At 72.4% G+C, this 55,724-nt stretch carries 55 protein-coding genes (1 of these 55 only partly in view); 27 read left to right on the top strand and 28 right to left on the bottom strand.

The genetic code is table 11. The features are described 5' to 3' along the window. Positions 1–121 precede the first annotated feature (121 nt). Positions 122–520 carry a hypothetical protein gene (locus ACIRQY_RS04995; RefSeq protein ID WP_351787988.1) on the bottom strand — a complete coding sequence of 133 codons (399 nt, stop codon included), beginning with the start codon at positions 518–520 and terminating at the stop codon, positions 122–124. Between the two features lie 52 nt (positions 521–572). Here ACIRQY_RS04995 and ACIRQY_RS05000 point away from each other — a divergent pair, with 52 nt between their 5' ends. After that, positions 573–1,268: a uridine kinase gene (locus ACIRQY_RS05000; RefSeq protein ID WP_403922515.1), complete on the top strand. Its 696-nt coding sequence runs from the start codon at positions 573–575 to the stop codon at positions 1,266–1,268. A 238-nt stretch (positions 1,269–1,506) separates the two neighbouring features. On the opposite strand, the gene ACIRQY_RS05005 is transcribed toward ACIRQY_RS05000, so the two are convergent. Beyond that, positions 1,507–2,229 carry a SigE family RNA polymerase sigma factor gene (locus ACIRQY_RS05005; RefSeq protein ID WP_351787983.1) on the bottom strand — a complete coding sequence of 241 codons (723 nt, stop codon included), beginning with the start codon at positions 2,227–2,229 and terminating at the stop codon, positions 1,507–1,509. Positions 2,230–2,401: 172 nt separating this feature from the next. On the opposite strand from ACIRQY_RS05005, the gene afsQ1 reads away from it, so the two are divergent. The 5 genes from afsQ1 (at position 2,402) to ACIRQY_RS05030 (ending at position 6,327) form a co-directional block, all read left to right on the top strand. Then, on the top strand, positions 2,402–3,079 hold the full coding sequence (gene afsQ1 / locus ACIRQY_RS05010; protein WP_017239746.1) for a two-component system response regulator AfsQ1: 678 nt from the start codon (positions 2,402–2,404) through the stop codon (positions 3,077–3,079). Further along, a complete protein-coding gene (locus tag ACIRQY_RS05015) occupies positions 3,076–4,605 on the top strand; it encodes a HAMP domain-containing sensor histidine kinase (protein ID WP_351787980.1) in 1,530 nt (509 codons plus the stop codon). The genes afsQ1 and ACIRQY_RS05015 overlap by 4 nt, the downstream gene beginning before the upstream one ends. Beyond that, the gene (locus ACIRQY_RS05020; RefSeq protein ID WP_351787977.1) at positions 4,602–5,273 is read left to right on the top strand and encodes a hypothetical protein; all 672 of its coding nucleotides are present in this window, start codon (positions 4,602–4,604) and stop codon (positions 5,271–5,273) included. Before ACIRQY_RS05015 ends, ACIRQY_RS05020 begins: the two co-directional genes overlap by 4 nt. Before the next feature lie 179 nt (positions 5,274–5,452). Further along, on the top strand, positions 5,453–6,034 hold the full coding sequence (locus ACIRQY_RS05025; protein ID WP_351787975.1) for a VanZ family protein: 582 nt from the start codon (positions 5,453–5,455) through the stop codon (positions 6,032–6,034). Positions 6,035–6,126: 92 nt separating this feature from the next. Next, positions 6,127–6,327 carry a PspC domain-containing protein gene (locus ACIRQY_RS05030; protein ID WP_351787972.1) on the top strand — a complete coding sequence of 67 codons (201 nt, stop codon included), beginning with the start codon at positions 6,127–6,129 and terminating at the stop codon, positions 6,325–6,327. Positions 6,328–6,472: 145 nt separating this feature from the next. Here ACIRQY_RS05030 and ACIRQY_RS05035 read toward each other — a convergent pair whose 3' ends face one another. Beyond that, a complete protein-coding gene (locus ACIRQY_RS05035; protein ID WP_403922516.1) occupies positions 6,473–6,838 on the bottom strand; it encodes a hypothetical protein in 366 nt (121 codons plus the stop codon). A 171-nt stretch (positions 6,839–7,009) separates the two neighbouring features. After that, positions 7,010–8,164, bottom strand: coding sequence for an adenosine deaminase (locus ACIRQY_RS05040; RefSeq protein WP_351787966.1), 1,155 nt, complete (start codon positions 8,162–8,164; stop codon positions 7,010–7,012). A 221-nt stretch (positions 8,165–8,385) separates the two neighbouring features. Between ACIRQY_RS05040 and ACIRQY_RS05045 the strand changes: the two genes are divergently transcribed. Then, entirely contained in the window at positions 8,386–9,159 is a 774-nt protein-coding gene (locus ACIRQY_RS05045) for an alpha/beta hydrolase (protein WP_351787964.1), read from the top strand. Here the strand turns inward: ACIRQY_RS05045 and ACIRQY_RS05050 are convergent. Further along, positions 9,145–10,146, bottom strand: a complete 1,002-nt coding sequence (locus ACIRQY_RS05050) for a LysR family transcriptional regulator (RefSeq protein ID WP_403922517.1) — start codon at positions 10,144–10,146, stop codon at positions 9,145–9,147. The two genes, ACIRQY_RS05045 and ACIRQY_RS05050, sit on opposite strands and share 15 nt — an antisense overlap. Positions 10,147–10,208: 62 nt before the next feature. Between ACIRQY_RS05050 and ACIRQY_RS05055 the strand changes: the two genes are divergently transcribed. The 3 genes from ACIRQY_RS05055 (at position 10,209) to ACIRQY_RS05065 (ending at position 13,369) form a co-directional block, all read left to right on the top strand. Continuing rightward, complete coding sequence (locus tag ACIRQY_RS05055) at positions 10,209–11,483, top strand: MFS transporter (RefSeq protein ID WP_403922518.1); 1,275 nt, start codon at positions 10,209–10,211, stop codon at positions 11,481–11,483. A gap of 122 nt (positions 11,484–11,605) precedes the next feature. Next, the gene (locus ACIRQY_RS05060) at positions 11,606–12,313 is read left to right on the top strand and encodes a L,D-transpeptidase (RefSeq protein ID WP_351787956.1); all 708 of its coding nucleotides are present in this window, start codon (positions 11,606–11,608) and stop codon (positions 12,311–12,313) included. Between the two features lie 84 nt (positions 12,314–12,397). Continuing rightward, complete coding sequence (locus ACIRQY_RS05065; RefSeq protein WP_351787954.1) at positions 12,398–13,369, top strand: sigma-70 family RNA polymerase sigma factor; 972 nt, start codon at positions 12,398–12,400, stop codon at positions 13,367–13,369. Positions 13,370–13,420: 51 nt separating this feature from the next. Here ACIRQY_RS05065 and ACIRQY_RS05070 read toward each other — a convergent pair whose 3' ends face one another. The 12 genes from ACIRQY_RS05070 to ACIRQY_RS05125 form a co-directional block, all read right to left on the bottom strand. Continuing rightward, a complete protein-coding gene (locus ACIRQY_RS05070) occupies positions 13,421–13,693 on the bottom strand; it encodes an STAS domain-containing protein (RefSeq protein ID WP_403922519.1) in 273 nt (90 codons plus the stop codon). Between the two features lie 88 nt (positions 13,694–13,781). Continuing rightward, complete coding sequence (locus tag ACIRQY_RS05075) at positions 13,782–15,059, bottom strand: thymidine phosphorylase (RefSeq protein ID WP_351787949.1); 1,278 nt, start codon at positions 15,057–15,059, stop codon at positions 13,782–13,784. A gap of 82 nt (positions 15,060–15,141) precedes the next feature. After that, complete coding sequence (locus ACIRQY_RS05080) at positions 15,142–15,546, bottom strand: cytidine deaminase (protein ID WP_403922520.1); 405 nt, start codon at positions 15,544–15,546, stop codon at positions 15,142–15,144. Next, a complete protein-coding gene (locus tag ACIRQY_RS05085; RefSeq protein WP_351787944.1) occupies positions 15,543–16,805 on the bottom strand; it encodes an ABC transporter permease in 1,263 nt (420 codons plus the stop codon). Before ACIRQY_RS05085 ends, ACIRQY_RS05080 begins: the two co-directional genes overlap by 4 nt. Beyond that, positions 16,802–17,920: an ABC transporter permease gene (locus ACIRQY_RS05090; RefSeq protein WP_351787941.1), complete on the bottom strand. Its 1,119-nt coding sequence runs from the start codon at positions 17,918–17,920 to the stop codon at positions 16,802–16,804. The genes ACIRQY_RS05085 and ACIRQY_RS05090 overlap by 4 nt, the downstream gene beginning before the upstream one ends. Continuing rightward, positions 17,917–19,644, bottom strand: coding sequence for an ABC transporter ATP-binding protein (locus ACIRQY_RS05095; protein ID WP_403922521.1), 1,728 nt, complete (start codon positions 19,642–19,644; stop codon positions 17,917–17,919). Before ACIRQY_RS05095 ends, ACIRQY_RS05090 begins: the two co-directional genes overlap by 4 nt. Before the next feature lie 116 nt (positions 19,645–19,760). Then, a complete protein-coding gene (locus tag ACIRQY_RS05100; protein WP_403922522.1) occupies positions 19,761–20,819 on the bottom strand; it encodes a BMP family protein in 1,059 nt (352 codons plus the stop codon). Between the two features lie 494 nt (positions 20,820–21,313). After that, on the bottom strand, positions 21,314–22,534 hold the full coding sequence (locus tag ACIRQY_RS05105; protein WP_403922523.1) for an amidohydrolase: 1,221 nt from the start codon (positions 22,532–22,534) through the stop codon (positions 21,314–21,316). A gap of 116 nt (positions 22,535–22,650) precedes the next feature. Further along, complete coding sequence (locus ACIRQY_RS05110) at positions 22,651–23,832, bottom strand: hypothetical protein (RefSeq protein WP_403922524.1); 1,182 nt, start codon at positions 23,830–23,832, stop codon at positions 22,651–22,653. Then, positions 23,829–24,722 carry an N-acetylneuraminate synthase family protein gene (locus tag ACIRQY_RS05115; RefSeq protein ID WP_351787930.1) on the bottom strand — a complete coding sequence of 298 codons (894 nt, stop codon included), beginning with the start codon at positions 24,720–24,722 and terminating at the stop codon, positions 23,829–23,831. The genes ACIRQY_RS05110 and ACIRQY_RS05115 overlap by 4 nt, the downstream gene beginning before the upstream one ends. A gap of 11 nt (positions 24,723–24,733) precedes the next feature. Further along, positions 24,734–26,167 (bottom strand): cytidylyltransferase domain-containing protein, encoded by a 1,434-nt coding sequence (locus ACIRQY_RS05120; RefSeq protein ID WP_403922525.1) that lies wholly within the window; start codon positions 26,165–26,167, stop codon positions 24,734–24,736. After that, complete coding sequence (locus ACIRQY_RS05125) at positions 26,167–27,456, bottom strand: DUF6716 putative glycosyltransferase (protein ID WP_403922526.1); 1,290 nt, start codon at positions 27,454–27,456, stop codon at positions 26,167–26,169. Before ACIRQY_RS05125 ends, ACIRQY_RS05120 begins: the two co-directional genes overlap by 1 nt. A gap of 220 nt (positions 27,457–27,676) precedes the next feature. Between ACIRQY_RS05125 and ACIRQY_RS05130 the strand changes: the two genes are divergently transcribed. Beyond that, positions 27,677–28,780 carry a glycosyltransferase family 2 protein gene (locus ACIRQY_RS05130; protein WP_403922527.1) on the top strand — a complete coding sequence of 368 codons (1,104 nt, stop codon included), beginning with the start codon at positions 27,677–27,679 and terminating at the stop codon, positions 28,778–28,780. Further along, positions 28,777–30,093, top strand: a complete 1,317-nt coding sequence (locus ACIRQY_RS05135) for a polysialyltransferase family glycosyltransferase (RefSeq protein WP_403922528.1) — start codon at positions 28,777–28,779, stop codon at positions 30,091–30,093. Before ACIRQY_RS05130 ends, ACIRQY_RS05135 begins: the two co-directional genes overlap by 4 nt. 35 nt (positions 30,094–30,128) lie before the next feature. Here ACIRQY_RS05135 and ACIRQY_RS05140 read toward each other — a convergent pair whose 3' ends face one another. The 5 genes from ACIRQY_RS05140 to ACIRQY_RS05160 form a co-directional block, all read right to left on the bottom strand. Beyond that, positions 30,129–30,950, bottom strand: a complete 822-nt coding sequence (locus ACIRQY_RS05140; RefSeq protein WP_403922529.1) for a MerR family transcriptional regulator — start codon at positions 30,948–30,950, stop codon at positions 30,129–30,131. Positions 30,951–30,987: 37 nt separating this feature from the next. Further along, positions 30,988–31,644: a leucine efflux protein LeuE gene (leuE, locus tag ACIRQY_RS05145; RefSeq protein WP_403922530.1), complete on the bottom strand. Its 657-nt coding sequence runs from the start codon at positions 31,642–31,644 to the stop codon at positions 30,988–30,990. A gap of 105 nt (positions 31,645–31,749) precedes the next feature. Continuing rightward, complete coding sequence (locus ACIRQY_RS05150) at positions 31,750–33,330, bottom strand: methylmalonyl-CoA mutase (RefSeq protein ID WP_403922531.1); 1,581 nt, start codon at positions 33,328–33,330, stop codon at positions 31,750–31,752. Between the two features lie 342 nt (positions 33,331–33,672). Next, positions 33,673–35,121: a hypothetical protein gene (locus tag ACIRQY_RS05155; RefSeq protein ID WP_403922532.1), complete on the bottom strand. Its 1,449-nt coding sequence runs from the start codon at positions 35,119–35,121 to the stop codon at positions 33,673–33,675. Further along, positions 35,121–35,810, bottom strand: a complete 690-nt coding sequence (locus ACIRQY_RS05160; RefSeq protein WP_351787905.1) for an RNA polymerase sigma factor — start codon at positions 35,808–35,810, stop codon at positions 35,121–35,123. The genes ACIRQY_RS05155 and ACIRQY_RS05160 overlap by 1 nt, the downstream gene beginning before the upstream one ends. Before the next feature lie 800 nt (positions 35,811–36,610). Between ACIRQY_RS05160 and ACIRQY_RS05165 the strand changes: the two genes are divergently transcribed. The 5 genes from ACIRQY_RS05165 (at position 36,611) to ACIRQY_RS05185 (ending at position 40,653) form a co-directional block, all read left to right on the top strand. Beyond that, the gene (locus ACIRQY_RS05165) at positions 36,611–37,855 is read left to right on the top strand and encodes a helix-turn-helix domain-containing protein (protein ID WP_403922533.1); all 1,245 of its coding nucleotides are present in this window, start codon (positions 36,611–36,613) and stop codon (positions 37,853–37,855) included. Positions 37,856–38,022: 167 nt separating this feature from the next. After that, positions 38,023–38,448, top strand: coding sequence for a recombinase family protein (locus ACIRQY_RS05170; protein WP_403922534.1), 426 nt, complete (start codon positions 38,023–38,025; stop codon positions 38,446–38,448). Beyond that, positions 38,445–38,810, top strand: a complete 366-nt coding sequence (locus ACIRQY_RS05175) for a hypothetical protein (RefSeq protein WP_403922535.1) — start codon at positions 38,445–38,447, stop codon at positions 38,808–38,810. Before ACIRQY_RS05170 ends, ACIRQY_RS05175 begins: the two co-directional genes overlap by 4 nt. Continuing rightward, a complete protein-coding gene (locus ACIRQY_RS05180; protein ID WP_403922536.1) occupies positions 38,807–39,343 on the top strand; it encodes a hypothetical protein in 537 nt (178 codons plus the stop codon). Before ACIRQY_RS05175 ends, ACIRQY_RS05180 begins: the two co-directional genes overlap by 4 nt. 383 nt (positions 39,344–39,726) lie before the next feature. Then, positions 39,727–40,653 carry a hypothetical protein gene (locus ACIRQY_RS05185; RefSeq protein WP_403922537.1) on the top strand — a complete coding sequence of 309 codons (927 nt, stop codon included), beginning with the start codon at positions 39,727–39,729 and terminating at the stop codon, positions 40,651–40,653. Here ACIRQY_RS05185 and hemC read toward each other — a convergent pair. Then, on the bottom strand, positions 40,640–41,572 hold the full coding sequence (gene hemC / locus ACIRQY_RS05190; RefSeq protein ID WP_403922538.1) for a hydroxymethylbilane synthase: 933 nt from the start codon (positions 41,570–41,572) through the stop codon (positions 40,640–40,642). The two genes, ACIRQY_RS05185 and hemC, sit on opposite strands and share 14 nt — an antisense overlap. Before the next feature lie 282 nt (positions 41,573–41,854). Here hemC and ACIRQY_RS05195 point away from each other — a divergent pair, with 282 nt between their 5' ends. After that, positions 41,855–42,595, top strand: a complete 741-nt coding sequence (locus ACIRQY_RS05195) for a Clp protease N-terminal domain-containing protein (protein ID WP_403922539.1) — start codon at positions 41,855–41,857, stop codon at positions 42,593–42,595. A gap of 100 nt (positions 42,596–42,695) precedes the next feature. On the opposite strand, the gene ACIRQY_RS05200 is transcribed toward ACIRQY_RS05195, so the two are convergent. The 3 genes from ACIRQY_RS05200 to ACIRQY_RS05210 form a co-directional block, all read right to left on the bottom strand. Further along, complete coding sequence (locus tag ACIRQY_RS05200) at positions 42,696–43,379, bottom strand: hypothetical protein (RefSeq protein ID WP_403922832.1); 684 nt, start codon at positions 43,377–43,379, stop codon at positions 42,696–42,698. Between the two features lie 75 nt (positions 43,380–43,454). Beyond that, a complete protein-coding gene (locus ACIRQY_RS05205) occupies positions 43,455–44,099 on the bottom strand; it encodes a DUF4328 domain-containing protein (protein ID WP_403922540.1) in 645 nt (214 codons plus the stop codon). Positions 44,100–44,206: 107 nt separating this feature from the next. Further along, entirely contained in the window at positions 44,207–45,832 is a 1,626-nt protein-coding gene (locus ACIRQY_RS05210) for a glycoside hydrolase family 20 protein (RefSeq protein ID WP_403922541.1), read from the bottom strand. 140 nt (positions 45,833–45,972) lie between these two features. On the opposite strand from ACIRQY_RS05210, the gene ACIRQY_RS05215 reads away from it, so the two are divergent. From ACIRQY_RS05215 to ACIRQY_RS05240, 6 genes are all read left to right on the top strand, one after another. Continuing rightward, a complete protein-coding gene (locus ACIRQY_RS05215; RefSeq protein ID WP_351787878.1) occupies positions 45,973–46,596 on the top strand; it encodes a 2-oxo-4-hydroxy-4-carboxy-5-ureidoimidazoline decarboxylase in 624 nt (207 codons plus the stop codon). A 192-nt stretch (positions 46,597–46,788) separates the two neighbouring features. Continuing rightward, a complete protein-coding gene (gene sdhC, locus ACIRQY_RS05220) occupies positions 46,789–47,169 on the top strand; it encodes a succinate dehydrogenase, cytochrome b556 subunit (RefSeq protein WP_351787875.1) in 381 nt (126 codons plus the stop codon). A gap of 8 nt (positions 47,170–47,177) precedes the next feature. Further along, positions 47,178–47,657 carry a succinate dehydrogenase hydrophobic membrane anchor subunit gene (locus ACIRQY_RS05225; protein ID WP_351787872.1) on the top strand — a complete coding sequence of 160 codons (480 nt, stop codon included), beginning with the start codon at positions 47,178–47,180 and terminating at the stop codon, positions 47,655–47,657. A 24-nt stretch (positions 47,658–47,681) separates the two neighbouring features. Then, positions 47,682–49,436 carry a succinate dehydrogenase flavoprotein subunit gene (sdhA, locus tag ACIRQY_RS05230; protein WP_403922542.1) on the top strand — a complete coding sequence of 585 codons (1,755 nt, stop codon included), beginning with the start codon at positions 47,682–47,684 and terminating at the stop codon, positions 49,434–49,436. Then, positions 49,436–50,194, top strand: coding sequence for a succinate dehydrogenase iron-sulfur subunit (locus ACIRQY_RS05235; RefSeq protein ID WP_403922543.1), 759 nt, complete (start codon positions 49,436–49,438; stop codon positions 50,192–50,194). The genes sdhA and ACIRQY_RS05235 overlap by 1 nt, the downstream gene beginning before the upstream one ends. 125 nt (positions 50,195–50,319) lie before the next feature. Beyond that, the gene (locus ACIRQY_RS05240; RefSeq protein WP_351787863.1) at positions 50,320–50,814 is read left to right on the top strand and encodes a hypothetical protein; all 495 of its coding nucleotides are present in this window, start codon (positions 50,320–50,322) and stop codon (positions 50,812–50,814) included. A 149-nt stretch (positions 50,815–50,963) separates the two neighbouring features. Here the strand turns inward: ACIRQY_RS05240 and ACIRQY_RS05245 are convergent, their stop codons facing one another. Continuing rightward, on the bottom strand, positions 50,964–51,497 hold the full coding sequence (locus ACIRQY_RS05245; RefSeq protein WP_403922544.1) for a MarR family winged helix-turn-helix transcriptional regulator: 534 nt from the start codon (positions 51,495–51,497) through the stop codon (positions 50,964–50,966). A 231-nt stretch (positions 51,498–51,728) separates the two neighbouring features. On the opposite strand from ACIRQY_RS05245, the gene ACIRQY_RS05250 reads away from it, so the two are divergent. The 3 genes from ACIRQY_RS05250 (at position 51,729) to ACIRQY_RS05260 (ending at position 54,901) form a co-directional block, all read left to right on the top strand. Next, positions 51,729–52,493 carry an SDR family oxidoreductase gene (locus ACIRQY_RS05250; protein WP_403922545.1) on the top strand — a complete coding sequence of 255 codons (765 nt, stop codon included), beginning with the start codon at positions 51,729–51,731 and terminating at the stop codon, positions 52,491–52,493. Positions 52,494–52,639: 146 nt separating this feature from the next. Beyond that, positions 52,640–53,386 carry a TetR family transcriptional regulator gene (locus ACIRQY_RS05255; RefSeq protein WP_351787857.1) on the top strand — a complete coding sequence of 249 codons (747 nt, stop codon included), beginning with the start codon at positions 52,640–52,642 and terminating at the stop codon, positions 53,384–53,386. 369 nt (positions 53,387–53,755) lie between these two features. After that, on the top strand, positions 53,756–54,901 hold the full coding sequence (locus tag ACIRQY_RS05260; protein WP_403922546.1) for a hypothetical protein: 1,146 nt from the start codon (positions 53,756–53,758) through the stop codon (positions 54,899–54,901). 397 nt (positions 54,902–55,298) lie between these two features. Here the strand turns inward: ACIRQY_RS05260 and ACIRQY_RS05265 are convergent, their stop codons facing one another. Beyond that, positions 55,299–55,724, bottom strand: the 3' portion of a protein-coding gene (locus tag ACIRQY_RS05265; RefSeq protein ID WP_403922547.1) for an ABC transporter substrate-binding protein. 1,128 nt of this gene lie beyond the right edge of the window; the window shows 426 of its 1,554 coding nt (coding positions 1,129–1,554); its start codon lies off the right edge, out of view; the stop codon is at positions 55,299–55,301.

The raw sequence follows: 55,724 nt of genomic DNA on the forward strand, positions 1-55,724 counted from the left end.
CCGGCGCGCCCCCCGCCCGGGGGGGAGGTTGCGTCCCCCGGGCCCGCCCCCACCACACTGGGCCCCCCCGGGGGTGGCTTCCGTCGGGCCCCGCCCCGGGGCGGCCGGGGCCCGCGGCGCGTCAGGGCAGCAGTCCCTGGGTCAGCGGGCCCGCGACCGGCAGGTCCGCGACCGAACCGCCCTTGGTGACGTGGTCGGTCACCAGGTTCGTGCCGACCGGCTTGAAGTCGGAGACCTGGGTGCCGAGGCCGTTGGCCAGCGGGTCCACACCGGTGTTGGCCAGCGGGTCGAGCTGGAGCCGGGTCAGCGGCGCCACGCCGTGGCCGACACCGGAGAGCGCGCCCTCCCCGGCCGCGACGGGGTCCGTCCTGGTCAGCGAGTCGACGGGCAGCGGCAGCGGGGCCGCCGCCTGCGCCGCCGCGCCCCCGCCGAACACCGCCGCACCGACCGCGGTGACACCGAGCCCCGCCCTGAGCAGGGCGCTGCGGCGGGAGGTCCGGGATGCTGCGTGACGCGCCATGATGTTCCTTCCGAAGGGTGATCGGGCGGACACCGACAGTAGTTGAGGTGTGATGCTCGATACCAACGGCCTTCCTCGGGGGTCCCCTGCACGGGGGAATGGTTCACACTGGTGTCCCGTGAGTTCCCTACCGATCCCGACCCGTGTCGTCCTGCTCGCGGGCCCCTCCGGCTCCGGCAAGTCGTCCCTCGCCGCCGTCACCGGCCTCCCGGTCCTGCGCCTCGACGACTTCTACAAGGAGGCCGGCGACCCGTCGCTGCCCCTCGTCGGGGGAAGCGAGGACATCGACTGGGACTCCCCGCTGTCCTGGGACGCGGACGCCGCCGTCGCCGCCATCGTCGAACTGTGCCGTACGGGACGGACCGACGTCCCCGTGTACGACATCTCCACCAGCTCCCGTACGGGCCACGAGGCCTTCGGCATCGAACGGACCCCGCTGTTCGTCGCGGAGGGCATCTTCGCCGCCGAGATCGTGGCCCGCTGCCGTGACCTGGACGTCCTCGCCGACGCGCTCTGTCTGCGCGGACGCCCCTCGACGACCTTCCGCCGCAGGCTCGCCCGCGACCTCAGGGAGGGCCGCAAGTCGGTGCCGTTCCTGCTCCGCCGGGGCTGGCGCCTGATGCGCGCCGAGCGGGCCATCGTCAGCCGGCAGACGGCCCTGGGCGCCCACCCCTGCGCCAAGCCGGAGGCCCTGGGCAGGCTGGCCGCCGCCGCGGCGGGCCGCCACCGCACCCCGGCCACCCGCTAGCCGGACACCGGGACACCGGGACACCGAAGGACAGGGCCCAGGCGGGCGCCGACACGCGCGGGGCCCGGCCGGACAGCCGCCCGGCCGGGCCCCGCGGACACAGCACGACGCGGGCCGTACAAGCCCCCCTGACTTGTGCGACCCGCGCCGTTCCCCCGTACCCCCGTACGGTCCCCCCGTGTTCCCGGCGGCCCCGATCCCCCGTGGCCGCCGGGTCGTTCCCCCGTTCCCCCCGCCTTCAGGCCACCAGCTCGCCGAAGGACTCCTCCTCGTCACGGCCGAAGCTGAGCACCTCGTCCTCGCGCAGCCGCCGCAGCGACCGCCAGATGCTCGACTTCACCGTGCCGACACTGATGTCCAGGATCTCCGCGATCTCCGGATCGGTCCGGCCCTCGTAGTAGCGCAGCACCAGCATGGTCCGCTGGAGCTCGGGCAGCCGGGCGAGGGCCTGCCACAGCACCGCGCGCAGCTCCGTGCCGCGCATCGCGTCCGACTCGCCGACCGTCTCCGGCAGCTCCTCGGTCGGGTACTCGTTCAGCTTGCGGCGGCGCCAGGCGCTGATGTGCAGATTGGTCATGGTCCGGCGGAGGTACCCGCCGACCGCGGCCTTGTCGCTGATCCGCTCCCAGGCGCGGTACGTGGAGAACAGCGCGCTCTGCAGCAGGTCCTCCGCGTCGAACCGGTCACCGGTCAGGTGGTAGGCGGTGGCGTACAGGGAGGCACGACGCTCCTGGACGTAGGCCGTGAACTCGGCCTCCGAACAGCTGACGCGTTCCCCCGTGACCTCCCCGTACGCCGTTCCCCCGTCAGCGACGGCGACCATGTGCGGCGCCTTGCGCTGACGCCCGACGCTGCGAACGCACCCCCGTCCGTTCACCGCGCCGGACTTCTCGGTGCTCCGCACGACGTCGTGGAGCCTGGTGATCACTGCGCCTGAGGTGGTGCCCTGCAGTGCGGTCATCTCGACCCCCCCGTCGGTTGGAGTGCTGTTCGGTCCGTGTGTCCAGAAGCTTGCCGAGCGGACTTCATGGCGTTGTCCGCCGACTGTCACAGGCGTGTCACAGGCCCCCCGGGGCGGAAGCGCGCCTCCCCGCGGTCGAACTCGGACGGCCGAATACGACAGAATGCTGCCCGTGCCTTTTCTGTTGCTGATCGAGGACGACGACGCCATCCGCACGGCCCTCGAACTCTCCCTGTCACGGCAGGGCCACCGGGTGGCCACCGCCGCGACCGGAGAGGACGGCCTCCAGCTGCTGCGCGAGCAGCGGCCGGACCTCGTGGTGCTCGACGTCATGCTGCCCGGCATCGACGGCTTCGAGGTCTGCCGGCGGATCCGCCGCACCGACCAGTTGCCGATCATCCTGCTGACCGCCCGCAGCGACGACATCGACGTCGTCGTGGGCCTGGAGTCCGGCGCCGACGACTACGTGGTGAAGCCGGTCCAGGGCCGGGTCCTGGACGCCCGCATCCGGGCCGTCCTGCGGCGCGGCGAACGGGAGTCGACCGACTCGGCGACGTACGGCTCGCTGGTCATCGACCGGTCCGCGATGACGGTCACCAAGAACGGCGAGGACCTCCAGCTCACCCCCACCGAGCTGAGACTGCTCCTCGAACTGAGCCGGCGGCCCGGACAGGCGCTCTCCCGGCAGCAGTTGCTGCGGCTGGTGTGGGAGCACGACTACCTGGGCGACTCGCGGCTCGTCGACGCCTGTGTGCAGCGGCTGCGCGCCAAGGTGGAGGACGTGCCGTCCTCCCCGACCCTCATCCGCACCGTGCGGGGAGTCGGCTACCGGCTGGACGTCCCTGCGTGAGCAAGGGCATCCTCACCCGGCTGCGGCTCTCCAGCCTGCGGCTGCGGCTCGTCGTCGTCTTCGCGCTGGTCGCCCTCGGCGCCGCCGTCGCCGCCTCCGGCATCGCGTACTGGCTCAACCGCGAGGCGGTGCTGACCCGCACCCAGGACGGGGCGCTCAACGACTTCCGCCAGGAGATGCAGAACCGGGCGGCCACGCTGCCGCTCCGGCCCACCCAGGACGACCTGCGGCGGACCGCCGAGCAGATGGCCACCGGCAGCGCCGACTACCAGGTACTGCTGCTCGGCGAGCGGGACACCGGCAAGCCGATCGTCGGCGCCTCCGACCCGGACGACTTCACCCTGGCCGACGTGCCGCGCGCGCTCCAGGACGCGGTGGGCACCGAGCGTCCCGTGACGGAGGCCAACCCGTACCCGTACCACCTGTTCTGGCAGCGCGTGGAGCGGGGCGGCACGCCGTACCTGGTCGGCGGCGCGCGGGTCGACGGCGGCGGGCCCACCGGCTACATGTTCAAGTCGCTCGCGGCGGAGAAGGCGGACCTGAACTCGCTCGCCTGGTCCCTGGGCATCGCCACCGCGCTCGCCGTGGTCGGCTCCGTGCTGCTCGCGCAGGTCTCGGCGACCACCGTGCTCCGGCCCGTGCACCGGCTCGGCGAGGCCGCCCGGCAGCTCGGCGAGGGCAAGCTCGACACCCGGCTGCGGGTCACCGGAGCGGACGAACTCTCCGACCTCACCCGTACGTTCAACAGCGCGGCCGAATCCCTGCAGAAGAAGGTCGCGGACATGAGCGCGCGGGAGGAGTCCTCCCGGCGGTTCGTCGCCGACATGTCGCACGAGCTGCGCACCCCGCTGACCGCGCTGACCGCCGTCACCGAGGTCCTGGAGGACGAGCAGGACTCCCTCGACCCGATGATCGCCCCCGCGGTGGCGCTCGTGGTCAGCGAGACCCGGCGCCTCAACGACCTGGTGGAGAACCTGATGGAGGTGACCCGCTTCGACGCGGGGACCGCCCGTCTGGTCCTCGACCCCGTCGACATCGCCGACCAGATCACCGCCTGCGTCGACGCCCGCGCCTGGCTCGACGCGGTGGACCTGGACGCCGAGCGCGGGATCGTCGTGCCGCTCGACCCGCGCCGCCTGGACGTGATCCTGGCCAACCTGATCGGCAACGCGCTGAAGCACGGCGGTTCCCCGGTCCGCGTCTCGGTGCGCACCGAGGAGGACGAGCTGGTCATCGCGGTCCGCGACCACGGGCCCGGCATCCCCGAGGAGGTGCTGCCGCACGTCTTCGACCGCTTCTACAAGGCGAGCGCGTCCCGGCCCCGGTCCGAGGGCAGCGGGCTCGGTCTCTCCATCGCCATGGAGAACGCGCTGATCCACGGCGGTTCGATCACCGCCGCCAACTCGGTCGGCGAGGACGGGACGGTGGACGGGGCGGTCTTCGTGCTGCGGCTCCCGCTGGACGCCTCGGACATCACGCGCGAGGTGCGGACCCGCAGCGGCCAGGGCGAGGTGGAGGAAGCGTGAGACGCCGTACTTCCGGACGTACGGGCACGGCGGGCGCCCTTGCGGCGGTCGCGGTCGCCGCGCTCGTCACCGGCTGCGGGATCAGGACCACCTCGGTCCCGGTCGACGCGGGCGCGGCCCCCTCCCGGGTGCCGTGCAGCATGCCGGGGGACTCGGCGACGGGCGGCACCGTCACGGGCCTGCCGGTCCGGGTGTTCCTGCTCTGCGGCTCCCAGCTGGAGATGGTGGACCGGCGGTCGCCGCTGCCGGAGGAGAAGGCGGGCGGGGACCCGGTCCGCATGGCCCGGGGGCTGCTGGCGCAACTGCTCGCCGAGCCGTCGGAGAGCGAGCGGGCGGCCGGGTTCACGACGGCGGTACGGGGCCCGCTGTCCGTGGACGGCGGGCACGGGCGCGACCCGGCGGGCGCGCTGCGGCTGAGCCGCCAGCCGGAGGACCTGACGCCGACGGCCCTGTCGCAGCTCGTGTGCACCTTCGCGGAGAGCTCGGCGGGCGCGGGCGACCACACGGCCCTGCTGGGCGGCCCGGGACCGTACCCGCCGAAGCGCTACCGCTGCACCACGGAGCTGCGCGAACGCCCGGAGTCGTCCCCGCCGACGGCCCCGCCGGTGACGCCCGCCCCGACCCCGGCGACCCCCGTCCCGACGACCTCCGTCCCGACGACGGGCTGAACGGCCGGGCCCGTCTCCCCGGAGCCGGGCCGGACACCCCGGCGGCCGGGTCGGCCGGACGTCGGCGGCCCCGGCGCCCCGGAGCCGTACGGGCGCGGCGCGGGGATGCGGCATTCCTCACGTTCCCGTCCCGGAGGGGCGGCGGAACCGATTCCGGCGCCGGGGGCGTCTAGGGGGGCGTGCAGCGTCAAGGTTCGGGCGGCAGTGCCGCCGTGGTCGTCCGCGTGGCGGGGTTCGTCCTCCTCGCCGCGCATCTGCTGCTCGTCGCGTGGATCGGTCTCCGGCCACGTGACGTGGCCTGGGTGACCGCGCCGAACACGGTCCCGCTGGCCGGTCTGCGGGCCGATCTGGCGCTCGGGACCGCCACCGCGGTCCGGCTGATCGCCGAGGGGCTGCTGTTCCTCGCCCCGCTCGGGGTGCTGCTCCCGATGGCCGACGGACGTCTCGACGTCTCCCCGTGGGCCTCGCTGGCCCGGACGACCGCCGCGGGCGCCCTGGTGTCGCTCGCGCTGGAGCTGCTCCAGACCGCCGTGCCCGGCCAGGTGGTCGACGTGGACTCCGTCCTGCTGAACACGGCGGGCGTGGCGCTCGCGCATCTGCTGTTCGTCCCGGCCGGGCGGCACCGGCTGCGCCGCGGGTCGCGGGCGCGGCGGGCGGCCTCATCCCCGAGGACCAGGCCGGGGCGGGGGACGACCCTGCTGCGGAACGAGGGTTCTCAGGGTGCGACCCCGACGATTTCCAGGGTTCCGATCGCCCGGTAGGCCGACGCCCCCGGACCCCGTCCGGCGGCACCATGGAGACATCGGGAGCCCGGCAGAAGCGGTTCCCGCACCGACTCCGAAGGAGCACCACCATGGCCGCACTGACCCGCCCCCGTGACGGACGCGTGATCGGCGGAGTGTGCGCGGCGCTGGCCCGGCGCTTCGGCCTCTCCGCGTGGACGATGCGTCTGATCTTCATCGTCTCGTGCCTGCTGCCCGGCCCGCAGTTCCTGATCTACCTGGGCCTGTGGATCTTCCTCCCGGCGGAGAAGTCCTCTTCCACGTCCTGGTAGGGGTCGCTTCCACGTCCTGGTGGCGGTCGCCTCCGCGTCCTGGTGGTGGTCGCCGCGTCCAGGTAGTGGCTGGACGGCCGTACGCCGAAGGGGCGCGTACCCGGGAGATCCGGGCGCGCGCCCCTTCGGCGTGGTGCGGGCCCGGTCAGCCGAGCGGCAGGCCGCTGAGGGGCAGACCGCCGAGGAGGCCGCCGAGGGGGGTGGCTCCGAGGCCGCTGGTGGCGGCGCCGAGCGGGAGGTTCTGGGTGGCCTGTCCGGCGGCGGCCGGGACGGTCTTCACACCCTGGTCGAGGCCCTGGCCGAGGGCGCCCTGCCCGGCGACGAGGGATTCGGCGGCGCCGTCGGGGAGCGTGGTGAGGCCGTCACCCAGCGGGACGGCCTGGGTCACCGTGCCCAGCGCGTCGGCGTCGAGCGGCAGGGACGGCGCGGCGGAGGCCGTGCCCGCGGCGGCGACGGCGAAAGCGGCACCGAGAGCGGCGACACCGAGCTTCTTGGCGGCAGACTGCTTCATCTGAAAATCTTCCTTGGGGAATCCGGGGGCTTCGGGGAGAAAGCCCGGAGGGGAAATCCTGGGAATGCAGAGTTCCGCAACCTAACCAGTGAACGGCCCGTCCGCAAACACCGGAAAGCGGCCGGGTGTCGCGCCCACCCGACCGCTCCTGTCCCCTCGCCGGGGTGGTGTTCAGCCCTTCGTACGGGAGGATTCGCTGGTCGCGGCGGTCTGCTGGAACAGCCATTCGGACTTCAGCTCGGCGTATCCGGGCTTGATGACCTCGTTGATCATGGCCAGGCGTTCATCGAAAGGAATGAACGCTGATTTCATCGCATTGACGGTGAACCACTGCATGTCGTCGAGCGTGTACGCGAACGCCTCGGTCAGCAGCTCGAATTCGCGGCTCATGCTGGTGCCGCTCATCAGCCGGTTGTCGGTGTTGACCGTGGCCCGGAAGTGCAGCTTGCGGAGCAGGCCGATGGGGTGCTCGGCGAACGAGGCGGCGGCCCCGGTCTGGAGGTTGGACGAGGGGCACATCTCCAGCGGGACGCGCTTGTCGCGGACGTACGCGGCGAGCCGCCCCAGGGTCACCGAGCCGTCCTCGGCGACCTCGATGTCGTCGATGATCCGGACGCCGTGGCCGAGCCGGTCGGCGCCGCACCACTGGAGCGCCTGCCAGATGGACGGCAGTCCGAACGCCTCGCCCGCGTGGATCGTGAAGTGGTTGTTCTCGCGCTTCAGGTACTCGAAGGCGTCGAGGTGCCGGGTGGGCGGGTAGCCGGCCTCGGCGCCCGCGATGTCGAAGCCGACGACACCGGAGTCGCGGTAGCGGTTGGCGAGTTCCGCGATCTCCAGGGCGCGGGCCGCGTGCCGCATGGCGGTCAGCAGGGCGCCGATCCGGATGCGGTGCCCGGCGGCCCTCGCCAGCCGTTCGCCCTCGCGGAAGCCCTCGTTGACCGCCTCCACGACCTCTTCGAGGGTGAGACCGGCCTCCAGGTGCTGCTCGGGGGCGTAGCGCACCTCCGCGTAGACCACGCCGTCCTCGGCGAGGTCCACGGCGCACTCGGCGGCCACGCGGACAAGGGCGTCCCGGGTCTGCATGACGGCGCAGGTGTGCGCGAAGGTCTCCAGGTACCGCTCCAGGGAACCGGAGTCGGCCGCTTCGCGGAACCAGACGCCGAGCTTGTCGGGCTCCGTCTCGGGGAGCTGCCCGTAGCCCTGCTCCCGGGCGAGTTCGATGATCGTGCCGGGGCGCAGTCCGCCGTCGAGGTGGTCGTGGAGGAGCACCTTCGGCGCGCGCCGGATCTGGTCCCCGGTGGGGACGCTGGGTGTCTGGCTCGTCATTTCCGCACTCTAGCGCCTACGCGCGTAGAGCGCGCCCCGTGGCGCGGGGTCCGCGCCGCCGTCCTTCCCTCCGGCCGCCCGTCCCCGGTGTCCGCGCGCGACCGGGTACGTGTCCTGATTCGAACACCCTTGAGCGGTACGGGCGTTCGCTGACCGGACGATACGTAACAGAGACCGCGCGTACGACTGGTGTACACCTCGGCTTCTGAGACTGTTCTGTCATGGCGCACTTCGCACTCGTGGGGCCGCCCGACGCACGGAGACCCCGGCTCGGTCGGCCCGTTGGCGGTTCCCGGACCACGTCGGCGGGAGGCGTGGCGCTGCTCCTGCCGGACGGCGAGCCGGTGTCGGGCCGGGGCGCCTCCGCGCGGGCCCACGCGGCGCTGCTGCCGCTGGGGCGCGCGCTGGTCCGCGCGGGCCGGGACGACGGTCTGGTGGCGCACGTGGTGCGCTACCGGGGACGCGGCTGGAACGGGACGGACGCCGCTCTCGCGCGGGACGCCTCCTGGGCGGTCGCGGAGGCGGTGCGCCGGTACGGGGACGTCCCGGTCTGTCTCGTCGGACACGGCCTGGGCGCGCGGGCGGCGCTGCGGGCCGCCGGGCACGACGCGGTCGGCGCGGTGCTGGGGCTGGCCCCGTGGCTGCCGGAGGACGACATGGCGGCCGAGCCGGAGCCCGTACGGCAGCTCGTGGGGCGACGGGTGCTCCTCGTGCACGGCACCTACGACGCCAGGAGCGACCCGGAGCTGTCGTTCCGGTTCGCCGAGCGGGCGAAGAAGGCCAACCGGGACACCTGCCGGTTCGAGGTGCACTCGGACGGGCACGCGCTGCGCCAGTACGCGGCCGAGGTCCGGGCGCTCGCCGCCGACTTCGTCCTCGGCGCCCTCTTCGCCCGGCCGGTCGCCCGGCCGCTGACGGACGCGATGGCCGCTCCCCCGCCACTGGGGCTGCGGATGCCGCTCGCGGCGGGCTTCGGCGGCTCACGCCGGAGGTGAGGGCTCCTCTGTGGCGCGCCCCGGAGGGGAGGGTTCCTTCGGCAGCAGCCGGCCGCGCCTGCCCAGCAGGAACTTCTTGAAGGCGGCGACGGGGGCGGTGTCCGGATGCCCGTCGAGCCAGGCGACGCCGATCTCGCGGACCGCGCGGGGGGCCGTGACGGTCAGCTCGACGACCCCGGGGCGGGGCACGGCGGGCGGCGGCAGCAGGGCGACGCCGAGCCCGGCGGCGACCAGCCCGCGCAGGGTCTCGGCCTCCTCGCCCTCGAAGGCGATCCGGGGCCTGAAGCCCGCCTCCGCGCACAGGTCGTCGGTGATGCGGCGGAGCCCGTACCCCGGTTCCAGGGTCACGAAGGTCTCGTCGGCCGCCTCGGCGAGGCGGACCCTCCGGCGGCCCGCGAGCCGGTGGTCGTCGGGGACGACGAGCCGCAGCCGCTGCTCGTCGAGGCGGCGGCCGACCAGATCGGGGGCGTCGGGCACCGGGGAGGTCAGACAGAGGTCGAGGTCACCGGCCCTGAGCCGCTCGATCATGGCCTCGCCGTAGTTCTGGACGAGAGTGAAGCGGATGCGCGGGTGGTCGACGCGGAAGGCCCGGATGAGCGCGGGGACGGTCTCGGAGCCCATGGTGTGGAGGAAGCCGAAGGCCACCCGCCCGGCCGTCGGGTCGGCGTCGGCCCGTACGGTGTCGGCGGCCCGTTCCACCTCGGCGAGCGCCCGGTCGGCGGCGGTGAGGAAGCGGCGGCCCGCCGGGGTGAGGGAGACCGTGCGGCCGCGCCGGGCGAAGAGGGTGACGCCGAGGTCCTCCTCCAGCCGGGCCACGGCCCGGGAGAGCGTCGACTGCGGGACGCCCATCTCGGCGGCGGCCCGGGTCACGTGCTCGTGCCGGGCGACGGCGGCGAAGTACGCGAGCCGGGGCGCGAGCAGCAGTCCCATGTCTTCTTCGTTACTGTTCGGTGACAGCCGAGGCCCTGACCTGTACTCATGCGCCATGGGATCGATTACAGCAGATCCGTGCATTGGACGCATGAAACCGTGCGTCCTACGTTCGTGACATGCCTTCCGTCAGTACCGAGGCGGCCGCCTCCACCGCGTCCGCCGACCCCGCCGCCGACACCCGCCTCGCCCCGGGCACGCCCGCCTTCCGCCGTGCGAGCCTCGCGCTCTTCGCCGCGGGCCTCGCCACCTTCGCCCTCCTCTACTCCACGCAGGCCCTCCTCCCGGCGATCTCCGCCGAGTTCGGCGCCACCGCCTCCGCCGCCTCCTGGACGGTCTCCGCCGCCACCGGCGCCCTCGCCCTCCTCGTCCTGCCGCTCAGCGCCCTCTCGGAGCGCTTCGGGCGACGGGCGATGATGACCGCCTCCCTGACCGCCGCGGTCGTGCTGGCGCTCCTCGTGCCGCTCGCCCCGAACCTGGAGTCGCTGATCGCGCTGCGCGCCCTCCAGGGCGCGGCGCTCGCCGGGCTCCCGGCCTCCGCGATGGCGTACCTCGCCGAGGAGGTGCGGCCCCGGGCGCTGATCGCCGCGATCGGCCTGTTCGTCGCGGGCAACTCGATCGGCGGGATGAGCGGCCGGCTGGTGACCAGCTGGGTGGCCCAGCTGTGGGGCTGGCGGGCCGGTCTGGCCGCCGTCGGCGTGACCTCCCTGCTGTGCGCGCTGGCGTTCCGCGCGCTGCTGCCGAAGGCCCGGCACTTCACCCCCGGCACCCTGAACCCGAAGGCGCTCGCGCGGACCGTCCGGACCCATCTCGCGGACCCGCTGCTGATGCGGCTGTACGTGATCGGCGCCCTGTTCATGACGGTCTTCGGCGCGGTCTACACCGTGATCGGCTACCGCCTGGTGGAGGCCCCGTTCTCGCTGCCGCAGGGGGTCATCGGCTCGATCTTCCTGGTCTACCTGGTCGGTACGGTCTCCTCGGCGGCGGCCGGACGGCTCGTCGGGCGGCTCGGCCGGCGCGGGGCGCTGTACCTGGCGGTCTCCACCACCGCCGCCGGTCTGCTCCTGTCGCTCGCCGACTCGCTGGTCCCGGTCCTCGCGGGCCTGGTCCTGATCACGGCCGGTTTCTTCGCGGGCCACGCCGTCGCCTCCTCCTCGGTGAGCCGTACGGCCAGGACGGGCCGCGCGCAGGCCTCGGCGCTCTACCAGTCGGCGTACTACCTGGGCAGCAGCGTCGGCGGCACGCTCGGCGCGGTCGCCTTCCACGCGGGCGGCTGGGCGGGCACCGTCGTCATCGGTCTCGTCGCGGTCCTCGGCGTCGTGTCGGTCACGCTGTACGGCAGCCTCAGCGCCCGCACCGCGGCGCGTCGGCTCCAGCTCGCGGCGCCCTGCTGAATCCGGACGGATCCCGACCGGTTCTCCGCCGGGAATCCGCCGGAACTGCCCCCGCTCCGACCGCAACTGAGAAGCTCCCCCGGACGTCCTGACCGACAGGACACAACGGGGAGTTGACAGAGATGAAGCGGATAGTGGGCCGGGCGGGGAAAAGAGTCGGCCTGGTCGCCGGAATGGCCTCATTGCTGGTACCGGTGACGGTCGCGCTCGGCGCGGCACCGGCGCAGGCGGCGTCCTGCAACGCGACGGCGGGCCCGTACCAGAAGCAGGTCGAGAAGTTCCTCGGGCGGACGGCCGACGGGCGCCAGTCGCTCGCGGACTGCAAGGCCGTCCAGGCCTTCCAGGTGAAGCACGGGATCACCCCGAGCGCCGGATACGCCGGGACGGTCACCTGGCGCACCATGGACACCATGCTCAAGCAGCGGGCGGCGGGGACCAACCCCAACAAGGACCGCGCGTGTCCGACGAACCGGGGCCGGATCGCCTGTGTGGACCTGACCCGTCAGCTGAGCTGGATCCAGGACGGCAGCCGCCTCAAGTTCGGCCCCGTCCCGGTCCGTACGGGCAAGGACGGCAGCGAGACCCGGACCGGCTCGAAGAAGGTCTACTGGCGGAACATCAACCACTGGTCGACGCTCTACAACGTCTCGATGCCGTACGCGCAGTTCTTCGACGGCGGGCAGGCGTTCCACTCGACCACCAAGTCCATGTGGAACCCGCCGGGTTCGGCCGGCTGCGTCAACATGCGCCCGGCCGACGCGAAGGCGTACTGGAACCTCCTGCGCAACGGTGACGACGTCTTCGTCTACGGCCGCAAGCCGGGAACCTGACCCCCGTTGTCGGTCCGCTGAGGTAGCTTCCCTCTCACCGGTACCGAACGGGTGCCGGTGAGGGGTGAGTGGGGTGTGGACCCGATGAGTGACGCAGCGACCGCGACGACCGACGAACTCGACAAGTACCGCAGGGAGCTGACCGGTTACTGCTACCGGATGCTCGGATCGTCCTTCGAGGCGGAGGACGCGGTGCAGGACACCATGGTCCGCGCCTGGAAGGCCATCGAATCCTTCGAGGGCCGCTCCTCGCTGCGGTCCTGGCTGTACCGGATCGCCACCAACGTCTGCCTGGACGCGCTGAACGCGGGCAACCGGAGGGCACGGCCGATGGACCTGACCGGACCGACCCCGGTCGCGCAGGCGCAGCTCGTCAAGCAGCCGGAGATCACCTGGCTGGAGCCGATCCCCGACGGACGGGTGCTGCCCTCCGTCGCGGACCCGGCGGAGACGGCCGTCTCCCGGGAGACCGTGCGGCTGGCCTTCGTCGCCGCCCTCCAGCACCTGCCGCCCAAGCAGCGGGCGGTGCTCATCCTGCGCGAGGTGCTCGCCTGGAAGGCCAGCGAGGTCGCCGAGCTCCTCGACACCAGCGTCGCCTCGGTGAACAGCGCCCTCCAGCGGGCCCGCGCCACCCTCGCCGAGCAGGCACCGGCCACCTCGGACACGGCGAACCCGCTGGACGAGGAGCAGAAGGCCCTCCTGGAGCGGTACGTGGCCGCCTTCGAGGGCTACGACATGAAGGCCCTGACCGCGCTCCTCCACGAGGACGCGACCATGACCATGCCGCCCTACGACCTCTGGCTCCAGGGTCACGACGACATCGTCGGCTGGATGCTGGGCGTCGGCGACGTGTGCCGCGGCTCGAAGCTGGTGCCCACGGTGGCCAACGGCTCCCCGGCCTTCGCCCACTACCACCCGGACCCGGAGGGCGGCTTCAGCCCCTGGGCGCTCATCGTCCTGGAGCTGCGCGACGGCAAGGTCGCGGGGATGGACTTCTTCCTGGACACCCCGCGCTGGTTCCCGCTCTTCGACCTCCCGGCCCGCCTGGAGGCATGAGGACGGCACCGGGTCGTCCCCTCCGGGCCGGAAGGCTCCGGAGGGGACGGCCTACGGGGACGGCGGCCCGTCCTCCGTGGCCAGGGTCCCGTCGAGGCCCGTCAGCAGGAGCAGGGCCCGCAGCTCCGGGCCCGCTCCATGGAAACGGATGCGGTGCCCCCGCCGCCCGGCGGCCAGTGCCAGCCGGGCCAGGGCGTCCACGGCGGCGAGGTCGGCGCGGGCGAGCCCGCTCACCTCGCACACCACCTCACCGGGCGGGGCCGCCCCCAGCTCGGCGCAGAGCAGCACCACCTCGTCCCGGGTGGGGCACGCGGTCAGGGTCACGACGAACGGTTGTCTGATGTCCACATCCCTGTGACCGGGCGGCGCCCCGGAACTCATCGGCGGTTCCGGGACACCGGGGGTACGGGACTCAGGCGATGCGGTCCAGGACGATCGGGTTCGGGGTGAAACCGGTGCCCTCGGCCGCGATGTCCCAGGACGCGTCCAGGGACTTCAGGGCGTAGTCGAACTTCTCCGGGGTGTCCGTGTGCAGGGTCAGCAGCGGCTGCCCGGCCGTCACCGTGTCGCCCGGCTTCGCGTGCAGCTCGACACCCGCGCCCGCCTGCACCGGGTCCTCCTTGCGGGCACGGCCCGCGCCCAGGCGCCAGGCGGCGATGCCGATGTCGTACGCGTCGAGCCGGGTCAGGACGCCCGAGGACGGGGCGGTCACCACGTGCTGTTCACGGGCGACCGGGAGGGCCGCGTCCGGGTCGCCGCCCTGGGCCGCGATCATCCGGCGCCAGACGTCCATCGCCGAGCCGTCGGCCAGTGCCTTCGCCGGGTCGGCGCCCTTGATCCCGGCCGCGTCGAGCATCTCGCGGGCGAGCGCGATCGTCAGCTCCACGACGTCCGCCGGGCCGCCGCCCGCCAGGACCTCCACCGACTCGCGGACCTCCAGGGCGTTGCCCGCGGTGAGGCCGAGCGGGGTGGACATGTCGGTGAGCAGCGCCACCGTCCGCACCCCGCTGTCGGTGCCGAGGCCGACCATCGTCGAGGCCAGCTCGCGGGCGTCCTCGATGTTCTTCATGAAGGCGCCGGTGCCGACCTTGACGTCGAGGACCAGGGAGCCGGTGCCCTCGGCGATCTTCTTCGACATGATCGAGGAGGCGATCAGCGGGATGGCCTCCACGGTGCCGGTGACGTCGCGGAGCGCGTACAGCTTCTTGTCGGCGGGGGCCAGGCCGTCGCCCGCCGCGCAGATGACCGCGCCGGTGGTGTCCAGGACGTGCAGCATCTCCTCGTTGGAGAGCAGGGCCCGCCAGCCGGGGATGGACTCCAGCTTGTCCAGGGTGCCGCCGGTGTGGCCGAGACCGCGGCCGGAGAGCTGCGGGACGGCCGCGCCGCAGGCGGCGACGAGCGGGGCGAGCGGGAGGGTGATCTTGTCGCCGACACCGCCCGTGGAGTGCTTGTCGGCGGTGGGGCGGGAGAGCGCGTCGAAGTTCATGCGCTCGCCGCTGGCGATCATCGCGGCGGTCCAGCGGGCGATCTCCGCGCGGTTCATGCCGTTCAGCAGGATGGCCATGGCCAGGGCGGACATCTGCTCGTCGGCGACCGTGCCACGGGTGTACGCGTCGATGACCCAGTCGATCTGCTCGGGGCTCAGCTCGCCCTTGTCCCGCTTGGTGCGGATGACGGAGATGACGTCCATGGTGGTGCCTCTTTCTACGCGCATAGAAGGGGGAAAGGAGGAGCGGCCCTTCCCATCGTGCCGGAAGGGCCGCTCCGAGGTACTACTTCGACAGGTGCTCCGGGCCGAACGCCTGCGGGAGCATCTCGGCCAGGGTGACGAACCCCGCCGGGGTCTCCAGGACGAGACCGGGGCCGCCGAACTCGTACAGGAGCTGCCTGCACCGGCCGCACGGCACCAGGGACTGGCCCCGGCCGTCCACGCAGACGAAGTGGGTCAGCCGTCCGCCGCCGGAGGCCTGGAGCGCGGACACCAGCCCGCACTCGGCGCACAGGGCGAGGCCGAACGAGGCGTTCTCCACGTTGCAGCCGGAGACCGTCCGCCCGTCGTCGACCCGGGCCGCCGCGCCCACCGGGAACCCCGAGTACGGGGCGTAGGCGCGGGCCATGGCCGCGCGGGCCGTGACCCGCAGGGCCTCCCAGTCGGCCTCGGCCAGGGTGTCCGTCACTTGCCCTGGCCCTTCCGGTAGGGCAGGCCGTCCGCCTTGGGCATCCGCAGGCGCTGGGCCGACAGGGCCAGCACGAGCAGGGTGGTGATGTACGGGGCGGCGTCGACGAACTGGCTCGGGACCTGGTCGGTGAACGCGTACCAGAGGAAGAAGGCGGCGGAGAAGGCGGCGGAGATCGCGCCGGCCACGTACTTCTTCCGGTACAGCTGCCACACCGCGGCGAGGACGAGCAGGACCGCGACCAGCAGCAGCAGGGCGTGGACGTTCTCGGCGCCGCCGCGCAGCTTGAGGCTGTCGGTGAAGCCGAAGAGTCCGGCGCCGAGCGCCATGCCGCCGGGCATCCAGTTGCCGAAGATCATCGCGGCGAGGCCGATGTAGCCACGGCCGCCGGTCTGGCCCTCCTGGTAGATGCCGGTGGCGACGATCGCCAGGAACGCTCCGCCGAGACCGGCGAGGGCGCCGGAGGCGGTGACGGCGATGTACTTGTACTTGTAGACGTTCACGCCGAGGGACTCGGCCGCGACCGGGTTCTCACCGCAGGAGCGCAGCCGCAGGCCGAAGGCCGTGCGCCACAGGACCCACCAGGTGCCCGGGATCAGCAGCAGCGCGACGACGGTCAGCAGCGACAGGTTGGTGACCAGGCCGCCGAGGATCCCGGCGATGTCGGAGATCAGGAACCAGTGCTTGCCCTGGAGGTTCCCCAGCCAGTCCGACAGCCCTGGGACCGTGATCTGGGTGATCTCGTCGATGCGCGGGGACTGCTTGGAGGAGCCGCCCTCGGCCTCGCCGAACGTGAAGTTCGACAGGTACTGGGTGAAGCCGACCGCGAGGATGTTGATCGCCACACCGGAGACGATGTGGTTCACGTTGAACGTGACGGTGATGATCGCGTGCAGCAGACCGCCGAGCGCGCCGCCGAGGAGACCGAAGAGGACGCCCACCCAGGGGCCCCACTGGTATCCGGCCCAGGCACCGAACCAGGTGCCCAGAATCATCATGCCTTCGAGACCGATGTTGACGACGCCCGCGCGCTCGGCCCACAGACCGCCGAGACCGGCGAGACCGATCGGGACGGCGAGCTGGAGCGCTCCGGAGACCTGGCCGACGGAGGTCAGGTCGTCGGCGCCGGAGATGACCCGGACGAGGGAGAAGAGGACCAGGCCGGCCGCGGCGATCAGCATGATCCACGGCAGGGTGAGCTTGCGGCGCCCGGCGCCCTTGGGCGCGGTGCTCGGCTTCGTGGCTGTGCCGGTGCTCATGCCGAGACCTCCTTGTCGGTCTTGATGGCGCCGCCTGCGGCGAGCTCCTCGCCGACCTTCTGCTGCTGGAGACGGAGGCCGTAACGGCGGACGAGTTCGTAGGAGACGACCACGGCGATCACGATGATGCCCTGCATGATCTGCGTGATCTCCTTCGGGTAGCCCTCGACGTCCAGCGACGAGGACGCCTTGTCGAGGAACGCGAAGAGCAGAGCGGCGAAGAAGATGCCGACCGGGTGGTTGCGGCCGAGGAGCGCGATCGTGATGGCGGTGAAGCCGACGCCGACCGGGAACGACAGGCTGTACGTGTGGGTGTCGCCGAGCAGGGTCGGCATCCCGGAGAGACCGGCGAGACCGCCCGAGAGCAGCATCGAGGTGAGGATCATCTTCTTGGCGTCGACACCGCTGGCCTGCGCGGCGGACTCGCTGGCGCCGGTGGCGCGCAGGTCGAAGCCGAAGCGGGTGCGGTTGAGGACGAACCAGTAGACGACGCCGAGGGCGAGGGCGACGAAGGTGAAGCCGTAGATCTCGCCGTTGCCCTGGCCCATGTCGATGCCGGGGAACCAGCCGGACTCGGCGATCTTGCCGGTCGTGAGGTCGTTGGAGCCGGGGGGCTGGACGCCGAGGTTCTTCGGCAGGATCAGCCAGGCGATCAGGGAGGTCGCGATGGCGTTCAGCATGATCGTCGAGACGACCTCGGAGACACCCCGGGTGGTCTTGAGGAGACCGGCGATACCGGCCCAGAAGGCGCCGGTGAGCGCCGCGACGAGCACGATGAGCAGGATGTGCAGCGGGCCGGGCAGCGAGACCGAGGCGCCGACGACGGCCGAGACCATCGCGGCGAGGCGGTACTGGCCGTCGACGCCGATGTTGAAGAGGTTCATCCGGAAGCCGATGGCGACGGCCAGGGCTGCCAGGTAGTAGATCCCGGTCTGGTTGACGATCAGGACCTGGATGTCCGAGTACCCGGCGTTGTCGATCATCAGCTGGATCGGCTCGATCGGGTCGAGGCCCGTCGCGAGCAGCACCAGCATGGTGAGGACGAACGAGGAGACCAGCGCGAGCACCGGGCCGGCGGCCCCGATGATCAGCTTGTCCTTGTCGATTTTCATCATCGGGCGTCACCGTCTTCGGGCTGCTCGGACTGCTCTTCGGCGCCTTCGAGGTGGCCGGAGGCCGCACCGGTCATGGCGGAGCCCAGCTCCTCGGGCGTGATGGTGGCGGGGTCCGCGTCCGCGACGAGCCTGCCGCGGTACATGACCCGGAGGGTGTCGGAGAGACCGATCAGCTCGTCGAGGTCCGCGGAGATCAGCAGCACCGCGAGGCCGTCGCGGCGGGCGTCCCGGATCGCGTCCCAGATCTGCGCCTGCGCGCCGACGTCCACACCGCGGGTGGGGTGGGCGGCGATCAGGAACTTGGGGCCGTGGCTCATCTCGCGGCCGACGATCAGCTTCTGCTGGTTGCCGCCGGACAGCGAGGCGGCGGTGACGTCGATGCCGGGGGTGCGCACGTCGTACTCGCGCACGATCCGCTCGGTGTCCTGGCGGGCGGCCTTGGGGTCGAGGATGCCGCGCCGGGAGTTGGGCGCCTCGGTGACGTGACCGAGGATGCGGTTCTCCCAGAGCGGGGAGTCCAGGAGCAGGCCGTGGCGGTGCCGGTCCTCGGGGATGTAGCCGATGCCGCCCTCGCGGCGCTTGCGCACGGACACCTTGGAGATGTCGACGCCGTCGAGGCTGATGACACCCGCGTCGGGGGTCGCCATGCCCATGAGGGCTTCGATCAGCTCGGTCTGGCCGTTGCCCTCGACACCCGCGATGCCCAGGATCTCGCCCTTGTGGATGGTGAGGGAGATGTCGTCGAGGAGCTTGCGGCCGACGGCGACCTCCTCGTGCACGTCCAGGGCCCGCGCCGGGTCGGCGGGGGCGGCGCTGGTCAGCGGGGCACCGGAGCCGCCGCTCTCGACCAGCGTCAGGTTCTCGACCTGGAGCATCGGCACGTCGGTGACGGTCGACTCGCGGGTCTCGGGGGAGGGCAGTTCGCTGCCGACCATCAGCTCGGCGAGCTGCTTGGTGGTGGCGGTCTTCGGGTCGGCGGTGCCGACGGTGGTGCCGCGCCGGATGACGGTGATGTCGTCGGCGACCTTCAGGACCTCGCCCAGCTTGTGCGAGATGAAGATGACCGTGAGGCCCTCCGCCTTGAGCTCGCGCAGGTTGTCGAAGAGCGCGTCGACCTCCTGCGGGACGAGGACGGCGGTGGGCTCGTCGAGGATGAGGATCTTCGCGCCCCGGAAGAGGACCTTGAGGATCTCCACGCGCTGCCGGTCGGCGACGCCGAGGTCCTCGACGAGGGCGTCGGGGCGGACCCCGAGGCCGTACGCGTCGGAGATCTCCCTGATCCGCTTCCGCGCCTTGGCTCCGATGCCGTACAGCTTCTCGCCGCCGAGGACCACGTTCTCCAGGACGGTGAGGTTGTCGGCGAGCATGAAGTGCTGGTGCACCATGCCGATGCCGCGCGCGATGGCGTCACCGGGGCTGGAGAAGGTGACCTGCTCGCCGTCGACGGCGATGGTGCCCTCGTCCGGCTTCTGCATGCCGTAGAGGATCTTCATGAGGGTCGACTTGCCGGCGCCGTTCTCGCCGATGAGGGCGTGCACGGTGCCCTTGCGGACCGTGATGGCGATGTCCCTGTTGGCGATGACGCCGGGGAATCGCTTGGTGATGCCGTGCAGTTCGACGGCAGGGGGGCTGGACGCGTTGATGACGCACTCTCCTTGGCCGGAAGGAGTGGGAGCGGGGAGGGCAGGGCGGGGCGGGGCGAAGTTATCGTGCCAGGGAGACATCTACACGCGTAGCGCTGCCGAAAAGTGAAAATCCGTACGGGAATGGGACCGGGGCCCGGATCCAGTGGCGTGCCACTGGGGCCGGGCCCTCGGGCTCAAGGTCGTGACCTGCGTCCTTACGGAGCGGTCTTGACCGTGATCTTGCCGTCGACGATGTCCTTCTTCGCCTTGTCCACGGCGGCGATGACGTCGGTCATCTTCGTGTACGCCGGGTTGGAGTCGGCCAGGCCGACGCCGTCCGTGGCGAGGCCGTAGCGGACCTCACCGGACTCGGGCTTGCCGTCCTTGACCGACTTGACCAGGTTGAAGACCGAGTCGGAGACGTCCTTGGTGACCGAGGTCAGGATGCGGTCCTTGTACTTGGCCAGACCCGCCTGGTTGTACTGGTCGGAGTCGACGCCGATGGCCCACTTGCCCGCGTTGGCGGCGGCCTCGATGGAGCCGGAACCGGCCAGACCGGCGGCGGCGTAGATCACGTCGGCGCCCTTGTCGAGCTGGCCCTGCGCGGCGGCCTTGCCGAGGTCGGGCTTGGCGAAGCCGTCGAAGTTCGGCGGCTGGGTCAGGTACTGGGTGAGCACCTTCGCCTTGGGGTTGGTGTCCTTGACGCCCTGGGCGAAGCCCGCCTCGAACTTCTTGATCAGCGGAACCTCGACACCGCCGATGAAGCCGACCGTGCCGGTCTTGGACGCCTTGGCGGCGGCGACGCCGGCCAGGTAGGAGCCCTGCTCCTCGTTGAAGACGAGGTTGGCGATGTTCGCGCCGGTGACCGAGGTGTCGTCGATGATGCCGAAGGTGGTCTTCGGGAACTGCTTGGCGACCTTCTCGATGGCCGGGGCGTAGGCGAAGCCGACGCCGATGACCGGGTTGTTCCCGGCGCGGGCCAGCGAGGTGAGGCGCTGCACCTTGTCGGCGTCGCCCTCGCCGGCCGACGGCTCGGCCTCGGCGCCCTTGACGCCGAGCTCGTCCTCGGCCTTCTTCAGGCCCGCGTAGGCGGCGTCGTTGAAGGACTGGTCGCCACGGCCGCCGATGTCGTACGCGATGGCGGCCTTGCCGGCCTTCGAGGAGGAGCTCGGGGACGAACCGGCGTCCGACGAAGACTTGCCACAGGCGGTGGCGGTGAGGGCGAGCGCGGCAGAGGCGATGCCCACGGTCGTGATCCTGGTGATCCGGCGCAAGAGGATGGTCCCTTCGAGACTGACCGAAAGCGCCTCTTCCGGCGCTGGTTTCGCGGCGATCGTAACGCGCGTAGATGTCAGTTAAAGACCCGTTCATGAGTCGTTATCGGATCGTCGCAAGCCTGCCGGGGAAAGGCCACCGGGGGCGTTCGGCCCGGCACAGCCGGTTATATCGCCCGGCGGGGCGGCCGGTCCGGGCCACCGTCGAGAACACGCCATGTGTTGGCCCGGACGGCCGAGAGGGGCGGGGCGGGGGCGTTCGGGCCGGTGGGAGGGGGTGAAGAGGGGTGTACGGGTCGGGGCCGGGGGTGTACGGCTCCCGATGGCGGCGGGGCTCCGGCCTCGCGCCTGTGCCCCGTGCCGCTCGCCCCTTGCCCCGTACCGCTCGCCCCGTGCCTCGTGCCTCGTGCCCCGTGCCCCGTGCCCCGTGCCCCGTGCCCCGGCGGGAGTCTCCGGAGGCACGGGGGCAGGGGGCGGCAGTGGGGGCGGTGGGCTCAGGGCTCAGGGGTGGCGTCGAGCAGGGCCGCCGCCGTGAAGAGCTCCACGGCCGTCCCGATGCAGCGCTCGTCCACGTCGAAGTCCCCCGCGTGCAGGTCGCGGACCCGGGTGTCGCCGGGGGTGCGGACGCCGAGGCGGGCCATGGCGCCGGGGACGTGCTCCAGGTACCAGGAGAAGTCCTCGCCGCCGAGGCTCTGCTCGGTGTCCTCGATCGCGTACGGACCGCACCGGGCGGTCATCGCGTCGCGGAGCAGTTCGGTGACGGCCGGGTCGTTGACGACCGGGGGGACGCCCCGGACGTAGGTGACGGTGGACTTCGCCCGGTGCAGGGCCGCGACCTCGTCGATGGCCGCGTGGATCTGGTCGGGCGCCTCCCGCCAGGTGGGCAGGTCGAGGCAGCGGACGGTGCCGGACAGCTCGGCGTGCTGCGGGATGACGTTGCAGGCGTGGCCCGCCTCGATCCGGCCCCAGGTGACCGAGAGGCCGGAGCGGGCGTCCACCCGGCGGGCCAGGACGGCGGGGACGTCGGTGGCGACCCGGGCGGCGGCGGTGACGAGGTCGGTGGTGAGGTGCGGGCGGGCGGTGTGGCCGCCGGGACCGGCCAGGGTCACTTCGAGCCGGTCGCAGGCCGAGGTGATGGGACCGGGCCGCAGCCCGATCCTGCCCGCGTCGACCCGGGGGTCGCAGTGGACGGCGATGATCCGGCCGACCCCGTCCAGGACGTCCGCCTCGACCGCGTCGGCGGCGCCGCCCGGGAGGATCTCCTCGGCGGGCTGGAAGAGGAGCCGTACGGCCGCCGGGAGGAGGCCCTGCCGGTCGAGCCCGGCCAGGACGAGACCGGCGCCGAGGACGGTGGTGGTGTGCACGTCGTGTCCGCAGGCGTGCGCGCGGTCGGCCACGGTCGAGCGGTAGGCGACCGTCTTGACGTCCGGGATGGGCAGGGCGTCGAGGTCGGCGCGGATCGCGAGCATGGGCCGGTCGCGGTCCGGGGTGCCGATGTCACAGATGAGCCCGGTGCCGCCCGGCAGCACCTTCGGCGCGAGACCGGCCGCCTCGAGGCGCGCCTTGAGCGCGGCGGTCGTACGGAACTCCTGGTTCCCCAGCTCGGGGTGCATGTGCAAGTCCCTGCGGAACGCGATCAGTTCGACGCGCAGGTCCTCGGACAGCGTTCCGGGCAGGGTGACGGAGCCTGGCTCACGGGACTTCAACTGGTTCACCCTTTGAAGGGTATGCCTCCGGCAGGGCCAACTGCCCGTTGATCACGAAAAGTTCAGCCCCTTAGGGGAAAGATTCTCGGTTTGGCAGGTATGAAGGTCACTCCTTGTGGGTACGCTCAGCCGAATTCGAGCCGGTCGGCCGGGCCCGTCGCCCGTGAGGTGAGCCGGTCGACCTCCTGGGCCGCCGTCCCCGCCACCCCGGACAGGAAGCCCCGCGCGCGCGGCGAGGCGGTCTCCCGCAGCCACTCGGGCGCTATCTCGCAGACGGCGACCTTCACCCCGGTCCCCGCGAGGGCCAGCGGCAGGGTGTGCACGACCGTGGACGGGAAGCTGACGACCGTACGGCCGATGGGCCCCCGGCGGGCGATCAGCTCCAGCGGCAGATCGGGCCTGACCACCTGGAGGCCCGTCCCGACCGCGATCCGGTGCAGCTTCTCCGCGCTCTCCCTGCGGTGCGCGAAGTAGCGGGTGGCGCCGTGCGCGCGGGCGAGTTCGCCGACCACCCGGTCGTAGTGGCCGGCGTCCACCACCCCCGTCTCCACCAGGGAGGTGCCCACCAGGTCCGCGCCGCCGGTCAGCAGCGGCGGCCCGAACCGGGAGCGGGTCCAGGCGAAGGAGTTCCCGGTGACCGTGACGCCCTCCGGAGCCTCCACGGGCAGCGAGGTGAAGATCTCGACCGTACGGCTCCCGGCGGGGGCGAGGCGCCGCCGGGCCAGCGAGGTCACCGGGGCCAGGAGCAGTTCGCGCGGGCCGAGGCTGCCCTTGCGGTGCCAGCGCACCAGGCGTTCGCCCCGGCCGAGCTGGGCGGCGAACTCCATGGTGGCGGTGCCGTCGTCGACGACCGTCAGATGCCGGGGGGCGAAGAGCGTCAGGAGCAGCTGGACGTACCGGGAGAACGGGTCGCCGATGATCACCCGCTCCGCCGCGCGCAGCGGACCGGCCAGTTCCCGCAGGGTGCGGGCCAGCGCGCCCCTGCCTCCCCTGGCCTCCTGCCAGTGGACGGTGAGGCCCTCGTCGCGGGCCAGCTGGGCCATCCGGCGCAGCTGGCCCCGCGACATGGGGTCGGTCGGCGAGAGCACGACGACCGTGGGTCCGGGCGCGGCGGCGGGCGCCGTCCCGGGGGTGGTGGCGTCCGTCGGGCGGAGGGCCCGTACGGCGGACGCGGGGCCGGACTCCCCGGGGGGAGGACCGGCCTGCGCGGCGGTGGGCGCGCCCGTGGCCGTGGCCCGGGTGTGCGCCCATTCCAGGACGTTGAGGAGCTGGACCGGGCTCTCGACGAACGCCAGCTGCCCGGTCATGCGGCGACGAGGCCCTGGACCCGGCGGAGCTTCTTCATCGGGCCGAGCTCCGACTCGTAGACCTTCTTGACGCCGTCGCCGAGGGCGGCCTCGATGGCGCGGATGTCGCGGACGAGGCGCTGGAGGCCCCCCGGCTCGACGGAGGCGGCCTGGTCGGAGCCCCACATGGCGCGGTCGAGGGTGATGTGGCGCTCGACGAAGGCGGCGCCGAGGGCGACGGCCGCGAGGGTGGTCTGGAGGCCGGTCTCGTGGCCGGAGTAGCCGATCGGGACGTTGGGGTACTCCTCCTGGAGCGTCTGGATGACGCGCAGGTTCAGCTCCTCGGCCTTGGCCGGGTAGGTGGAGGTGGCGTGGCAGAGCAGGATGTTGGCGCTGCCGAGGACCTCGACCGCGTGGCGGATCTGGGCCGGGGTGGACATGCCGGTGGAGAGGATGACGGTGCGGCCGGTGGCGCGCAGTTCGCGCAGCAGCTCGTCGTCGGTGAGGGAGGCGGAGGCGACCTTGTGGGCGGGGACGTCGAACTTCTCCAGGAAGGCGACGGCCTCGGTGTCCCACGGGGAGGCGAACCAGTCGATGCCGCGCTCGCGGCAGTGCTCGTCGATGGCGCGGTACTGGGCCTCGTCGAACTCGACGCGGTGGCGGTAGTCGATGTACGTCATCCGGCCCCAGGGGGTGTCCCGCTCGATGTCCCACTGGTCGCGCGGGGTGCAGATCTCCGGGGTGCGCTTCTGGAACTTGACGGCGTCGCAGCCCGCCTCGGCGGCGACGTCGATGAGGGCGAGGGCGTTGTCCAGGTCGCCGTTGTGGTTGATGCCGATCTCGCCGGTGACGTAGACGGGACGGCCCGGACCGGCGGTCTTGTCGCCGAGGGTGCGCAGACGGGTGCTCATGGTGCTCTTCCTTAGGATTCGGGGGTGTCGAGCTCGGGTCCGAGGAGCCAGGCGGCGATCTCGCGGATCGCTCCGGAGCCGCCCGGGGTGACGGTGACCGCGCGGGCTGCGGCCCGTACGGAGTCATGGGCGCTGCTCACCGCGACGGGCCAGCCGACGAGGCGGAAGCAGGGCAGGTCGTTGACGTCGTTACCGGCGTAGAGGACGCGCTGGGGGTCGATGCCCTCGGCGTCGCACCACTCCTTGAGGGCCCGGTCCTTGCGGTCGATGCCGTGCAGGACGGGGATCTTGAGCTTGCGGGCGCGGGCGGCGACGACGGCGTTCTGCTCGGTGGAGAGGATGAGGACGGGCAGTCCGGCGCGGCGCAGGGCGGCGATGCCGAGGCCGTCGCCCCGGTGCGCGGATACGAACTCGCGTCCCTCGGCGTCCAGATGGACCCGGTCGTCGGTCTGGGTGCCGTCGAAGTCGAGCACGACGGCGTCGACGTCGGCGAAGCCGGGGGTGGCCGGGACGTCGAGCAGCGGCGCGAGGGCGCGGGCGCGGGCCAGGTCGTGCGGGTCGTCGATCTCCAGGACCCGGGCGGGGTCGGTGACGACGAGGGCGGTGCGGCCGAAGAAGCGGTGCCGGTGGGTGCGGAAGCCGGGCGCGGCCATGGCGTAGACGGCGCCGGTCTCCAGGTACTCGGCCTCCCGGTCCTGGCGGCGGGGGCGGTGCGCCTTGTCGTGGTTGACGCCGGTGGCGCCGTCCTCGACGGTGTCGCGCCACAGGAAGCCGTGGGCCGGGGCGGCGGTGAAGGCGGTGTCGGCGGCGCCGGAGGTGACGCGGCCGGCGGTCTCGGCGACTTCGGCGGGGGTGAGGAAGGGGCTGGTGCACTGGACGAGGAGGACCACGTCGGCCGGGCGCCCGTGGGTGGCCTCGAAGGCGTCCATGGCGTGCAGGACGGCGGCTTCGCTGGTGGCGGTGTCGCCCGCGATCCCGGCGGGGCGGCGGACGGCCTCGGCTCCGGCGTCGCGGGCGGCGGCGGCGATGCCCGGGTCGTCGGTGGAGACGACGACATGGGTGACGGGCCGGGCGCCGAGGCAGGCGCGGACGGCGCGGGCCACCAGGGGCACTCCGGCGACGGGGGCGAGGTTCTTGGCGGGGACGCCCTTGGAGCCGCCGCGCGCGGGGATGACGGCGAGGACGGTGGGGGGCGCGGCGGGCCGGTGGGCCCCGGGGGTGGTGGCGGGGGTCGGCCGGTGCTCGTCGGTGGCGGTGACGGGCCGGTGCTCGTCGGCTGCCGGGGCGGGCCGGTGGGGTGCGGTGGCGGCCGGGCGCGGCTGGTCGGTCGGCGCGGCGGGCCGGTGGGACGCGGTCCGGTCCCGGGGCGGCTGCTCGGCCGGTGCGGCGGGCCGGTGGGACGTGCCCGGGCGCGGCTGGTCGGCCGGTGCTGTGGTGGCGCTCATCAGAGTTCTCCCAGGCGGCGGATGACGGGGGCGACGCGCTGCACGCCCTGCCGGTAGGCGCCCCGCGCCGCCTCCCGGACGACCCGGCGCAGCCCGCTCTCGCGGGGCTCGGGCGCGGTGACGTCCAGGCGGTGGCGGGCGAGGACGCCGGGCAGGTAGCCGGGGGCGGTCTCCGCCGTGTAGTAGGGGGTGACCGGGGGCGGCGCGGGCAGCGCCAGGAGCGCGGCGACCCGCTCGCGGGCCGCGTCGAAGGCGGCTTCGTACGGGGTGTCGGCGGCCACGCCCTGCCGGGCCAGCCAGCTCTCGTCGGGGGCCGGGACCAGGCCCCGGTCGAGCAGGTCGAAGGAGGTCAGCAGGCCGGAGCCGACGAAGTGGTGGTTGCCGAGCGCCTCGCGCACCCCGAGGTCGGTGAGGACCGCGGTGGGGACGCGCCGGTGGAGCGCTTCGAGGGCGGCCGTGGAGGAGACGGTGACCAGGAGGTCGGTGCGGTCGAGGACTTCACCCATGTGCCCGTACACCAGGCGGAAGTTGGCGGGCGCGTCGAGTTCGCGGACCAGCTTCTGGAACGGGAACTCCTCCAGGTGCGTGGTGTGTTCGCCCGGCTTGGAGCGGAGCTTGAGGAGGACCTCGCGGCCCGGGTGGAGGCGGGCGTGCCCGACGAGGCGGCGCAGGACGTAGGCGCGTTCGGCGCGGGTGGCGGGCACGGACGGCTGGGCGGCGAAGACCAGGGTGTCGCGGCCCTCCTCGGGGGTGTGGGGGGCGCCGCCGAGGAAGGGCAGCGCGGCCTCCACGACCGGTTCGGCACTGGCGCCCACGCCCTCGTAGACGGCGCGGAAACGCTCCGCGTCGTGACGGGAGTTGGCGAGGACCACATCGGCGCCGTGCCGGAGCAGCAGCCCGTCGGTGAGCTTCTCGTAGACGACGCCGACATAGCCGGTGACGATCACGGGGCGCCGGGTGAGGCCGAGGTCGGCGAGGCCCTGGAGGAGGGCCCGTACGGCGCCGCCGACGAGGGCGAGGACCACCACGTCGTACCCCTCGCCGCGCGCCTCCGCGTCCCGCACCTCGCGGAGGAACTCCGCGCCCGTCACCTCGCGCGGGGCGGTGTCGGACACCCCGGTCTCGGTGAGCTGGCGGGCGGTGGGGGTGGCGCGTCCGCGCAGGACGAACCCGGTGGGTTCGACGGTCGCCGGGGTGATCCGGCGCGCCGTGAGGGCGCCCCATTTCCACCGGGTGTCGGAATCCGCGAGTACGGCGGTCCGTACCGTTTCTCTGGTACTTGCTGGCACGTCGAGGACGCTAGAAGGGCATTCCGCTCTTCGGCCCAACTGGGCTGCAACAAAGGGTGAACAGCGCCTCTCCGCCCGTTGAAGCGGGTCGCCTTCCGGGCTTCACGGAACTGGTTCCCGCTTAACGGGAAAGGCGGTTAAGCGGTCCGTCTCCTGGTGTTCACCGCGTGGTTTCCCGGCGGTCGGTGGGAATGCCGGGGCGGCGCCTAGCGTCGGCCGGGTGGTCAAGCTCTCCGTCGTCGTGCCGTTCTTCAACGTGCAGACATACGCCCCCGACACCCTCACGAGCCTGCGGGCCAACGCCCGGGAGGACTTCGAGTTCCTGCTGGTCGACGACTGCTCCTCGGACGGGACCCCCCGGCTCCTCGAACGGGCCGCGCGCGAGGTCCCGGGTGCCGTCCTGATCAGACACGAGCGCAACGAGGGCCTGGCCACCGCCAGGAACACCGGTCTCGACGCCGCCCGGGGCCGGTACGTCACCTTCCTGGACGGCGACGACTGGCTGGCGCCCGGCTACTACGGGCGGCTGGTCGCCGCCGCCGAGGAGCTGGGCTGCGACTTCCTGCGGACCGACCACGTCACGGTCACGGGCCGCAGCCGTACGGTCCGCCGGGCGCCGGTCCCCCGCCGGGCCGAGGTGCTTGACCCCCGGGACGCGATCCTGCCCGCGCACCGGACGACCTCCGTGGACTATCCGTACGCCTGGGCCGGGATCTACCACCGGCGGCTCCTCGACCGGGGGCTGCTGCACTTCCCGCACGGGCTGCGGACGGCGGAGGACCGGCCGTGGATCTGGCGGCTGCACCGCGAGGCGGAATCGTTCGCGGCGATCGGCGAACTCGGTGTGTTCTACCGGCGCGGAGTGGCGACCTCGCTCACCCAGATCGGGGACGTACGGCAATTGGATTTCATCCGCGCGTTCGACCAGGTGATCGCGGAGACGGCGAAGGACAAGGACGCGGAGCTGCTTCTCCCGAAAGCCGTCCGCACGTATTGCGCGGTGATCTCCCATCACATCGCTTCCGCCGGGCGGTTCGAGCCCGGGGTGGCCCGGACACTGAGGTCGATGAGCGCGGGCGCGCTGCGGCGGATGCCGCAGGACGTGCTCGACGAGGCACTGGCCGCGATGGGCGGCGACCGGGCCACGATGCTCCGCAGACTGCGCCGACGGCGCCCGGCCCCGCCGCCCGCACCGGGCGGCGCGGCAGGCGCCGGTACGGGTACGGGTACGGGCGTCGGTACGGGCACAGACCCGGGTGCCGGTACGGAAACGGGCACGGGCGGCGCCGGTACGGGCACGGGCGCCCCGGAGGTGGCCGCATGAGGGCCCGCGGGACCACCCAGATCTTCTGCGCCTCCACCCTGTACGGGGCCGTGACGCTCGCCGCCGCCCTCGACAGCGACCGCTTCGGTCCGGCCCACCGGCGCATCCTGCTCGTCACCAACAACGCGGCCGTCCCCGAGACCACCCCGCCGCTCGACCGGGCCGAGGGCTTCGACCGGCTGCGCGGCCGGTTCGACTCCGTCCTCTCCTGGAACGAGACGATCTCCCCGCTCCATCCGGCCGGCTGGACCCCCAGGCCCGGGGACCTGCCGATGCTCCAGCGGTACCTCCGCGCGCTCTGGCGGCTCGGCGACGACCGGGTCGAGCTGGTCCTCGAATCGATCCAGGTGACGCCCGCGCTGGCGCTCGCGCAACTGCTGCCGGACGCGCCCCTCACCGTCTACGCGGACGGTCTGATGAGCTACGGGCCGACCCGCAACAAGATCGACCCGCTGATCGGCGGGCGCGTCGGGCGACTGCTCCACCTGGACCTCGTCCCCGGGCTCGACCCGCTGCTGCTCGCCGAGTTCGGGGCGGTGCCGGAGCCCGTACCCACGGAGGCGTTCCTCCGGTGCGTCGCCGAGCTGTCGGGGCCCCCCGCCCCGGCGGGCCGGGCCGACGGGCCCGCGCTGCTCCTCGGCCAGTACCTCGCGGCCCTGGACCTGCTGAGCGCCGCCGAGGAGGAGGAGCTGCACCTGCGGATGGTGCGGGGCGCGGTGGCCCGGGGCCACCGGAAGCTCGTCTTCAAACCGCACCCGACGGCCCCCGACGCCTGGTCGGAGGCGCTGGTGCGGGCGGCGGCGGAGCTGGGCGCCGAGCTGACGGTCGAACACCGGCCGGTCCTGGCCGAGGTCCTCTACCGCGAGCTGCGGCCCGCGCTGGTCGTCGGCTGCTTCTCGACCGCGCTGCTGACCGCCATGACCTTCTACGGGCTGCCGGTCGCCCGGGTCGGGACGCGGACGCTCCTGGAGCGGCTGGCCCCGTTCCAGAACAGCAACCGGGTGCCCCTGACGGTCGTGGACGCGGTCGTCCCGCCACTGGAGACGGACGGCGGCGCCGCTCTCGGCACGGAGCAGCTGAACGACCTGGTCGCGGCGGTCGGCTTCGCGATGCAGCCGAGGATCAGACCGGAGCTGCGCGCGTCCGCCGTACGGCATCTGTCGGGCCCGCTCGCCGAGCGCACCCGGCACCACTTCACCCGCCGCCGCCTCACCGTCCTCGGCCTCCCCGGCGGCCTCCCGATCCCCCGCCACCCCCAGGTCCGCCGCCTGGCCCGCCAGGCACTACGACTGCGAAAGGCCCTGCGGGGCTGAGGGGCCGGGACCCCGGCCCGGCCCCGCCCGTCCCGTCAGGCGCGGCCGATCGGCTCCTGGAGTTCCGTCACCCAGCGGGACCGGTCCTCGGGGCACTCCAGGTACAGCTCGCGGGCGTAGCCCAGGGACGCGTAGCCGTTGGTCCCGATCCAGCGGGCCAGGGTCTGCGCGGTCGGCAGGATGTCGTCCATCGGGCCCCGGTGGACGACGGTCGCCGCCTCCTCGACGCCCGGCAGGACGCGCACCTCGACGCCCGGCACGGCCGTGCCCTCGGGCACCGTCATGGCCGCGCGCACCAGGACCGAGCCGTCGCCCTCGCCGGTGTCCTCGTAGACCGCGATCCCCGGGCCGAACCCGGTGATCCCGGCCGCTTCGAGACGGCCGCACAGCTCCTCGAACAGGGGGCCGATCACCGGCCCGATGTCCTGCGGGCCGAAGCTCGCGGCGACGCCGCTCAGTTCGGCGACGCGAACGGCGGGGATCTTCTTGACGACGACGTCCTGGACGGACATGCGTCCCTCGCTCTCGATGGCCAGGAGCCTCGCGCCGACCTGGGTGAGCCGTGCCCGCGCCTCGGCGAGGGCCGCTTCCAGCTCGGCCCTGCGCAGACGCAGCATGCCCCGCAGCTCGTCCGCGGCGATCCGCTCGTCGAGGATCGACCCCACCTGTTCGAGGGTGAAGCCGAGGTCCTTGAGCGCGATGACACGGTTGAGCAGGGCGAGCTGGTCCGCCGTGTAGAAGCGGTAGCCCGTGTGCGGGTCGACCCGGGCCGGGCGCAGCAGTCCGATGGCGTCGTAGTGGCGCAGCATCCGGACCGACACCCGCCCGTGCCGGGCGAAGTCTCCGATGGTGAACATGACGACCCCTACGGAACGCCCTCACACGGTGTGAGGGTCAAGCGGCGCTGCTGAGCGAGAGTTTCACGGCGAAGCCGAGGAAGAGCGCCCCGGCCGCCGAGGTCGCCCCGGCGGAGAGCCGCCTGCGGCGCCGGAAGGCGGCGGAGAGCCGGGTGCCGCCGAATATCAGGGTCGTCAGATAGAGGAAGCTGCCGATCTGGAGCAGGGTGCCCAGGATCAGGAAGGACAGCGCCGGATAGGCGTACGACGGGTCGACGAACTGCACGAAGAAGGAGATCAGGAAGAGGATCGCCTTGGGGTTGAAGAGGCTGATGACGAGGGCCCGCCGGTAGGGGTGCTCCTCGCGGCCCGCCTCCCGCGCGTCCGCCCCGTCGGCGGCGTCCTCGCCCCGGGACCGCCACAGGGCGAGGGCGGAGCGCAGCATCCCGTACGCCATCCAGGCCAGATAGCCCGCGCCCGCGTACTTCACGACGGTGAAGAGCAGCGGGGTCGTCTGGAGCAGGGAGGCCGCGCCGAGGGCGGCGAGGGTCATGAGGACGGTGTCGCCGGTGAACACCCCGGCGGCGGCCTTGTACCCGGTCCGGGTGCCCTTGCGGGCGGCTACGGACAGCACGTACAGGGAGTTCGGGCCGGGCAGCAGAATGATGAGGACGAGCCCGGCGAGATAGGTCGGCAGATCGGTGACACCCAACATGGCGGGAGTGTCGCACACACGCGCGACACTCCGCTGTGACCTGCGTCTTGATCATTTTCGGAAGAGACCCCGGGAGGGCTCCGGAAGGGGTCACGGGAGGGGACGTCAGAAGACGTCGTGGGGGACGTACGTGCCCCAGACCTCCCGGAGCGCGCCGCAGACCTCGCCGACGGTGGCGCGGGCCCTGAGCGCGTCCTTCATCGGGTACAGGACGTTCTCCGTGCCCGCCGCCGCCCGCTTCAGCTCCCCGAGCGCCGTGTCCACCGCCGCCTGGTCCCGCCCGGCCCGCAGCGCGGCGAGCCGCTCCGCCTGTCGGGCCTCGATCGCCGGGTCGACCCGCAGCGGCTCGTAGGGCTCCTCCACGTCGACGGTGAAGCGGTTGACGCCGACGACGACCCGCTCGCCGCTGTCGGTCTCCTGGGCGATCCGGTACGCCGAGCGCTCGATCTCGCCCTTCTGGAAGCCGCGTTCGATGGCGCTGACCGCGCCGCCCATGGCCTCGACCCGGGCCATCAGCGCCAGGGCCGCCGCCTCGACGTCGTCGGTCATGCTCTCGACGACGTAGGAGCCCGCGAAGGGGTCGACCGTGGCGGTCACGTCGGTCTCGTACGCGAGGACCTGCTGGGTGCGCAGGGCGAGGCGGGCGGACTTGTCCGTCGGCAGCGCGATGGCCTCGTCGAAGGAGTTGGTGTGGAGGGACTGGGTGCCGCCGAGGACGGCGGCGAGCCCCTGCACCGCGACGCGCACCAGATTGACCTCGGGCTGCTGGGCGGTGAGCTGCACCCCGGCGGTCTGGGTGTGGAAGCGGAGCATCAGCGACTTGGGGTCGCGGGCGCCGAACTCCTCCCGCATCACCCGCGCCCAGATCCGGCGGGCCGCGCGGAACTTGGCGACCTCCTCCAGGATCGTCGTCCGGGCCACGAAGAAGAACGAGAGCCGGGGCGCGAAGTCGTCCACGTCCATCCCGGCGGCCACCGCCGTCCGGACGTACTCGATGCCGTCGGCGAGGGTGAAGGCGATCTCCTGCGCGGGCGAGGCACCCGCCTCCGCCATGTGGTAGCCGGAGATCGAGATGGTGTTCCAGCGGGGGATCTCGGCCCGGCAGTACTGGAAGATGTCGGCGATCAGCCGCAGGGAGGGCTTCGGCGGGAAGATGTACGTGCCCCGGGCGATGTACTCCTTGAGCACGTCGTTCTGGATGGTGCCGGTCAGCTTCCCGGCCGGGACGCCCTGCTCCTCGCCGACGAGCTGGTAGAGCAGCAGCAGGAGGGCGCCGGGGGCGTTGATCGTCATCGACGTGGACACCTCGTCCAGCGGGATGCCGTCGAACAGCACCCGCATGTCCTCGATCGAGTCGACGGCGACGCCGACCTTGCCGACCTCGCCCGAGGCGATCGGGGCGTCCGAGTCGTGGCCCATCTGGGTCGGCAGGTCGAAGGCGACGGAGAGGCCCGTCGTGCCGTTGGCGATCAGCTGCTTGTACCGCGCGTTGGACTCCGCGGCGGTGCCGAACCCGGCGTACTGCCGCATCGTCCAGGGGCGGCCGGTGTACATCGACGGGTACACGCCCCGGGTGTAGGGGTACGCGCCGGGCTCGCCCAGTTTCTCCGCCGGGTCCCACCCGGCCAGCACCTCCGGCCCGTACACCGGCTCGATGGGCAGTCCCGACTCCGACTCGCGCGCCATTGGTGTGCCTCCCGACAGCTCGTCCCTCGCCCGACAGCTTGTTACCCAGCGGTACGGACGCTCGCGTCGGACTGTAGCGGCGGGAGTTCCGGCACGGGGGAACACCACGCTGTGACCTTAGACAAGGGCCCCGGCGGGGGCTTCCCGGGCCACGCGTACGGGACCTTCGGGGGAGTTTCGGTGGGGCGCTCACACCGGACGGGGGAAGGGGCGCGGGTGGGACCGGGGGAACGAGACCCACCCGCGCCGTTGCGCGGAGCCGTAGGTACGGGGGGAACCCCGGCTCGCCGCGCGGCCGATGACCAGTCGGCATTACGTACTGCGTCGGCAGGTCGGAAAGTGTTACACCGGCGTCCGGAGGAGCCCGATGACCTCGGCGCCGGGGCCCGGAAACCCGGGACACGGGCCCGTGGCGGCCGGGGACCCCGGCCCGGAGGGCACGGCCCACGGCCCGGACGGGAACAGGGCGCGGGCACCCTGCCCGGCGGCGCTCCCGGCGCCACCGGCGGCCTCCCCCACCCGACCGGCGACGCTCACCGCGTCACTGGCGACACTCACGGCGTCCCTGGCGGCACTCGCGGCGTCACCGGCGGCCCTGCCGATGTCACCGGCGGTCTTCGCGGTGCCACCGGCAGCGCTCCCGGCGGCCCGCGCGATGCCGTTCGTACCGACCCTCACGCTGTCGTTCCCGGAACGGGAGCCGGAGCCGGGGCCGGAACCGGAGCCGTATGCGGGGCCGTACCCGGTGTCGATGCGGTCCGGGCCGCCGCTGTTCCCCCGGTCGCCCTTGCTCCTGACGGTCCCGTCGGTCTTCCCCTGGCCCTGGCCCTTGCCCCTGCCCTTGCCCGGGTTCCCGTCGTCGTGCCCGTCGTCGCGTCTGTCGTCATGCCTGTCGTCGTTCCCGCCGTCGCCCTTTCCGCGGGCGCCGCTCCAGGGCCGGTCGTCCTCGTCCTCGTCGCCGTCCTCCCGGTGCTCGTCGGCGGCGGTGCCGAGGAGGCGGTCGCAGTAACGGCCGAGGGTCTCGCCGCCGTTCAGCGCGCCGAGGAGCCGTTTCCGGCCCGGGGCGTCGAGCTTCCCCGCGCGGTACGCCCGGCAGGCCTTGGCCGCCTTCTCGCGGGCGGCCGTCCCTTCCCGGAGCTTCCCCGGGCCCGTACCGCCGGGGTCCTCGCCGCCGCCCGGTTCCGAGGCTCCGCCCCTGGTCCGGCCGTCCGGGGCGCCGGTGCGCGGGCCCGCCGAGGGGGACGGGCCGGGCGGGCGGCCGTCGCCGCCCGGCCGCGCCGAAGGCACCCCGGGGCCCCCGCGCGGGGAGGGATGCTCGGAGAGGAGCGGGTCGACGCTCTCGCCCGCCGTGACCGAGCCGGCGGGCGACGGACCCCGCAGCGGCAGCATCCCCGATCCGGCGGCGACGGCGACCCCGCCGACCGCGACGGCGGCGGCAGCGGCAGCGAGCCCGTACCGCACGGACCGGCCCCAGCGGCGCACCGGGGCGACGGCGGGCGCGAGGCGCACCCGGCCGAGGTCGGCGGCGGCCCCGGGGTCCGCGTCCGGCGCTCGGGCCGCCGAGGCGGCGCGTCCGGCGGAGGCTTCCCGGAAGGCGGCCAACGCGGCTGCCTCGCCAGGGAGTTCGACGTCCGCGACCGGCGGGAGGGCGGGGGTGCGGACGGTGTCGAGAGCGTCGGCGAGGCGGGCGGCCCGGGCCCGGGCGGGGCCGTCGGGGACGCCGACAGGCGCACCGCCGAGCAGCCGCTCCGCGGCCTCCTGGTCGAGCCACTGATACCGCTCGTCGGCCATCACATGTCCTTCTGCGTACGCGGACGCGATTGCGTCACACCGCCGGGGGCCACGGCTCCCGGCACACGGCCGCGCTGCGGAGGGACGCCGTCCAGCGGGACGACGGGCCCGGCGGTGCCGCCGGGGCCGGTCGCGTCCGGGTCGGCGCCGAGGAGTTCGGCGAGCCTCTTGAGGCCGCGGTGGGCGGCGGTGCGCACGGCGCCGGGTCGTTTGCCCAGGGTGTCGGCGGCGGTCTTGGCGTCGAGGCCGACCACGACGCGCAGGACGACGGCCTCGGCCTGGTCCTGCGGCAACTGGGCGATCAGATGCATGGTGTGGCCGGTGGCCAGCGCCTCCAGGGCTTCGCCCGCGGTGTCGGACGCGGCGGGCTTCTCGGTGAGTTCGGCCTCGTCGGCGCCGGCGGCGGGGCGCCTGCCGCGCATCCGGATGTGATCGAGGGCCCGGTTGCGGGCGATGCGGGCCGCCCAGCCCCGGAAGCGGTCGGCGTCGCCGTCGAAGCGGTCGAGGTCGCGGGCGATCTGGAGCCAGGCCTCCGAGGCGACGTCCTCGGCGTCCGCGTCACCGACGAGCGTGCGTATGTAGCCGAGCAACCGTGGCTGCACGGCGCGGTACACGGTACGGAAGGCGTTCTCGTCCCCGTCCCGCGCAGCGAGCACCGCGGCCGTCAGCTCCGCGTCGTCCCCCAGCACTCCCCAAACCCTGTTCCGTCGATCGCGTCGTCGCGTCGTCGCGGCCGGTCACCGCCGCCACTCCGCCTCGCGCACCTGCACGCTACGTCGTGGCGCGGCGCCGCGTCCACGCGCCCCGGGCTCTTTGTTCAACTTGCAACCTTTGCCCCGGGGCGTGCGGTGTGACAGAAACCGAGACCCCGGCGCTGAAAGGAGTACGGAGCCGCACCGCGACTCCGTGGCTGACGACCGGGGCCTCTCCTGTGGGGGGTGGCGGCCCCGGTCGTCTCCCTTTGCGTCAAGCCTTTGGCCTGGGCTTATGTCCGATTCCCATGACCTCGCGCCTCTTCCCGTGACCAACGCGTCGGGTGATCTCCCCCAGGCCGATGCGCTGCGCCGTTCCGAAGGCAAGCCTACGAGCGTCTCCGGCTCGCCGTTTACCGGACCGAGACAGCGTGCGGCCCGGAGAGTGGTGCCGCACGTTCACACTGACCACGAGTTCGTCGCCCCGGACGGCCGCGTGCGCCTTCGCGCGGATCCCGCCGTGAACGACGAGCAGACGTGACGACCGAGTGCTCGGCGACCCCACCCGGGGCTCGGGGCCCTCTCCCACCGGTTCACCCTCGACAACATCGACCGCGTGAAATACGAGGACAAGGAGACCGCCGTCCAGGCGCTCCCCGGACAGCGCGGGAAAGCCAGCCCAGCCTGGAGCGCAGCCCTTCCCGGGAGAAGTGCGGGGCGCAGCCGCGCCATCTTCCCCGCCCGCCGGGTACCGTTCATTTGAAGGCACCTGTTCTTGAACGGACTTGGAGTCGGGAATGCCCCAGTGGAGCGACTACCGCACGGGTGAGCGAATCAAGATCCTGCGCGGCCGAGACATTACGCAGGAACAGCTTGCCGAAGCGACCGGCCTGTCCCTGCCCACCATCCGCGCGGCCGAGCAGGATCGGCGCATGTCGCTCCCGACCCTGCTGAAGATCGCCAGGGCGCTCAGCGTGGATACGAGCGTGGTCCTCGGGCAGCAGGCCCCACGTCGCGCCATGGGGTCAGACGATCGGGCCACTCTGCGTGAGCTTTCCATCAGCGTCCACGACACGTCATCCGGCTATCTGCACGGAGACATCGAGCCGGTGCCGCTCAACGCGCTGAAGGCGGTCATGAAGCACGCCTGGCGGCTCTACTGGCAAGGCTCCTACGGTGAACTGGGGGCCATCCTGGGTCCGCTCCTCCGGGACGCTGCAGTGACGGCCGAGGCATCCGAGGGCGCCCTCGCCGAGGGGGCCCTCGGGTGCCTTTCCGACGCCTACCAGGCCGCCGCCTGCACGGCCAACCTGCTTGGGGCGCGAGACCTGGCCTACGCCTCGGTGGGACATGCCCGAGCGGCAGCCCTTCGAGTGGGCGACCCACTGCGCACGGCCCGGGTGGACGCGGCCCGGTCATGGATCTACCTGCGGGACGGTCGCCTGGACCACTCGCTCTCGGTGGCCGAGGCGGCGGCGCGTTCCATCGAGCCGCGGTACTCGGACCAGGAACCCGAACGACTCACCACCTACGGCAATCTCCTCAACCGCTGTGCGGTTACAGCCGCCCGCGCCGAACACGAGGGCGCCACAAGCGACTTCCTGTCCCAGCTCCACGCGGTAGGGGCACGCCTCGGCTCCGAGCGCGATTACCACGGAGCCCGCTTCGGCCCCCAGACTGCGACCACTCAAGCCGTCGGGATCAAGGTGACCTTGGGCGATCCAGGCAGCGCACTCACATTGATCAACTCTGTGAGCGGCTCCGACCTCGGCAAGCTTGCCGAGGTGTCCCGCAATCGCTACATGCTTGATGTCGCCCTCGCCCAGACCGACGCGAAGATGTACGACAAGGCGCTGGACACACTCGAAACGGTCATGCACGGCGCGCCCGAGTGGGCACGCCACCAAGCACTGCCGTCCGTCATCGTTCAGAGGATCGGCAAGGCGTCCACGGCGCGCCTCCGCCGGATCTCGAAGATGATCGGCGTGAAGGCATTCCCGTCCAACGGATTCGCCCCTCCCACAGCCAAGACAGCCTTGTAGGCTGGCACATGCCAAAGATTCTCCCCGACTCAGTGATACACGACGTATCACAACCAGCCTCGACTGCCGGGGAGTAGCACTTCGGATATCACTGAACATACGTCAATTTCGTTTAGTGGCACGGCTGTCAGCTTCCGAAGGGCTTATCCATGGTCCACGGTTGTCGCATGACCAGGACCCCCGAGAGCCGAGACCGCCGCCGCCGTCTCGCCGACGCCGCGACCGGATTCCCCGAGCGCACACGCGTGGCGCTCTACGCCTGCCTGCCGGAGAGCGCCTCCCCCGAGCCCGTGACCGCGAAGCTCCGCGAGTACGCCGCCGCTCGTGACTTCGTCGTCCCCGAGGACGGCGTCGTCATCGACAGGGGCCTCGTCGGCACCGTCCGACGCGAGAGGCCCGGGTGGTCCAAGGTGTCGGCCCTCCTGCGCGAGCACGCGATCGAAGGCATCGTCGTCCCGGCCATCGCCCACATCGAGGCCGAGCAGGGGCGCCAGGCCGAGTTGGTCGCGTGGCTCACCACCCACGGCACATTCGTCTGCTGCCTCGGAGAGTCGGACGCCCTCACCGCCGACGACGCGTGGGTGGGTGCGTGATGTCGACCCCGGCGGCGACGGCCGTCGACAGGGCTGTCGACGGAGCCTTCGACCTCCAGCTCGGGACCACCACGCGGACGGCACTGGACGCGCAGGTGGACGTGCTCGTCGCCCACATGAAGCACCAGCTCGGCTCCCCCCTCGCTTCGACCGAACGGTTCGCGCGACTCCGTGAGGAGGGAGAGTTCCTGCTCGCCGGGCGCCCGAAGCGGGACGCCCTCTCCTACTCCGTGTACGCGCACATGCGGGCCCTCGCTCGCGTCCTGCGCCGCCTGCGGGCGCTGTCGGCGACGGCGAGTGGGAGTGACGCCGAGAACCCCGCCGTCACTCACCCCGTCACGGCCCGAGGGGGCGGCGGATGAACTCCCGACCCGCCTACGAGATGGCACGCGCGCTCAACTCCTACGTGGGCCGCTACCCGGACGAGGCCTGGGGGCTCATGTCCCTGTGGAGCGACCTCAAGGCGCACGCGAAGGCGGGCGGCTGCGTCCACCAGGGCGCCTGCCCCGCGCCCCGGATCAGCCCCGTCGTCCTCGACGAGCACTTCCGCGTCCTGATGCTCCAGGGCCGCAACGGGCCTCGCCTGCCCGAGGCGGGGGCGTCCGAGGAGTTCGAGGCCTTCCCGACGGGGGCGGTCACCCTCGCTCGGGCGCTGGGAGTCGATGCCCCGACGGAGCACACGGGCCTCGACGAGGCCATTCACGTGAAACTCGGGCTCACGCCCGTCGCGGACGGCCTCAGGACGCGGGTGTCGTTCCGCTACCTGTACCGGACCATCGCCGCCCGCTGTGCCTTCGCCGCAGGCGCCCCCCAGATGTGGGTACCGCTGGACGAGGCCGATCCCGAACTGTCGCGGCGCGTCCACTCCCTCGTCGCCGCAGTGGCGGCCCGGTGAGCTGGCGGCACGTAGGGCAATGGGTGTACGGCGGTGTACTCGTCGGTCTCACCGCGCTGCTCGCGGGCGCCGTCCAGGACCGGATGCCGTAACCCCGCCCCTGCGGCACGCGCGGTCACGGCCGACCTGCCGACCGTGCGGACAAGTGTTCTCCTCCGGGTCGAGAACGTCCGGCTCCCGGTGGTGGACCTGCGGCAGACACAGGACGGCGACGGTTCCGACGGCGCCGGGTCGCCGGACCCGGCTGACTTCATCCTCGCCCGGCACCGCACCTCCCGCCCCGCCCGGCCCGGAGGACCTCCACTCCCCATCTCCCTGTGGAAGGCCGCCTGGCGGGGCGGGCTTCTCCCCAGGCAGTCGTCCCCGTTGACGCAGGAGGAACCATGACCGCTCGCTCATCCGTCCGCAGCTTCCTCGGCGGACCCACCCTCACCTCCGCCGACCTCGGCATGGTCGTCCTCGTGCGCGAGTACGACGATGACGAGCCACGGCCGATGCCCAGGCTCACCGTCCGAGAAGTCCGCGAGACGGTCAGGGCCCTCTCGGACGTCGGCGTGGGGTCCGTGAAGCTCTTCGCGGGCAGCCGTGTCCGGGACACCCCCGCCTCGCAGGCCACGTCCCGCACCAGCCTGATGGCCCGCTCGATCGGCGCGGCGAAGAAGGCCGCGCCGGACGTGCTCGTGATGACGGAGACCTGTGTCTGCTCGTACAACGACTCCGGCGAGTGCTGGCTCGCCGACGAGCACGGCACCATGGACGTGGAGGAGACCATCGCGGTCCTGGCGGCCCAGGCCGTGACGCAGGCCGACGCGGGGGCTGACATCGTGGGCCCGGCGGCGATGATCCCCGGGTCCGTACGCGCCGTTCGCGAGGCGCTCGACGCGGCGGGCCACACCCAGGTGGGGATCATGCCGCACCTGATCTTCGAATCGTCCCTCTACGAGGGCTACCGGCTCTCCATGGAAGCCACCCCCCGCTCAGGGGCCCGCGCCTTCCAGATCAACCCCGGCCGGCCGGAGAAGGCCGTCCACATGGCCCGCGCGATGGTCGACGAAGGCGCGGACATGATCCTCACCGAGCCCGCCCTCCACACCGTCGACACCGTCGTCCACCTCAAGGACAAGGTCCCCGTCCCGCTGGTCCCCTTCTCCGTGAGCGGCGAGTACCTGCGCCTGTCCGATGTCCGCGAGGACGGGCAACGGGACCTGCGGGGGCTGGTGGAGTCGTACACCGTGATGAAGCGCGCGGGCGCCGCGAGGATCATGACCTACGCCGCCCTGGACATCGCCCGCCTTCTCACGGCTTCCTGATCGCCTCCAGGATGCCGCCCGCGCCCTTCGCGAGGAGTTCGGCCGCGACACAGGCCCCCAGCTTCGCCGGGTCGTCGACCGGCCCCTCCCCCGTCGCCGTCACCTGCCGTGCTCCGTCCAGGGAGGTGACGGCGGCGGAGAGGTGCAGCAGGCCCTCGTCCCCGATCCGGCCCCAGGCTCCCACCGGCACCGAGCAGCCACCATGCAGTTCGGCCAGGAGGGCTCGCTCGGCCCGCACGCACACATCGACATGGAAGTCACCGGTCTGTGCGAGCAGTTCGGCGGCCGGGGAGTCGGTGCGGACCTGGATGCCGAGAGCGCCCTGCCCGGGGGACGGGGGATGGACGAGGGGGTCCAGCACCTCGTGCACGTCGGGCATCAGATCGAGGCGGCGAAGTCCGGCCGCCGCCAGGACCACCGCGTCGAGGGGGCCCCGGGTCGTCCGTGCCAGGCGCCCGGGGACGTTCCCACGGATCGGCTCGACCCTCAAGTCGGGCCGGAGCGCGAGGAGCTGGGCGACGCGGCGCGGAGCCCCGGTTCCGACCCTGGCGCCCTCGGGAAGGTCGGCGAGAGTCGAACCGCACAGCACGTCCCGTACGTCCTCGCGCGGGCCCGGAGTCGTCAGCAGGAGCGTGCCCTCGCGCACGGAGGTCGGGAGGTCCTTCAGGGAGTGGACGATCACGTCGACCACGCCGCCGACGAGCGCGGCTTCCTGATTGCTGGAGAAGGCACTCCCGCCCGCCGTCCTGGCGACCTCGGCGAGCGTGGGCGTGACACGGTCCCGGTCCCCGCCTTCGAGGATGACCTCCCGCTTGAAGGAGAGCTCGGGGAAGCGCTCCGCGATCGGCGTCAGCCACTCCGTGACCTGCCTCCGAGCCAGGGCGCTGGCTCGGGAACCGATGCGTACCACATCACTCATTCGGGCCAACTCCGCCATCCAGAGGGCTTGTTGACGGCCCATCGTACGCGCGCCAGTACCCGATGGTTTCCGACATTTTGTCACCAAAGGGGAACCACGAGGCCACACTCATCGGCGGTGCGGTCGGCACGGCCGCCCACTCCCCCAAGGCCGCCCCGACCGACGACACCCCGGACCCGGAGACAGTCACCCGCACCTCTTCCGCCACCGGGAGCGCGGCACATTCTTTCGGTGTCAACCGAAGGTTGACACCCCTTTGGGTGTCAACCTAGGGTTGCGCTCATGACGAATCCAGTCGGCCCGAACGTCCCCGTCCGTCTCGACGAACTCATCGAAGCGATCAAGAAGGTCCATCCCGACGCACTGGACCAGCTCTCCGGTGCCGTCATCGCGGCGGACCACCTCGGCGATGTCGCCGATCACCTCATCGGCCACTTCGTGGACCAGGCCAGGCGCTCCGGCGCTTCCTGGACCGACATCGGCCGCAGCATGGGAGTCACCCGGCAGGCCGCCCAGAAGCGGTTCGTCCCCAAGGAGCCCGACACGGAGAAGCTGGATCCCAACGCGGGCTTCGGCCGCTTCACGCCCCGGGCCCGGAACGTGGTGATGGCCTCCCAGAACGAGGCCACCGCCGCCGGGAACGACGAGATCCTCCCCGCCCATCTGGCCCTCGGACTGCTGGCCGAGCCCGAAGGGCTCGCGGCGCTCTGGATCGGCTCCCGGGGGGTGACCCCGGAGCAGATCCGTACGGCCGTCACGGCGCTCCTGCCCCCGGCCGTCGCCGACGCGCCCGCGCTCGTCCCGTACGACGCGGCGGCGAAGAAGGTCCTCGAACTGACCTTCCGCGAGGCCCTGCGCCTGGGCCACCACCACGTCGGCACCGAGCACATCCTGCTCGCGCTCCTGGAGCACGAGGACGGCGCGGGCGTCCTGACCGGGCTCGGCCTCGACAAGGCCACGGCGGAACGGGAGATCTCCGCGACGATCGCCTCCGCGACGGAGGAGGCACCGGACGCGTCCTGACGGACCGGCGGACGGGACCCCGGAAGGGTCCCGGCGGACGGTACGCCGTACGGCACCCGGCGGACGATGTGCCAGACGCCCCCGGCGGACAGCGGGCCCCTCAGGCGGTGCGGGCCCGGCGGGAGACCACCGCGCGCAGCACCCGGCCGCCCTCGACCGAGAGTTCCCGGGCCCGGCGCAGGCCGGTGGGGCCGTGGGCGGTGGCTTCGAGGACGGCCTGCTGACGGCGGAGTTCGCCCGCGAGCAGCGGGCCCGCACCGGCCGCGTCCCCGGCCCGGCAGCGCTCGACGAGCCCCTCGGGCACGGCGCCCGCGTCGTACCGCCCGTGCAGGGCGAGGGCGGTGGCCGAACATCCGTCGGCCCAGTCACGCAGGGCGTCGGCCGTCCAGTGCCCGGGGGCGGCGGCCAGCATCCCCCGCACGGCCTCGGCGTCCGCCGTACCGGACACCACACCGGAGACCGGACCCGAGAGCAGCCCCGATGCGGGGCCGGGACCGACGTCGGGGCCGGACACCGCACCCGGGCCGGAACCGGCGTCGGACACCACACCCGGGCCGGGGCCGTCGGCGGGAGTCAGTGCGGTCCTGGCCCCGGCGACGGCCTCGCCCCAGGCCCGGCCGTCGCCCCGGGCGACGGCCGCCCACACCGGGCGCAGGGCCTCGCCCGCGTCGGCGGCGAGCAGGGGAAGGCAGCGGTCGAGGCAGGCGAGACCGGCCGCGGCCAGCGCCCGCTCGTCGGCCCGGTCGATCAGCTCCCGCAGGCTCCGGCCTGCCACGGACACCACCGACGTCATGGACGCCTCCTCGCCAGCCGTTACGGACGCAGCACTTCCGCACCCGCGCCGGGGGGCGCTTTTGCGTCAGTCCGCGGCCGGAATCATGCCAGTGGCCTTGGCGTGCTGCATAGAGGTCAGACGGCGCACGAAGAAGATCGCGAGGACGGCGGCGACGATGTTCAGGGCGTTGGAGAGGTGGAGCCACTTCGCGGCGTACGCGTACTCCGCAGCCTCGTCCGCCCTGTCGTAGAGCGTGCTCGCCACCCGGTCGACGAGCGCGTAGAGCACGAAGGCCGTCCACCAGCCGTTGAGCAGCCGCAGTTCGCGCGGCCGGTCGGCGCCGAAGGGTTCGGCGCGGCTCGCCCGCCAGATGTCGGCGGCGATCCCGCGCGGTATCCACAGGTTGGCGATCGGGACGAACCAGGCGCCGATCGCCCAGCGCGTGCTCCAGCTCTGGAGGTCCCCGGCCCATACGCCCGCGTTCTGGCGCAGCCGGTGGAACCAGATGATGAAGAGGGTCGCGGTCGCGACGAGCGCCAGAAGCTGGAGGAGCACTCCGAAGGCCACCAGACCGTGCGCGAACAGCAGGGGCGACACGTCCCCCGCGGGGTGTTCGGTGACCGCCGCGTGCAGTTCGGAGGTGGCGAACACACTGAAGAGGTCGATGACGACCGTGACGCCGAGCAGCGCCACCACGGCGTGCGAGAGGCCGGTGGGATTGCGGAGCACGAGAGCGGTTCCCCCTGGAACGAAGCGGCGCCCTCCCCCGGGCGCCGGGGCGGCCACCTGGCCGCCGCCGGAGGAAAATACCACCGCGTCCGCGAAGGATCCGCAGGTCAGCCGCGCACCTTCGCCGCGAGGGCCCGGAACTGGTCCCACGTCATGTCCGGCCGCGCCGGGTCCCAGACCTTCTGCGCGAGCGCCGTCAGGGGCAGCCGGATGCCGTCCGCGACCTGCGCCGGGGTCTGGGCGCCGGACAGGTCGCACCAGACGGCGAAGCGGGCGCCGAGGATCTGGGGGTCGTAGGAGGCGGGGACGGGTGAGGTGCCCCGGAGCACGAGCGGGGTCCACTGCTCGTAGATGCGGCGGCCGGTGGGGTAGGTGAAGTCGTTGGGCTGGCCGAGGACGTAGTAGAGGTACTCGTCGTTGAGGTTGACGACCTTCCGGCCCGCGCTCAGATAGGCGACGGGGTCGCGGGCCCCGTACTCCTTGCCCGTCCAGTACTCGGCCTCGATGTCCGGGGCGGCGCCGGTGACCCCGCCCGCGAAGAAGCCGTCGTTCCACGCCTTGAGGGTCTTGCCTGTGGGGCGGACCACGGCGGCCCGGTCGTTGAGCCAGCCGGTGGCCAGGTCCTGCACGCGGGCGTCCGGACCGTAGCGGGCGCGGGCCGCGCGGGCCAGCTGCGGATAGCTGGCCTCGGGGTCCTTCGCCATGAGGGCGACGTACTCGTCGGCGCCGAGGTGCCAGTACGCCCCCGGGAACAGCTGGGTGTACTCGCGCAGCAGGTCGTCGACGATCCGCGCCGCTTCCGGGTCCGAGATGTCCACGGCCCCGCGCGGGGCGCGGCCGGTCGCGGAGCGGAGCTGGAGCCCGGGGTGGGCGTCGATGACGGCGCCGAGGTGTCCCGGGGAGTCGATCTCGGGGACGACGGTGACGTGCCGCTCGGCGGCGAGCGCCAGGATGCGGCGGACCTCGGCCTTGGTGAGGTGCTGGGCGGAGACGATCTCGGGGTGGCTGTCCGACTCGATGCGGAAGCCCTGGTCGTCGGAGAAGTGCAGCCCGAGCTGGTTGAGCTTGAGGTCGCCCATCTCCCGGATGCGGTCCTCGATCCAGCCGGCCGTGAAGTGCTTGCGGGCGGTGTCGAGGTTGAGTCCGCGCTGCGGTTTCGCGGGCCGGTCGGTGACGGTGCCCTCGGGCACGGCGCCGGTGGCGCGGACGGACTGTTTGAGGGTGCGGGTGCCGTAGAAGACGCCCGCCTCGTCGGGCCCGCTGATCCGGACCCGTCCGTCGCGGACGGTGAGGGTGTACGACTCGGGGGCGCCGCCCGCGCCGAGGGCCAGCTCCACGTCACCCGGTCCGGGGGCGACGGCGCCCCGGTAGGGGATGCCGAGTTCCCCGGCGATCAGCTTCCCCTCGTCGGCCAGGCCCCCGGAGTTCGCGGCGAGGACGACCCCGGTGGTGGGGGCGGGACGCCAGCCGGGCCCCCTGGCGGGCTCGTGCGCGCGGACGGCGGGCACGGTGCGGGGGGCGGTGGAGAGCGGATACGTCCGGGTCGGGGTGGGGGTCGGCGTGGGGCTCGCACCGGTGGGCGCGGTGGCGCCGGGGCCGGAGGAGGCGGCGACGGGGGTGGACGGGGTCCCGGACGGGGAGCCGTTCGAGCAGGCCGTCACGGTGACCAGCGTCACCGTGGCCGCCAGGAACGCGGGGCCCCGGTGGGGCCCTCGTATGGAGTACCGCATCATCGGAATCCTCCCGTACGGGGGGCGGTCGGGCCAATCGGGGGACGGACCGGAATCCGAACGTCCATCACCTGTCCCGAAACTCTCCCTTCCGAGTGAAATTCGCGCATTCGTCGGACACCTCCCCCGTCCCGTCGATAACGTTGAGTCACCTCCACCCCACCCGTCCCGGATTACCGGAGCCCACGCTGACCAGCGACACCCATGCCCCCTGCCGGAACGCGGGCTCCACGGACACGCCTGACCGCCCCGCCCTGCCCGTCCAGCACGGCGGATCCTCCCCGTACGGCCTGGCCCGTTTCAACTCCGCCCCGGCCGCCGAGGCGGTCGCCCTGCTCCTCTCCTGCTGCCACAGCCGCCGCTGGGCCGAAAGGGTGAGCGCACACCGCCCGTACCCCACCCGGGACGCCCTGCTCGCCGCCGCCGAGGAGGCCGGGTACGACCTGTCCCGGGCGGATCTGGACGAGGCCCTGGCCGCCGAGTCCCCGGTCCCGCCCCACCCGGACGCCCCGCTCGCGGCCCGGACCGCGCTGCGGGCCGCCCACGCCGCGTACGAGAGCAGGTTCGGGCACGCGTTCGTGATCAGTCTCGCCGGGGTGGGTCCGGGGGAGCGCCTGGACCGGGTCCTCGCGGGCATCCGGTCACGTCTCGGCAACGAACCGGAGGAGGAACGGGTCGTCTCGGCCGACGAACTGCGCGGGCTCGCCCGCGCCCGGCTGGCCTTCCGCCTCGCCGGGGAGTCCGGCCACCGGCACTCCGTACGGTGAATCCCTCCGCAAAGCGGCGATTCGGGCCCTCGCGGTAGTCCGTCCGTGCCTGTTTGATCACACATACGGACCCCGCGCGAGCGAACCGACAAGTCGTCGCTACGATGACCGGGGCCGGTGGACCGTACCCGGCCGGGCCAGACCGACAGAGAAGCCGGCCGGCCCCGATCCCCGCTCCCGGAGGGTTTTTCCGTGCCGGCTGGAACGCTGTACCGCGGCCGGGAAGGAATGTGGTCCTGGGTGGCTCATCGAGTCACCGGCGTCCTCATCTTCTTCTTCCTGTTCGTACACGTGCTGGACACCGCTCTCGTCCGCGTCTCCCCCGAGGCGTACGACGAGGTCGTCGCGACCTACAAGACGCCGATCGTCGCTCTCCTCGAGTACGGTCTCGTCGCAGCCATCCTCTTCCACGCGCTGAACGGTCTCCGTGTCATCGCCGTGGACTTCTGGTCCAAGGGCCCGCGCTACCAGAAGCAGATGCTCTGGACCGTCGTGGGCATCTGGGTCGTGCTGATGGCGGGCTCCCTGTACCCCGTCCTCGGCCACGCCGTACGTGAACTGTTCGGGAGCTGACGCCAGACATGTCCGCTGACACCACCTCAGCCGCGATCGGGCCCGTCGAGGGCGGTCCCCACTACAGCGTGGACAACCCCGCGCCGTACATCGAGGCCCCCCGCAAGCGCACCGGCAAGACCCCCCGCGCGACCCGCGGCAACTTCGAGATGGTCGCGTGGCTCTTCATGCGCCTCTCGGGCGTCGTCCTCGTCGTCCTGGTCCTCGGCCACCTGCTGATCCAGCTCTTCCTGGACGGCGGTGTCTCCAAGATCGGTTTCGCCTTCGTGGCCGGCCGCTGGGCGTCCCCGTTCTGGCAGATCTGGGACCTGCTGATGCTCTGGCTGGCCATGCTGCACGGCGCCAACGGCCTCCGCACCGTCATCAACGACTACGCGGAGCGGGCCAACACGCGCCTGTGGCTCAAGGGCCTGCTGTACACCGCCACGGTGTTCACCATCCTTCTGGGCACGCTGGTGATCTTCACCTTCGACCCGAACATCCGCTAGGCACGGGGCTGAGGTAACCACGCCATGAAGATCCACAAGTACGACACCGTCATCGTCGGCGCCGGTGGCGCGGGCATGCGCGCCGCCATCGAGTCGACGAAGCGCAGCCGCACCGCCGTCCTGACGAAGCTCTACCCCACCCGGTCCCACACGGGCGCCGCGCAGGGCGGCATGGCCGCCGCGCTGGCGAACGTGGAGGAGGACAACTGGGAGTGGCACACCTTCGACACGGTCAAGGGCGGTGACTACCTGGTCGACCAGGACGCCGCCGAGATCCTGGCGAAGGAGGCCATCGACGCCGTCCTCGACCTGGAGAAGATGGGCCTGCCGTTCAACCGCACCCCGAACGGCACCATCGACCAGCGCCGCTTCGGCGGTCACACCCGCAGCCACGGCGAGGCCCCGGTCCGCCGGTCCTGCTACGCCGCGGACCGCACCGGCCACATGATCCTCCAGACGCTGTACCAGAACTGCGTCAAGGAGGGCGTGGAGTTCTTCAACGAGTTCTACGTCCTGGACCAGCTCATCGTCGAGGTCGACGGTGTGAAGCACTCCGCGGGCGTCGTCGCCTACGAGCTGGCCACCGGCGAGATCCACGTCTTCCAGGCCAAGGCCGTCATCTACGCCTCCGGCGGCACCGGCAAGTTCTTCAAGGTGACGTCCAACGCCCACACCCTGACCGGTGACGGCCAGGCCGCGTGCTACCGCCGCGGGCTGCCCCTGGAGGACATGGAGTTCTTCCAGTTCCACCCGACGGGCATCTGGCGCATGGGCATCCTTCTCACGGAGGGCGCCCGCGGTGAGGGCGGCATCCTCCGCAACAAGGACGGCGAGCGCTTCATGGAGAAGTACGCGCCGGTCATGAAGGACCTCGCGTCCCGTGACGTCGTCTCCCGCTCCATCTACACGGAGATCCGCGAGGGCCGCGGCTGCGGTCCCGAGGGCGACCACGTCTACCTGGACCTGACGCACCTTCCGCCGGAGCAGCTCGACGCCAAGCTCCCGGACATCACCGAGTTCGCCCGTACGTACCTCGGCATCGAGCCGTACACGGACCCGATCCCGATCCAGCCCACCGCGCACTACGCCATGGGCGGCATCCCGACGAACGTCTCGGGTGAGGTCCTCAGCGACAACACGACGGTCGTCCCCGGTCTGTACGCCGCCGGCGAGGTCGCCTGCGTGTCGGTGCACGGCGCCAACCGCCTCGGTACCAACTCGCTGCTCGACATCAACGTCTTCGGCAAGCGCTCCGGCATCGCCGCCGCCGAGTACTCCACCAGGGCCGAATTCGTCGAGCTGCCGGAGAACCCGGAGTCGCTCGTCGTCTCGACGATCGAGAAGCTGCGCAACTCCACGGGTCACGAGCGGGTCGCGGACATCCGCCGTGAGCTCCAGGAGACCATGGACGCCAACGTGATGGTGTTCCGTACGGAGCAGACCATCAAGACGGCCGTCGAGAAGATCGCCGAGCTGCGCGAGCGCTACGAGAACGTGTCCATCCAGGACAAGGGCAAGCGCTTCAACACGGACCTGCTGGAAGCCATCGAGCTGGGCAACCTGCTCGAACTGGCCGAGGTCATGGCCGTCTCGGCGCTGGCGCGCAAGGAGTCCCGCGGTGGTCACTACCGCGAGGACTACCCGACCCGCGACGACGTCAACTTCATGCGCCACACCATGGCGTACCGCGAGGTCGGCGAGGACGGCTCCGAGACCGTCCGCCTCGACTACAAGCCGGTCGTCCAGACCCGCTACCAGCCGATGGAGCGTAAGTACTGATGGCTACCCCCGTACTGGACAAGGTCGAGGCGGAGTCCGCCGCTTCCCCCTACATCACGGTCACGATGCGCATCCGGCGCTTCAACCCCGAGGTGTCGGACGCGTCGGTCTGGGAAGACTTCCCGATCGAGATCGATCCGAAGGAGCGCGTCCTCGACGCCCTCAACAAGATCAAGTGGGACATCGACGGCACGCTGACCTACCGCCGCTCGTGCGCTCACGGCATCTGCGGTTCGGACGCGATGCGGATCAACGGCAAGAACAGGCTCGCCTGCAAGACGCTGATCAAGGACATCAACCCCGAGAAGCCCATCACGGTCGAGGCCATCAAGGGCCTGACGGTCCTCAAGGACCTCGTCGTGGACATGGAGCCGTTCTTCCAGGCGTACCGGGACGTCATGCCGTTCCTGGTCACCACGGGCAACGAGCCGACGCGTGAGCGCCTGCAGACCGCCGAGGACCGCGAGCGCTTCGACGACACCACCAAGTGCATCCTGTGCGCCGCGTGCACCTCGTCCTGCCCGGTCTTCTGGAACGACGGGCAGTACTTCGGCCCCGCCGCGATCGTGAACGCGCACCGGTTCATCTTCGACTCGCGCGACGAGGCCGGCGAGCAGCGCCTGGAGATCCTGAACGACAAGGACGGCGTGTGGCGCTGCCGCACCACGTTCAACTGCACGGACGCCTGCCCCCGTGGCATCGAGGTCACCAAGGCCATCCAGGAAGTGAAGCGCGCGCTGATCACGCGTCGCTTCTGACCGGGTCTTCGGCCGGACGGCCCGCTTCTGTACGCTGCGGCGTGCGGGAGCGGGCTTTTTCCGTACGGGCTCCCCTACGGGCCCGTAGGGGCTCTCCGTACGGGACGCACGGAGGACGGGGACTGATGAGCGAGCCGAACCCTTACAAGCCGGAGGGCTACGAGTGGGGTCCGGGCCAGCAGGCGGGAACGCCGGGCCAGGGACACCCGCAGACGCCCCCGTACCCGCCGCACCCGCACGGCGGGGTGCCGGTGCCCGCGCCGTACCCGATGGGCGGGGCGCCACTGCTGAGCCTGGGCGACATCACCGTCGTCGGCGACCAGATCATCACGCCCGCCGGGCCGATGCCCCTCAAGGGCGCGGTGTGGAACGCCATGGACATGTCGCGGACCGAGGAGAAGATGCCGACGGTGGCGGTCGTCCTCGCGGTCGTCTTCTTCGTCTTCTGCCTGCTCGGCCTGCTCTTCCTGCTGATGAAGGAGAAGCACACGACCGGCTTCGTCCAGATCACCGTGACCAGCGGCGGGCGCCACCACTCGACGATGATCCCGGCGCGCGGCCCGGACACCTTCCCCTGGGTGATGGGGCAGCTCAACTACGCCCGGTCCCTGAGCATCTGATCCCGTAGGGAGCCGTCCCCGAGCCCGTGGGGGAGCGTTCCCGAGCCCGTGGGGGAGCCGTCCCCGAGCCCGTGGGGGAGCCGTTCCCGGGCCCATGGGGGAGCGTTCCCGGGCCCGTAGGGGTGGGGTCGGGGTCAGCGGGGTCGGGGTCAGCGGGGGCCTTCCGGGGACTCCGCCCCGATCATGACGCGCCGGAGCAGGTCGTTGAGGAGGGCGCGGTCGCCGGGGGCGAGGACCCCGAGCAGCCGGGCCTCCTCCTGGCCGAGGACACCGGTCGCACCGCGCCAGGTCTCCCGCCCGGCCTCGGTCAGCTCGACGACGACCCGGCGCCGCTCGGCGGCGGCGCGGACCCGGCGGACGAGACCGCGCTCCTCCAGGGCGTCGAGGCGGGCGGCGACGGAGGCGGGGGCCAGATCGAGGTCGTCGGCCAGCTCGGAGGGGGCGGCGCTGCCGCCGTGCCCCGCGATCCGGTGCAGGGTGTCGAACTCGTACCGCTCCAGACCGAAGTCGACCAGGGCCTGTTCCCTAACCCGGCGCAGATGGACGGAGAGCTTCTTCATCCGGGTGACGGCCCCCTCGACGACGGGGTCCAGGTCCGGCAGGACCCCCCGCCAGCGGTCCACGTACCCGTCGGTCCAGTCGCGCCGCCCGCCCGGGGGCTCGGTCGCTTCCGTCGGCTCCATGCGCCGATCGTACGCCGTGCACCGTTGTGTCCGCTTTTCGTAGGGTGGGGTGGAGTGGTCCGGACGCGGACGAGGCGGCGCGGACGTGCCCGCCGGGCCCGTCGGCGCGCGTGGAATCATGCAGCCGCGGGGCGGTGGCCCCGCCGGGCGACGAGAGGCCGGCACCATCGGCCGACCCGTCCGCCCGGGCGTCCAGGAGCATCCACCGAACAGAAGGCAGGCACCACCGACATGTCCCCACTGGCCGGCAGGACCGCGATCGTCACCGGGGCGAGCCGCGGCATCGGAAGAGCCATCGCCGAGCGGCTGGCCGGGGACGGGGCCCTGGTCGCCGTCCACTACGGCAGCAACGAGAAGGCCGCCATGGTGACGCTGGGGCTCATCAGGGAACGGGGCGGCCGCGCCTTCGCGTTCCGCGCGGACCTCGAAGCACCGGACGCCGTCGACACGTTCTACACCGCCCTGGACGCGGGCCTCGCGGAGCACGGGCAGGGGCCCGGGTTCGACATCCTCGTCAACAACGCGGCGACGAGCGGTTCCGGCCGGCTGCACCAGCTCACCCCCGAGGTCTTCGACCGGCTCGTCACGGTCAACGTGAAGGCGCCGCTCTTCCTCGTCCAGGGCAGCCTGGGCCGGATCCGTGACGGCGGCCGGATCGTCAACATCTCCTCGGCGGCGACGAAGCACGCCTTCCCCGACTCCCTCACCTACGCCATGACCAAGGGGGCCATCGACACGATGACCCTCGCCCTGGCCAAGGAGCTGGGACCGCAGGGGATCACCGTCAACGCCGTGGCCCCCGGCTATGTCGCGACGGACATGAACGCCCGGCGCAGGGCGACTCCGGAGGCGAGCGCCGCCCTCGCGGCGCTCTCGGTCTTCAACCGGATCGGCACCCCGGCCGACATCGCGGACGTGGTCGGCTTCCTCGTCTCCGACGACGCGCGCTGGATCACCGGGCAGTACGTCGACGCCACGGGAGGAACCGCCCTCTGAACCGGCCGGACGAGTCCCGGGGCGGGCCGGTGCCCGCCCCGGGCGGGAGCCGCGAAGCGGCGGCCGGAGCAGGGCCCCGCGGGCCGACGGCCCCTGCCGCGACGGGCGCTGCGGAGCGACCGGGCCGCCCGGCTAGGCTCGGGCGCGTGAAGGACGAGAAGGAAGCCAAGAAGGCCCCCAAGAGCGAGCAGACCCGGACGCTCATCCTGGAGACGGCGCTCCGGCTGTTCAAGGAACGCGGGTACGACCGGACGACGATGCGGGCCATCTCCCAGGAGGCCGGGGTCTCCGTGGGGAACGCCTACTACTACTTCTCCTCCAAGGAGCACCTCGTCCAGGGGTTCTACGACCTGATCGCCGAGGAGCACCAGGCGGCCGTCGAACCGCTCCTGACGGGCGGCGAGAAGGACCTCACGGCCCGCATCCGGGGCGTCTACCTCGGCTGGCTCGACATCGCCGGGCCGTACCACGAGTTCGCCTCCCAGTTCTTCAAGAACGCCGCCGACCCGGACAGCCCGCTCAGCCCCTTCTCCCCGGAGTCCGAGGGGCCCCGCGAGGCGGCGATCGAGGTGCACCGGCGGGTCATCTCCGGCGCCTCCGTGAAGGTCGACCCCGAACTCGCCGAAGCCCTCCCCCGGTTGCTCTGGCTCCAGCACATGGGCCTGGTGCTCTTCTGGGTGTACGACCGGTCCGAGGGCGCCGCCAACAGCCGCCGTCTGGTGGAGCGGCTCGCTCCGGTCACCGCCCGCGCGATCGCGCTCTCCCGCTTCCGGGTGCTGCGCCCCCTGGTCAAGGAGACCCACGACCTGCTCTCCGACTTCATGCCCACGGCCGCCGGAATGGCGGCCTCGGGCAGGCCCGCCGCGAAGCGGGACCGCCCGAAGGCTCCGTAGCGTCCGGAGCCGTTCTGGAGCCGTCCCGGAGCCGTCCCTGGGCCGTTCACGGAGGCCGGGGCGGGCGCTCCCCTCTCCCCCGCTCCCCCTCGCTCCCGTTCCCCCGCGCCCCTGCGGGCCGGAAGCCGGGCCCGGCAAGATTCGGGGCGGTTCGTTGCCGATTATTCGCAGTGCCCCGGCACTCCCCTTCGTGAAAGAGTTCGGGCAGGGCGGCCTCGCCGCCCCGACCGGAGCTCACCTCGCCGGGGCTTCCGGCGCCCCGCCCCCGGGACCGGGCCCGTCGGCCCGTCCGCGTCAGGGGCTCGGGCACGGCGTGTCCGTCCGGGCCGCCGGAGAGCCGTACCGGGCGGATCACCGTCCGGCGTCGTTGTGACCGACTGTCAGCACCGGCCGCGCGCACACCGTGGCCGTGTCCACGAGGAGTTCATCATCACCGCCATACGCAAGACCCTCACCGCCACCGCAGTCGTCGGCGCGGTCCTGGCGGGTACCGCCGCCTGCGGCACGGCCGAGCAGGTGTCCGCCGGACAGAAGCTCGACCGGGCGTTCGAGAAGCTGGGCAAGGAGAAGTCCCTCTCCTTCGAGTTGGACCTGGACGCCGACGTCGCGACGCTCAAGCAGCTCGACGCGGGCACGAAGCCCGAGCCCGGCGAGGAGATCCCCGACGAGGTCGCGAAGCTGATCAGCGGTGCGAAGATCAGCGTCACCGTCGAGTCGAAGAAGCCGATCGCCGAGTCCGACGAGAAGGACCTCACCGGCACCTCCATGAAGGTCAGCACCCCCTCGGGCGACCTCTTCGAGTACCGCGCCGTCGACGGCTTCACCTATCTCCGCGCCGACGTCAAGGCCTTCACCCAGGTCGTGGGCACTCCGCTGCCGCCCGCCGACGAACTGCCCCCGGAGGCCGCGGGCCTGAAGAAGGTCCTCGAAGGCCAGTGGGTGAAGTTCCGTACCGACGAGCTGGAGAAGGCGGGGCGGGAGTTCGCCCAGGAGCCCGGCGCGGCGCCGTCGGCCGCACCGTCGGCCGCGCCGACCCTGGACGCCGGTACGCAGAAGAAGCTGCTGGACTCCGTGCGCGAGGTCATCGCCCGTGAGGTCGAGTTCACCACCGCCGGGGGCGCGGACGGCGCCGAGCGCATCACCGCCACCGCCCCCGCCCGCACCCTGCTCAAGGAACTCTTCGCCGGGATCCGTCCGCTGGCCAAGGACCTGCCCGCGGGCATGGAACTGCCCACCGAGAAGGACCTCAAGGACGTCCCCGACGTCAAGGCGAAGGCCGACTTCACGCTCAAGAACGGCGCGCTGACCGAGGTGTACGTCGACCTCGCCGCGCTCACCGAGAACGCGAAGGTCAAGAAGTTCGGGCTCAGCCTCAGGACCAGCACCGGCGTCACCCCGGTCGCCCCGGCCGGAGCGAGCGCGCTCGACGTCGAGGAACTCATCGGCGGCCTCTTCGGCGGCATGGTCCCCGGCGGCCCCTTCGAGGAGACCGGCATCGGCGAGGGCACCGTCTGAGCGGCACCACGAGCGCCCCGGGTGCGTGAGTGACCCGGGAGGACGTCACGAGCGCCCCGGGTCGTCACGTACCGGGTCACGTACCCGGGATCACGTATCCGGGGCGTCACGCGCGGACGGGCGGCCCGGTCCACGAGGTGACCGGGCCGCCCGTCCGTACGGCGGGGCCGTCCTCCGTGTCCCACCGGAGCGGCGGGACACGGAGGGCACGGCCGGGATCCGCTAGGGCCTGTCTGACAATTCGCGGCGTCGCCCGCAGGGCGGCCGCGCGGCGTCAGGTGCGTGCTCTCGGCGTGCCTGCCCCAGGCCCGCGTACTGGATGTACGTGGGTCTGGGGCCGGTGCGGCGAGAGTGCGTGCATGGCGTCGCGCGGCAGGCGGGAATTGTCAGACAGGCCCTAGATCCAGCTGAGTTCCCAGAGGCGCCAGATGCCGGTGCCGTCGGTCAGGTACTGCGAACCGGCGACCGAGTCCGTGGAGAGGACGTAGTCCTTCTTCTGCCACAGCGGCACCAGCGGCACGTCGGACGCGACCTCGCTCTGGATCGCCTTGAAGTCGGCGGTCGCCCGCGCACGGTCGCTGTACTGCTGCGTCGAGGAGATCAGGCTGTCGATGCGCTTGCTGGAGAACCCGTTGTGCAGGGTGTTCTCGGTGCCGACGAGCGGCGCGGTGAAGCTGTCGGAGTCCGGGAAGTCGGGGAGCCAGCCGACGGTGTAGACGTCGTAGGCGCCGTTCGCGTACGCCTTCTGGAAGTCGGTCCACTTCGCCTCGACGGTCTTCACCTGGAAGAGACCGGTCTCCTCCAGCTGCCGCTTGATCTCGGC

The sequence above is a fragment of the Streptomyces sp. NPDC101490 genome (assembly GCF_044767145.1).
Classification (GTDB): Bacteria; Actinomycetota; Actinomycetes; order Streptomycetales; family Streptomycetaceae; genus Streptomyces.

Excerpts from the sequence above, each read along its gene's own strand:
- ACIRQY_RS04995 (WP_351787988.1), bottom strand. The coding sequence starts at position 520 with ATGGCGCGTCACGCAGCATCCCGGACCTCCCGCCGCAGCGCCCTGCTC.
- ACIRQY_RS05000 (WP_403922515.1), top strand. The coding sequence starts at position 573 with ATGCTCGATACCAACGGCCTTCCTCGGGGGTCCCCTGCACGGGGGAAT.
- ACIRQY_RS05005 (WP_351787983.1), bottom strand. The coding sequence starts at position 2,229 with ATGACCGCACTGCAGGGCACCACCTCAGGCGCAGTGATCACCAGGCTC.
- ACIRQY_RS05030 (WP_351787972.1), top strand. The coding sequence starts at position 6,127 with ATGGCCGCACTGACCCGCCCCCGTGACGGACGCGTGATCGGCGGAGTG.
- ACIRQY_RS05035 (WP_403922516.1), bottom strand. The coding sequence starts at position 6,838 with ATGAAGCAGTCTGCCGCCAAGAAGCTCGGTGTCGCCGCTCTCGGTGCC.
- ACIRQY_RS05040 (WP_351787966.1), bottom strand. The coding sequence starts at position 8,164 with ATGACGAGCCAGACACCCAGCGTCCCCACCGGGGACCAGATCCGGCGC.
- ACIRQY_RS05045 (WP_351787964.1), top strand. The coding sequence starts at position 8,386 with ATGGCGCACTTCGCACTCGTGGGGCCGCCCGACGCACGGAGACCCCGG.
- ACIRQY_RS05050 (WP_403922517.1), bottom strand. The coding sequence starts at position 10,146 with ATGGCGCATGAGTACAGGTCAGGGCCTCGGCTGTCACCGAACAGTAAC.
- ACIRQY_RS05055 (WP_403922518.1), top strand. The coding sequence starts at position 10,209 with ATGCCTTCCGTCAGTACCGAGGCGGCCGCCTCCACCGCGTCCGCCGAC.
- ACIRQY_RS05060 (WP_351787956.1), top strand. The coding sequence starts at position 11,606 with ATGAAGCGGATAGTGGGCCGGGCGGGGAAAAGAGTCGGCCTGGTCGCC.
- ACIRQY_RS05065 (WP_351787954.1), top strand. The coding sequence starts at position 12,398 with ATGAGTGACGCAGCGACCGCGACGACCGACGAACTCGACAAGTACCGC.
- ACIRQY_RS05075 (WP_351787949.1), bottom strand. The coding sequence starts at position 15,059 with ATGGACGTCATCTCCGTCATCCGCACCAAGCGGGACAAGGGCGAGCTG.
- ACIRQY_RS05085 (WP_351787944.1), bottom strand. The coding sequence starts at position 16,805 with ATGAGCACCGGCACAGCCACGAAGCCGAGCACCGCGCCCAAGGGCGCC.
- ACIRQY_RS05090 (WP_351787941.1), bottom strand. The coding sequence starts at position 17,920 with ATGATGAAAATCGACAAGGACAAGCTGATCATCGGGGCCGCCGGCCCG.
- ACIRQY_RS05095 (WP_403922521.1), bottom strand. The coding sequence starts at position 19,644 with ATGTCTCCCTGGCACGATAACTTCGCCCCGCCCCGCCCTGCCCTCCCC.
- ACIRQY_RS05110 (WP_403922524.1), bottom strand. The coding sequence starts at position 23,832 with ATGACCGGGCAGCTGGCGTTCGTCGAGAGCCCGGTCCAGCTCCTCAAC.
- ACIRQY_RS05115 (WP_351787930.1), bottom strand. The coding sequence starts at position 24,722 with ATGAGCACCCGTCTGCGCACCCTCGGCGACAAGACCGCCGGTCCGGGC.
- ACIRQY_RS05120 (WP_403922525.1), bottom strand. The coding sequence starts at position 26,167 with ATGAGCGCCACCACAGCACCGGCCGACCAGCCGCGCCCGGGCACGTCC.
- ACIRQY_RS05135 (WP_403922528.1), top strand. The coding sequence starts at position 28,777 with ATGAGGGCCCGCGGGACCACCCAGATCTTCTGCGCCTCCACCCTGTAC.
- ACIRQY_RS05140 (WP_403922529.1), bottom strand. The coding sequence starts at position 30,950 with ATGTTCACCATCGGAGACTTCGCCCGGCACGGGCGGGTGTCGGTCCGG.
- leuE (WP_403922530.1), bottom strand. The coding sequence starts at position 31,644 with ATGTTGGGTGTCACCGATCTGCCGACCTATCTCGCCGGGCTCGTCCTC.
- ACIRQY_RS05150 (WP_403922531.1), bottom strand. The coding sequence starts at position 33,330 with ATGGCGCGCGAGTCGGAGTCGGGACTGCCCATCGAGCCGGTGTACGGG.
- ACIRQY_RS05155 (WP_403922532.1), bottom strand. The coding sequence starts at position 35,121 with ATGGCCGACGAGCGGTATCAGTGGCTCGACCAGGAGGCCGCGGAGCGG.
- ACIRQY_RS05165 (WP_403922533.1), top strand. The coding sequence starts at position 36,611 with ATGCCCCAGTGGAGCGACTACCGCACGGGTGAGCGAATCAAGATCCTG.
- ACIRQY_RS05170 (WP_403922534.1), top strand. The coding sequence starts at position 38,023 with ATGACCAGGACCCCCGAGAGCCGAGACCGCCGCCGCCGTCTCGCCGAC.
- ACIRQY_RS05180 (WP_403922536.1), top strand. The coding sequence starts at position 38,807 with ATGAACTCCCGACCCGCCTACGAGATGGCACGCGCGCTCAACTCCTAC.
- ACIRQY_RS05185 (WP_403922537.1), top strand. The coding sequence starts at position 39,727 with ATGACCGCTCGCTCATCCGTCCGCAGCTTCCTCGGCGGACCCACCCTC.
- hemC (WP_403922538.1), bottom strand. The coding sequence starts at position 41,572 with ATGAGTGATGTGGTACGCATCGGTTCCCGAGCCAGCGCCCTGGCTCGG.
- ACIRQY_RS05195 (WP_403922539.1), top strand. The coding sequence starts at position 41,855 with ATGACGAATCCAGTCGGCCCGAACGTCCCCGTCCGTCTCGACGAACTC.
- ACIRQY_RS05210 (WP_403922541.1), bottom strand. The coding sequence starts at position 45,832 with ATGATGCGGTACTCCATACGAGGGCCCCACCGGGGCCCCGCGTTCCTG.
- ACIRQY_RS05225 (WP_351787872.1), top strand. The coding sequence starts at position 47,178 with ATGTCCGCTGACACCACCTCAGCCGCGATCGGGCCCGTCGAGGGCGGT.
- sdhA (WP_403922542.1), top strand. The coding sequence starts at position 47,682 with ATGAAGATCCACAAGTACGACACCGTCATCGTCGGCGCCGGTGGCGCG.
- ACIRQY_RS05235 (WP_403922543.1), top strand. The coding sequence starts at position 49,436 with ATGGCTACCCCCGTACTGGACAAGGTCGAGGCGGAGTCCGCCGCTTCC.
- ACIRQY_RS05240 (WP_351787863.1), top strand. The coding sequence starts at position 50,320 with ATGAGCGAGCCGAACCCTTACAAGCCGGAGGGCTACGAGTGGGGTCCG.
- ACIRQY_RS05245 (WP_403922544.1), bottom strand. The coding sequence starts at position 51,497 with ATGGAGCCGACGGAAGCGACCGAGCCCCCGGGCGGGCGGCGCGACTGG.
- ACIRQY_RS05250 (WP_403922545.1), top strand. The coding sequence starts at position 51,729 with ATGTCCCCACTGGCCGGCAGGACCGCGATCGTCACCGGGGCGAGCCGC.